The sequence below is a fragment of the Sphingopyxis sp. LC81 genome (genome assembly GCF_000756375.1).
Lineage (GTDB): Bacteria > Pseudomonadota > Alphaproteobacteria > Sphingomonadales > Sphingomonadaceae > Sphingopyxis.
On sequence record NZ_JNFD01000035.1, the window covers coordinates 149,636 to 207,306 of the forward strand.

44 protein-coding genes and 1 riboswitch (2 of these 45 running past the window's edge) are annotated in these 57,671 nt (G+C 66.5%); of the genes, 26 read left to right on the forward strand and 18 right to left on the reverse strand.

What is annotated here, in order from left to right:
- Nucleotides 1-548, reverse strand: the 5' portion of a protein-coding gene (gene dapB / locus FG91_RS16675) for a 4-hydroxy-tetrahydrodipicolinate reductase (protein WP_037517093.1). 181 nt of this gene lie to the left of the window's left edge; the window shows 548 of its 729 coding nt (coding positions 1-548); the start codon lies at nucleotides 546-548; the stop codon falls past the left edge of the window.
- A gap of 126 nt (nucleotides 549-674) precedes the next feature.
- Here dapB and FG91_RS16680 point away from each other — a divergent pair, with 126 nt between their 5' ends.
- Nucleotides 675-1,376, forward strand: coding sequence for an NAD-dependent deacylase (locus tag FG91_RS16680; RefSeq protein ID WP_037517094.1), 702 nt, complete (start codon nucleotides 675-677; stop codon nucleotides 1,374-1,376).
- Here the strand turns inward: FG91_RS16680 and tadA are convergent, their stop codons facing one another.
- Complete coding sequence (gene tadA, locus FG91_RS16685; protein WP_037517095.1) at nucleotides 1,377-1,832, reverse strand: tRNA adenosine(34) deaminase TadA; 456 nt, start codon at nucleotides 1,830-1,832, stop codon at nucleotides 1,377-1,379.
- A 139-nt stretch (nucleotides 1,833-1,971) separates the two neighbouring features.
- Between tadA and rpmB the strand changes: the two genes are divergently transcribed.
- A complete protein-coding gene (rpmB, locus tag FG91_RS16690) occupies nucleotides 1,972-2,265 on the forward strand; it encodes a 50S ribosomal protein L28 (protein ID WP_037517097.1) in 294 nt (97 codons plus the stop codon).
- Nucleotides 2,266-2,302: 37 nt separating this feature from the next.
- Here the strand turns inward: rpmB and FG91_RS16695 are convergent, their stop codons facing one another.
- On the reverse strand, nucleotides 2,303-3,304 hold the full coding sequence (locus FG91_RS16695) for an esterase-like activity of phytase family protein (protein ID WP_037517098.1): 1,002 nt from the start codon (nucleotides 3,302-3,304) through the stop codon (nucleotides 2,303-2,305).
- A 161-nt stretch (nucleotides 3,305-3,465) separates the two neighbouring features.
- Between FG91_RS16695 and FG91_RS16700 the strand changes: the two genes are divergently transcribed.
- The 15 genes from FG91_RS16700 (at nucleotide 3,466) to FG91_RS21105 (ending at nucleotide 18,255) form a co-directional block, all read left to right on the forward strand.
- Nucleotides 3,466-3,873 (forward strand): glycine zipper 2TM domain-containing protein, encoded by a 408-nt coding sequence (locus FG91_RS16700; RefSeq protein WP_037517099.1) that lies wholly within the window; start codon nucleotides 3,466-3,468, stop codon nucleotides 3,871-3,873.
- 190 nt (nucleotides 3,874-4,063) lie between these two features.
- Nucleotides 4,064-5,167 (forward strand): Ppx/GppA phosphatase family protein, encoded by a 1,104-nt coding sequence (locus FG91_RS16705; RefSeq protein ID WP_037517101.1) that lies wholly within the window; start codon nucleotides 4,064-4,066, stop codon nucleotides 5,165-5,167.
- Nucleotides 5,164-5,877: an RlmE family RNA methyltransferase gene (locus tag FG91_RS16710; RefSeq protein WP_037517102.1), complete on the forward strand. Its 714-nt coding sequence runs from the start codon at nucleotides 5,164-5,166 to the stop codon at nucleotides 5,875-5,877. Before FG91_RS16705 ends, FG91_RS16710 begins: the two co-directional genes overlap by 4 nt.
- A 33-nt stretch (nucleotides 5,878-5,910) precedes the next feature.
- Nucleotides 5,911-7,374: a S41 family peptidase gene (locus FG91_RS16715; RefSeq protein ID WP_037517104.1), complete on the forward strand. Its 1,464-nt coding sequence runs from the start codon at nucleotides 5,911-5,913 to the stop codon at nucleotides 7,372-7,374.
- Nucleotides 7,375-7,687: 313 nt separating this feature from the next.
- Nucleotides 7,688-7,878, forward strand: a riboswitch (cobalamin riboswitch).
- A 142-nt stretch (nucleotides 7,879-8,020) separates the two neighbouring features.
- On the forward strand, nucleotides 8,021-9,985 hold the full coding sequence (locus FG91_RS16720) for a TonB-dependent receptor plug domain-containing protein (protein WP_235212073.1): 1,965 nt from the start codon (nucleotides 8,021-8,023) through the stop codon (nucleotides 9,983-9,985).
- Nucleotides 9,985-10,530, forward strand: a complete 546-nt coding sequence (locus tag FG91_RS16725; protein ID WP_052187778.1) for a hypothetical protein — start codon at nucleotides 9,985-9,987, stop codon at nucleotides 10,528-10,530. The genes FG91_RS16720 and FG91_RS16725 overlap by 1 nt, the downstream gene beginning before the upstream one ends.
- Nucleotides 10,530-10,937 (forward strand): DUF1636 domain-containing protein, encoded by a 408-nt coding sequence (locus FG91_RS16730; protein ID WP_037517106.1) that lies wholly within the window; start codon nucleotides 10,530-10,532, stop codon nucleotides 10,935-10,937. Before FG91_RS16725 ends, FG91_RS16730 begins: the two co-directional genes overlap by 1 nt.
- Nucleotides 10,934-11,950: a nicotinate-nucleotide--dimethylbenzimidazole phosphoribosyltransferase gene (gene cobT / locus FG91_RS16735; protein WP_037517107.1), complete on the forward strand. Its 1,017-nt coding sequence runs from the start codon at nucleotides 10,934-10,936 to the stop codon at nucleotides 11,948-11,950. Before FG91_RS16730 ends, cobT begins: the two co-directional genes overlap by 4 nt.
- A complete protein-coding gene (locus tag FG91_RS16740; RefSeq protein ID WP_037517110.1) occupies nucleotides 11,947-12,516 on the forward strand; it encodes a histidine phosphatase family protein in 570 nt (189 codons plus the stop codon). The genes cobT and FG91_RS16740 overlap by 4 nt, the downstream gene beginning before the upstream one ends.
- Nucleotides 12,513-13,232 (forward strand): adenosylcobinamide-GDP ribazoletransferase, encoded by a 720-nt coding sequence (locus FG91_RS16745; protein WP_037517112.1) that lies wholly within the window; start codon nucleotides 12,513-12,515, stop codon nucleotides 13,230-13,232. The genes FG91_RS16740 and FG91_RS16745 overlap by 4 nt, the downstream gene beginning before the upstream one ends.
- On the forward strand, nucleotides 13,229-14,203 hold the full coding sequence (locus FG91_RS16750; protein ID WP_037517114.1) for a threonine-phosphate decarboxylase: 975 nt from the start codon (nucleotides 13,229-13,231) through the stop codon (nucleotides 14,201-14,203). Before FG91_RS16745 ends, FG91_RS16750 begins: the two co-directional genes overlap by 4 nt.
- Nucleotides 14,196-15,131, forward strand: coding sequence for an adenosylcobinamide-phosphate synthase CbiB (cbiB, locus tag FG91_RS16755; protein ID WP_037517116.1), 936 nt, complete (start codon nucleotides 14,196-14,198; stop codon nucleotides 15,129-15,131). Before FG91_RS16750 ends, cbiB begins: the two co-directional genes overlap by 8 nt.
- Nucleotides 15,119-16,576 carry a cobyric acid synthase gene (locus FG91_RS16760; RefSeq protein ID WP_037517118.1) on the forward strand — a complete coding sequence of 486 codons (1,458 nt, stop codon included), beginning with the start codon at nucleotides 15,119-15,121 and terminating at the stop codon, nucleotides 16,574-16,576. Before cbiB ends, FG91_RS16760 begins: the two co-directional genes overlap by 13 nt.
- Nucleotides 16,573-17,097: a bifunctional adenosylcobinamide kinase/adenosylcobinamide-phosphate guanylyltransferase gene (cobU, locus tag FG91_RS16765; protein WP_037517119.1), complete on the forward strand. Its 525-nt coding sequence runs from the start codon at nucleotides 16,573-16,575 to the stop codon at nucleotides 17,095-17,097. Before FG91_RS16760 ends, cobU begins: the two co-directional genes overlap by 4 nt.
- 84 nt (nucleotides 17,098-17,181) lie before the next feature.
- Nucleotides 17,182-18,255 carry a transglutaminase-like cysteine peptidase gene (locus tag FG91_RS21105; RefSeq protein WP_052187780.1) on the forward strand — a complete coding sequence of 358 codons (1,074 nt, stop codon included), beginning with the start codon at nucleotides 17,182-17,184 and terminating at the stop codon, nucleotides 18,253-18,255.
- On the opposite strand, the gene FG91_RS16775 is transcribed toward FG91_RS21105, so the two are convergent.
- From FG91_RS16775 to FG91_RS16800, 6 genes are read right to left on the reverse strand one after another with little or no spacing between them, the layout of a single operon-like run.
- Nucleotides 18,201-19,457 (reverse strand): HlyD family type I secretion periplasmic adaptor subunit, encoded by a 1,257-nt coding sequence (locus FG91_RS16775; protein ID WP_037517121.1) that lies wholly within the window; start codon nucleotides 19,455-19,457, stop codon nucleotides 18,201-18,203. The two genes, FG91_RS21105 and FG91_RS16775, sit on opposite strands and share 55 nt — an antisense overlap.
- Nucleotides 19,458-19,459: 2 nt before the next feature.
- Nucleotides 19,460-20,551: a cell wall hydrolase gene (locus FG91_RS16780; RefSeq protein ID WP_081940650.1), complete on the reverse strand. Its 1,092-nt coding sequence runs from the start codon at nucleotides 20,549-20,551 to the stop codon at nucleotides 19,460-19,462.
- A complete protein-coding gene (locus FG91_RS16785) occupies nucleotides 20,548-22,695 on the reverse strand; it encodes a type I secretion system permease/ATPase (protein WP_037517123.1) in 2,148 nt (715 codons plus the stop codon). Before FG91_RS16785 ends, FG91_RS16780 begins: the two co-directional genes overlap by 4 nt.
- A gap of 41 nt (nucleotides 22,696-22,736) precedes the next feature.
- Nucleotides 22,737-24,128 carry a TolC family protein gene (locus FG91_RS16790; RefSeq protein ID WP_037517125.1) on the reverse strand — a complete coding sequence of 464 codons (1,392 nt, stop codon included), beginning with the start codon at nucleotides 24,126-24,128 and terminating at the stop codon, nucleotides 22,737-22,739.
- Complete coding sequence (locus FG91_RS16795; protein WP_081940651.1) at nucleotides 24,128-24,850, reverse strand: OmpA family protein; 723 nt, start codon at nucleotides 24,848-24,850, stop codon at nucleotides 24,128-24,130. The genes FG91_RS16790 and FG91_RS16795 overlap by 1 nt, the downstream gene beginning before the upstream one ends.
- Before the next feature lie 52 nt (nucleotides 24,851-24,902).
- Nucleotides 24,903-39,824, reverse strand: a complete 14,922-nt coding sequence (locus FG91_RS16800) for a beta strand repeat-containing protein (protein WP_037517129.1) — start codon at nucleotides 39,822-39,824, stop codon at nucleotides 24,903-24,905.
- A gap of 492 nt (nucleotides 39,825-40,316) precedes the next feature.
- Here FG91_RS16800 and FG91_RS21110 point away from each other — a divergent pair, with 492 nt between their 5' ends.
- The gene (locus tag FG91_RS21110) at nucleotides 40,317-40,811 is read left to right on the forward strand and encodes a PilZ domain-containing protein (protein ID WP_161785671.1); all 495 of its coding nucleotides are present in this window, start codon (nucleotides 40,317-40,319) and stop codon (nucleotides 40,809-40,811) included.
- Between the two features lie 226 nt (nucleotides 40,812-41,037).
- Entirely contained in the window at nucleotides 41,038-41,838 is an 801-nt protein-coding gene (gene hutC / locus FG91_RS16810; protein ID WP_268746387.1) for a histidine utilization repressor, read from the forward strand.
- A gap of 11 nt (nucleotides 41,839-41,849) precedes the next feature.
- Here hutC and FG91_RS16815 read toward each other — a convergent pair whose 3' ends face one another.
- The 9 genes from FG91_RS16815 to FG91_RS16850 all read right to left on the reverse strand — a co-directional run bounded on the left by FG91_RS16815 (nucleotide 41,850) and on the right by FG91_RS16850 (nucleotide 50,787).
- Nucleotides 41,850-42,584 (reverse strand): PepSY domain-containing protein, encoded by a 735-nt coding sequence (locus FG91_RS16815; protein WP_037517132.1) that lies wholly within the window; start codon nucleotides 42,582-42,584, stop codon nucleotides 41,850-41,852.
- Nucleotides 42,581-43,285 carry a PepSY domain-containing protein gene (locus FG91_RS16820; protein WP_037517136.1) on the reverse strand — a complete coding sequence of 235 codons (705 nt, stop codon included), beginning with the start codon at nucleotides 43,283-43,285 and terminating at the stop codon, nucleotides 42,581-42,583. The genes FG91_RS16815 and FG91_RS16820 overlap by 4 nt, the downstream gene beginning before the upstream one ends.
- An 11-nt stretch (nucleotides 43,286-43,296) precedes the next feature.
- On the reverse strand, nucleotides 43,297-45,999 hold the full coding sequence (locus tag FG91_RS16825; RefSeq protein ID WP_037517138.1) for a TonB-dependent receptor domain-containing protein: 2,703 nt from the start codon (nucleotides 45,997-45,999) through the stop codon (nucleotides 43,297-43,299).
- Between the two features lie 151 nt (nucleotides 46,000-46,150).
- The gene (locus FG91_RS22080) at nucleotides 46,151-46,288 is read right to left on the reverse strand and encodes a hypothetical protein (protein ID WP_161785672.1); all 138 of its coding nucleotides are present in this window, start codon (nucleotides 46,286-46,288) and stop codon (nucleotides 46,151-46,153) included.
- Between the two features lie 234 nt (nucleotides 46,289-46,522).
- Entirely contained in the window at nucleotides 46,523-47,617 is a 1,095-nt protein-coding gene (locus FG91_RS16830) for a copper resistance protein B (RefSeq protein ID WP_037517141.1), read from the reverse strand.
- Nucleotides 47,614-49,401 (reverse strand): copper resistance system multicopper oxidase, encoded by a 1,788-nt coding sequence (locus FG91_RS16835; protein WP_037517144.1) that lies wholly within the window; start codon nucleotides 49,399-49,401, stop codon nucleotides 47,614-47,616. Before FG91_RS16835 ends, FG91_RS16830 begins: the two co-directional genes overlap by 4 nt.
- Nucleotides 49,402-49,502: 101 nt before the next feature.
- Nucleotides 49,503-50,087, reverse strand: a complete 585-nt coding sequence (locus tag FG91_RS16840; protein WP_037517147.1) for an RNA polymerase sigma factor — start codon at nucleotides 50,085-50,087, stop codon at nucleotides 49,503-49,505.
- Nucleotides 50,084-50,524 carry a periplasmic heavy metal sensor gene (locus FG91_RS16845; RefSeq protein ID WP_037517149.1) on the reverse strand — a complete coding sequence of 147 codons (441 nt, stop codon included), beginning with the start codon at nucleotides 50,522-50,524 and terminating at the stop codon, nucleotides 50,084-50,086. The genes FG91_RS16840 and FG91_RS16845 overlap by 4 nt, the downstream gene beginning before the upstream one ends.
- The gene (locus FG91_RS16850; RefSeq protein WP_037517152.1) at nucleotides 50,524-50,787 is read right to left on the reverse strand and encodes a hypothetical protein; all 264 of its coding nucleotides are present in this window, start codon (nucleotides 50,785-50,787) and stop codon (nucleotides 50,524-50,526) included. Before FG91_RS16850 ends, FG91_RS16845 begins: the two co-directional genes overlap by 1 nt.
- Before the next feature lie 146 nt (nucleotides 50,788-50,933).
- On the opposite strand from FG91_RS16850, the gene copC reads away from it, so the two are divergent.
- The 7 genes from copC to FG91_RS16885 all read left to right on the forward strand — a co-directional run.
- Complete coding sequence (copC, locus tag FG91_RS16855) at nucleotides 50,934-51,314, forward strand: copper homeostasis periplasmic binding protein CopC (RefSeq protein ID WP_037517155.1); 381 nt, start codon at nucleotides 50,934-50,936, stop codon at nucleotides 51,312-51,314.
- Between the two features lie 4 nt (nucleotides 51,315-51,318).
- A complete protein-coding gene (gene copD / locus FG91_RS16860; RefSeq protein WP_037517157.1) occupies nucleotides 51,319-52,257 on the forward strand; it encodes a copper homeostasis membrane protein CopD in 939 nt (312 codons plus the stop codon).
- A gap of 80 nt (nucleotides 52,258-52,337) precedes the next feature.
- The gene (locus FG91_RS16865; protein ID WP_235212074.1) at nucleotides 52,338-52,712 is read left to right on the forward strand and encodes a DUF3703 domain-containing protein; all 375 of its coding nucleotides are present in this window, start codon (nucleotides 52,338-52,340) and stop codon (nucleotides 52,710-52,712) included.
- A gap of 13 nt (nucleotides 52,713-52,725) precedes the next feature.
- Nucleotides 52,726-53,052 carry a hypothetical protein gene (locus FG91_RS16870; RefSeq protein WP_037517160.1) on the forward strand — a complete coding sequence of 109 codons (327 nt, stop codon included), beginning with the start codon at nucleotides 52,726-52,728 and terminating at the stop codon, nucleotides 53,050-53,052.
- A gap of 57 nt (nucleotides 53,053-53,109) precedes the next feature.
- Complete coding sequence (locus FG91_RS16875) at nucleotides 53,110-54,381, forward strand: TolC family protein (RefSeq protein WP_037517165.1); 1,272 nt, start codon at nucleotides 53,110-53,112, stop codon at nucleotides 54,379-54,381.
- A gap of 4 nt (nucleotides 54,382-54,385) precedes the next feature.
- Complete coding sequence (locus FG91_RS16880) at nucleotides 54,386-55,534, forward strand: efflux RND transporter periplasmic adaptor subunit (RefSeq protein ID WP_037517169.1); 1,149 nt, start codon at nucleotides 54,386-54,388, stop codon at nucleotides 55,532-55,534.
- A 3-nt stretch (nucleotides 55,535-55,537) separates the two neighbouring features.
- On the forward strand, nucleotides 55,538-57,671 hold the 5' portion of the coding sequence (locus tag FG91_RS16885; RefSeq protein ID WP_037517171.1) for an efflux RND transporter permease subunit. 1,076 nt of this gene lie beyond the right edge of the window; 2,134 of the gene's 3,210 nt are visible here — the first part of the coding sequence; its start codon is at nucleotides 55,538-55,540; its stop codon lies beyond the right edge, outside the window.

Genomic DNA, 57,671 nt, shown 5'->3' on the forward strand with positions numbered 1-57,671 from the left:
CGCAGGCTCGCAAAACCGATCTTGCCATGCCCGCGCGCGCCGGTGAGGCCGTCGCGGCCGCGTTCGGAGCAGGTATCGAGGTTGATCCCGCGCCCTTGCGCCGCCGCCTGCCCCAGCAGCAGCGCGGTGCCGCTCGGCGCGTCGACCTTCATCCGGTGGTGCATCTCGACCACCTCGATATCCCAGTCGGCGCCGAGCCGCGTCGCGGCCTCGCGCACCAGATGCGCGAGCAGCGTGACGCCGAGCGAGGTGTTGCCGGTCTGAAGCACCGCGATATCCTTTGCGGCATCGTCGATCAGATAATGATGGCGCTCCTCGAGCCCCGTCGTCCCGATGACGATCGGGGTTTTCGCGGCGACGCAGGCATCGAGCGTCGCCTCGAGCGCGGCGGGCGACGAAAAGTCGACAAGCACGTCGGCGTCGCTGGCGAGCCGCAGAACATTGCCGCCCCGGTCGATACCGCAACTGCGCTGTCCCGCTTCGGAGATCGCGGCGGCGAGCGCGACGCCCATCCGCCCTTCGCTGCCGATAATGCCGATGCTCACCATGACTTGTCCCCTAAATTGCCGCTCCCTTTAGCCGCTCGCATTGAGCGAAGTCGAGATGCCCATCGGCATTGCGCCATTTCGATGGGCATCTCGACTTCGCTCGATGCGAGCGGATAGAGAGGGCGTATGAGTGACATCAACAATATCGTGATCCTGACCGGCGCCGGCGTTTCGGCCGAAAGCGGCATCGACACCTTTCGCGACAGCGGCGGCCTGTGGGAGCAGCATCGCGTCGAGGATGTCGCGACCCCCGAAGCCTTTGCGCGCGATCCCGACCTTGTCCTGCGCTTTTATGACATGCGGCGCGAGGCGATCCAGACCAAGGCGCCGAACGCCGCGCATGAAGCGCTCGCGCGGCTCGACGCCGCATGGCCGGGCGAACTGCTCATCGTAACACAAAATGTCGACGACCTCCACGAGCGCGCGGGCGCGAAGCGGCTGATCCATATGCATGGCGAGCATCTCAATGCCTGGTGCACCGCATGCGATACGCGGGTGCCGTGGACGGGGCCGTTGCTCGACCGGCCGGCGTGCAGCGCGTGCGGCATCGTCGGCACCCTGCGTCCCGACATCGTCTGGTTCGGCGAGATGCCGTACCGGATGGAAGATATCTATCATGCGCTGAACCGCGCCGACCTGTTCGTGTCGATCGGCACGTCGGGCGCGGTCTATCCCGCCGCGGGCTTCGTGCGCGAGGCGCGCGCGTCGGGCGCGCGGACGCTCGAGCTCAATATGGAGCCAAGCCAGGGCAGCTACTGGTTCGACGAGGCGCGGCAGGGTCCCGCGACGCGGCTGGTGCCCGAGTGGGTAGAGGAAATTCTGGGCTAGCTAACGGCGCGAGGCGAAGAAATCGCGAAGGAGCGCGGCCGCCTCCGCGTCGCCGATGCCGTCGTAAAGCTCGGGCCTATGGTGGATCGTCGGCTGCGCGAAGGTGCGCGGGCCGTGGACGACGGCGCCGCCCTTCGGATCGTCGGCGCCATAATAGAGGCGCGCGATTCGCGCGTGGGCGATCGCGCCGGCGCACATCGCGCAGGGTTCGAGCGTCACATAAAGGTCGCAGCCGTCGAGCCGCTCGTTGCCGAGCTTGGCGGCCGCGGCGCGAATCGCGACGATTTCGGCATGCGCGGTCGGGTCATGCGATTCGCGCGGGCGGTTATGGCCTTCGGCGATAATCGCGCCGTCCTTGACGATCACCGCGCCGACGGGCACTTCGCCCCATTCCGCGGCAATACGGGCGAGATCGAGCGCGCGGCGCATCGGTTCGGGGAGCGGAAACTGGGCCATAAAAGCGGCCTATGCGCTTGACGAATCTCCTGCAAGCCGATAAGCGCGCGCCTTTCCCGGCTCACTCCGGTCCTGTACTGCCCATTTTACGGGAAGTGCCCGGACGCCGATCCGAAATTTTTTTGACGAGGACGAAACCATGTCGCGCATCTGCGAACTGACCGGCAAGGGCCGCCAGGTTGGCCACAATGTGAGCCACGCCAACAACAAGACCAAGCGCACCTTCCTGCCCAACCTGCAGAATGTGACGCTGCTGTCGGACGCGCTCGGCAAGGGTGTGAAGCTGCGCGTGTCGACCCACGGTCTGCGCACGGTCGAGCATAATGGCGGTCTCGACAACTGGCTGCTGAAGGCCGGCGACGACCAGCTGTCGACTTCGGCACGCAAGGTGAAGAAGGAAGTCGCGAAGAAGCTGGCCGAAAAGGCCGCTTAAGCGCTTTCGAATCGCTAATCGCAATCAGGCCGCCGGGTTACCGCGCGGCCTTTTTGCTGTCCGGCCCCTTTTTCGGCGGCAGGCCCACCAGCTCGAATTGCAGCAGCAGACTGCGCTGCCAGACGTTGAAATTATCGTCGGCGACGAGCCACAACCAGGTCCGCCCCTGCTCGACCGAGATCGCGGCGCCTTCATAATTTTCGGCGAGCGCGGCGGGAACCCGGCCGATCGTCCGTGACCGCACGACAGCGTCCTTCTTGATGTCCGCGGGGTCGACGACAGCGACGATCGTCGTGAAAACGGGGTCGAACCCGAGCCGCCGGTGGACGAGCAGGATGCGCCCGTCGGGCAGCGCCGCGGCATCGCTGACCAGCCCGCGCCCCGCCGAATCATAAAAGAAGCGAATCGGCGCGGGGCCGGGCGCGGCCGGATCGCCGGTGTAGATCAACGCCTCGCGCCCGCGCGGATCGTCGTTGGCGTCTTCCAGAAACACGACCGTCCGGCCGTCCGCCAGCCGCGCCATCGCCTCAGGCCCGCGATTCCTGGGCCAGCGCGCCGGTTCGGGCAGCTTGCGTCGCGACTCGATGGCCGAAAGACCGGCATCGAGTCGCCAGATTTCGTTGATCCCCTCGAGCGCGATCCAGCTCTTGCCGCTTTCGGGGGCGACAAACATCGCCTCGGCATCGACCATGGATTTGCGTTGCGGCCGGCCGTCGGGCGTCGGCAGCGCGCGAATCCGGACATCCGAAACCGAACCGCGCGCATCGAGCGTCAGGCGCACCCAATAACCATTGTCGCCGATCAGCTGAAACCGGTCCGGCCCCATCCACGCGAGCGCCGAAAAGCCGCCGAACCGGCTGTGCGGGCTGACGAGATGCCAGCCGCGGACGAACCGCATCGCACCCGCAGTCTCGGGCGCGAAGACCAGCGGACGCGCGGCGGCGCCTTCGGTCATATCACCCTTCGGAAAGCGCATCACGGTGCCGGGCACCGGGCCGACGGCCAGAAATATCAGGGCAGCGAAGAGCAAACGGCGCATCGCCGCGGGTTAGGGCGGCGATCCGCGAAAGGGAAGCGGTTCGCCGCAGAAAGCTGAACAATAGCCAACAATGATGTTCAGGCTTCGCTCAATGCGAATCGGGCAAAACCTGTTTCATCGACAAAGCCCAGTCGGGCCAATGACGACGAAGGAGAACGACAATGAAAAAGATGGTGACCCTCTCGATCGCCGCCCTGATGTCCACCGCGACGCTGGGCATGGCGGCTCCCGCCGCGGCGCAGAACGGCTATTATGACCGCGACGGCTATTCGAGCTATTACAGCGGCTATGATCGCGACGACCGTCGCTATGACCGCTATGACCGCCGCGACTATCGCCGCGACCGCCGCGATTATCGCAACGATCGCCGCTATTACCGTGGTGACCGCCGCAACTATCGCCAGTGCGACAAGGGCACCGGCGGCACCGTGATCGGTGCGATTGCGGGCGGCCTTGCCGGTCATGAAATCGCCGGTCGCGGCGACCGCACGGTCGGCACGATCATCGGCGGCGCCGTCGGCGCCCTCGCCGGCCGCGCGATCGACAAGGGGAATGACGGCTGCCGTTAAGGGCTGTCCCGACCCCCAATAATTCCCTCTCCCCTTTCACCCCGTCCGGCCCCGTGCCGGGCGGGGTTTTCTTTGCGCCCGGCAGGCCGGGGAGGAGGCGCTTGCCATAACGCCTGCGAAAGCCTAGGTTTGCTGCCAAGTGCACGCCTGCGGTCTTGCGGGCGCGTGAGCAGAACAGGTTACAATAGCCATGCGGCAAATGGCAGCGCCATCAGGGCGACCGCCGCGGCCAAGTTCAAGAACGGGCCCGGCGGCAAAAGGACGAAACAAGGCGGGCGGCGAAGCGCGTCCGATGCCGATCGCACGGCCGCGCAGCTATGCCGCGATCGACCTTGGCACCAACAATTGCCGGCTTTTGATCGCGCGCCCGCAAAATGGCGAGCTCGTCGTCATCGACGCTTTTTCCCGCATCGTCCGCCTCGGCGAGGGATTGCACGGCAGCGGACGGATCAGCGACGCCGCGATGGACCGCACCGTCGCCGCGCTGTCGATCTGCGCCGACAAGCTGCGCCGCCGTCACGTCTCGCTGTCGCGCGCGGTCGCGACCGAAGCGTGCCGCCGCGCGAGCAATGGCGAGGAACTGGCCGAGCGGGTCCGCCGCGAAACGGGCATTGTCCTCGACATCATCTCCGCCGCCGAAGAGGCGCGGCTCGCGGTGCTCGGCTGCCACAATCTGATGGAGCCGGGCGAAGGCCCGGCGCTGATCTTCGACATCGGCGGCGGCTCGACCGAGTTGATGCACGTCGATGTGTCGGACCATGACGTCAAGATCCACGACTGGATCAGCGTGCCGTGGGGCGTCGTCTCGCTGACCGAACATGCGCCGCTTCCCGACGACAGCCTCGCCGGCCGCCAGGCCGCCTATGCGCATATGCGCGAAGTGACGCGCGAAGCCTTTGCCGCCTTTGCCGGGCGCGCCGAGCGCTTTGCCGGACAGAAACTGCGCCTGCTCGGCACCAGCGGCACGGTGACGACGCTCGCCAGCGTTTTCCTCGACCTGCCGCGTTATGACCGACGCGCCGTCGACGGGCTGGTCGTGCCGTCGGATGCGATGCGCGACATCAGCCGCCGCCTCGCCGACGCCAGCATCGCCGACCGCGCCGAAATCGCGTGCATCGGCCGCGAGCGCGCCGACCTCGTCGTCGCGGGCTGCGCGATCCTCGAGAGCATCATCGACCTGTGGCCTGCAGTGCGCGTCGGGGTCGCCGACCGCGGCATCCGCGAGGGCATATTGCGCACGCTGGCGATGCAGGGCCGCGACATCCCCGTCACCCGCCGCGAGTATCGCAAATGAGCGGCGGAAGCGGAAAGGGCGGCGGTTCGGGCCGCGGCGGTCTGCATGTCCGCGTCAAAACCGCGCGCAAGCGCAGCGTCTCGTCGACGCGCTGGCTGCAGCGGCAATTGAACGATCCCTATGTCCGCCGCGCGCAGGCCGAAGGCTATCGCTCGCGTGCCGCGTACAAGCTGATCGAACTCGACGATAAATTCGGCTTCCTCAAGAAATCGCGCGCGGTCGTCGATCTGGGCATCACGCCGGGCGGCTGGTCGCAGGTCGTGCGCAAGGCGAACCCCCGCGCGCGCGTCGCCGGAATCGACCTCCTCCACTGCGAGCCGATCGAGGGCGTCGAAATCCTCGAAATGGATTTCATGGACGATGCGGCGCCGGGCGCGCTGATCGAGGCGCTGGGCAGCGCCCCCGACCTCGTCATTTCGGACATGGCGGCGAACACCGTCGGCCATCAACAGACCGACCATCTGCGCACGATCGGCCTTGCCGAAACCGCCGCCGATTTCGCGGTGCAGAACCTGCTGCCCGGCGGCGCGTTTGTCGCCAAGGTGTTCGCAGGCGGCGCCGACCACACGCTGCTGACTCTGCTAAAACGTCACTTCACAACGGTAAAGCACGCCAAACCGCCGGCGAGCCGCAAGGGGTCGCCCGAACTTTATGTCATCGCCCAGGGCTTCAAGGGCCGCAGGGGTGCCGACGAGGCGGGCGCAGAATAATCGGGTCATGGGCCGAACCGGGGGGATATTTTGATGGGCAAGTCGAAGCAGTCGGTCACGGCTGTGACGCTCGCCGCGCTGATGCTCGCATCGTGCGGCGGCGGGGGCGGTTCGGGCACAACCGGAAGCGGCGGCCCCGTCACGGTCACTCCGACGCCGACGCCTACCCCCACCCCGACCGCCACGTGCGCGCTGGCGTCGCGTCAGGCTTTTGCGAAAGCGGTGATCGACGAATGGTATCTGTTCCCGAACGACGTCGCGAACGTCAGCGCGGCGAGCCATAGCAATGTCCAATCCTATATCGACGCGCTCGTCGCCCCGGCACGCGCGCTGAACAAGGATCGTTTCTTCACCTACATCACCTCGATCGCCGAGGAGAACGCCTTCTTCGCCAGCGGATCGAGCGCGGGCTTCGGCGTTCGCTTGTCCTATGATGCGGTCAATCAGCGCATCCTCATCGCCGAAGCCTATGAGAGCGCGCCGGCATTTGCCGCGGGGATCGACCGCGGCACGGCGATCGTCGCGATCGGCACGAACAGCGACAATTTGCGCACCGTGGCAAACATCGTCGCCGCCGAAGGGACCGCGGGCCTCACCAATGCCCTCGGCCCCAACGACCCGGGCGTCAGCCGCGTGCTGCGCATCACCGACGCGACCGGAACGCGCGACGTCACCGTCGCCAAGGCCAATTATTCGCTCGACCCGGTTTCGGACCGCTATGGCGCCAAGATCATCACCGAGGGCGGCCGCAGCTTTGGCTATCTTAACCTGCGCACTTTCATCTCGTCGGCGAACGATCAGTTAAAGGCGGCCTTCGCCGATTTCGGCGCGCGCGGCGTGACCGACATCATCATCGATTTCCGCTATAATGGCGGCGGCCTCGTTTCGACCGCCAATCTGATGGGCGATTTGATGGGTGCCAATCGCGCCGGGCAGATTTTCTCGCAGACCCGTTTCCGCCCCACTAAGTCCGCCGAGAATGAAGAACATCGCTTCACTCCGGTAAACCAGTCGATCGCGCCGACGCGCATCGCCTTCATCGGCACCGGGTCGACCGCATCGGCGAGCGAGCTCGTGATCAATTCGATGCTGCCCTATCTCGGCACCAATATGACGCTGGTCGGCGGCAACACCTATGGCAAGCCGGTCGGCCAGATCGCGCTCGACAAGGCCGAATGCGACGACCGCATGCGCGTCGTCGCATTCGCGACGGCCAATTCGGCCGGCTCGGGCGACTATTATGACGGGCTCGCCCCGAAAATCACGAACAGCTGCGCCGCGAGCGACGACCTGACCGTCCCGCTCGGCGACCCGCGCGAGGCGTCGATCCGCGCCGCGATCGGTTTCCTGTCGGGCAACGCCTGTACCACGCGCATCGCCGACGCCAGCGCGGGTCCGGCGGCGCGGAGCCGCAGCGCCCGCATGCTCGCCGAGCCCGAAATGCTGACCCCCGAACGGCCGAGCGCGGCGCAGCGCGAACTGCCCGGGCTGTTCTGATCGCCCCCTGCTGCATCGCAGCAATTGACCGCGGCCCGGAAAAGGGGCTAACGGCCGCGGCAAGCGACAGGTTCCCCGGCGACGGGGAGCAGGGTCCTTCCTGGCTAGATCGAGGCGCCGTGACGGAGCTGATTTTGGCCGAGTGCAAGGAGCGAGGAGGGAGCGATGCCTTTGCATCGTGACCGACGAGCGACACGGCAATCGACCAAAATCAGCCCGCCCCTTTGGGGTTGGCGCTGGAAGGGGCTCGGACGGCGTCGCGTTGCTTGTCCGGGCAACCAGCCCGGCCCGCGCAACGCTCCTCGCCGAGCCCCTTCCAGCGCCAATCACGGCGCCTCGATCTAGCCAGGAAGGACCCCAAGAGGGAACGGGACAACCCCGGCTGCCCCTGCAACTGTACGCGGCGAGCCATCGGCCACTTGCCATTGGGATTCCGGTCCCGAGAAGGCGGCCGACCGGCGCTGACCCGCAAGCCAGGAGACCTGCCCGTCGCCGTCGTCTTTCGCGCGGACAGGGTGTGCCGGGCGGACGGGGGTGAACCCGCATGACGACAAGCTTGGCTGCGCATGGGCGCGGGCGATGTCGTGTGTCCCCGGGACAACCGCATCGACCGTGTGCGTGAGCGGCATTGTCGAGGGGTTATCCTGTGTTCAAAGTGATTTTCCGAAGTTCAATCTGCCTCGCCGCCGTTGCGGCATCCTCCGCTGCGTTCGCCGACGAGGCGTCGACCGCGCACGCCGTCGCCGCCGACGGCGACAGCATCATCGTCACCGCGACGCGCGCGCCGCTGACGCTCGACGAAGTGCCGTCGTCGATCGCCGTGCTCGACAAGGAAGCGATCGATCGCGCGCAGGATATCGGCGTCACCGAACTCCTGCTCCGCACGCCCGGCATCAGCATCGCGCGCAACGGCGGCTATGGCACGTCGACATCGCTCCGCATCCGCGGCGCCGAATCGGAGCACACGGTCGTCGTGATCGACGGGGTGAAGCTGAACGACCCGTCGTCGACCGGCGGCGGCTTCAACTTCGCCAATCTGCTCGTCGGCGATATCGACCGGATCGAGGTGCTGCGCGGGCCGCAGTCGATCCTGTGGGGCAGCCAGGCGATCGGCGGCGTCGTCAATGTCGTCACCGCCTCGCCCGAAAAATCGCTCGAAGGCAGCTTCGACCTTGAGGCCGGGTCGCGCCAGACAGTGAGCGCGCGCGCCACGGTCGGCGGCCGCACTGGTCCGCTCGCCTGGCGCCTCGGCGGCCAGCGCTTCACCACCGACGGCATTTCGTCGCACGCCAAGGCGTTCGGCGGGGTCGAGCGCGACGGCTATCGCAACACGAATCTTTCGGGCCGCGCCGAACTGGCGCTGGCCGACAATGTCAGCGCCGAGGTGCGCGGCTATTATTCGAGCGGCCGCGTCGAATTCGACGGCTTCAACGCCGACAGCAACGACTATGGGCTAAACAAGGAGTTCGTCGGCTATGCGGGGCTCAATTTCGACCTCGCCGGCGGGCGGTTCCGCAACCGCGTCGCTTTTGCCTATACCGACACCAACCGCGACAATTTCAATCCCGACCGTGCGCGTCCGCAGAGCTTCGAGGCCGACGGCCAGAACAAGCGCTGGGAATATCAGGGCAGCTTCGATGTCTCGGATCGCATCACCGCGATCTTCGGGGTCGAAAATGAACGCTCGGACTTCCGCAGCCGTTCGCCCTCGGCATCGCTGGCAACCCCGCTTCCGGCGTTCGTGCGCGGCAAGGCCGAACTCACGAGCGCCTATGGCCAATTGAGCATCGAACCCGTCGACGGCCTGACGCTCAACGGCGGCGTCCGCTATGACGATCACGATCGTTACGGCGGGCAGACCTTGTTCGCGGCGGGCGGCGTCTGGCGCCTCGCCACCGGCACCGTGCTGCGCGCCAGCTATGGCGAAGGCTTCAAGGCGCCGTCGCTCTATCAGCTGTTCAGCGAATATGGGAATGTCGGGCTCGACCCCGAGGAAGCGCATGGCTGGGAAGCCGGCATCGAGCAGCATCTGTTCGACCGCAAGCTCGTCGTCGGCGCGAGCTGGTTCGACCGCACGACGACCAACCAGATCATCTTCAACAGCTGCAGCTTTCCGACCTCGACCGATCCGCGCTGCACGATCCCTGGCAGCAGCCCGGCGATCCCGCGCTTCGGCTATTATCTCAACGTCGCGCGCAGCGAAGCGCATGGCGTCGAGGCATCCGCGGCGCTGACGCTCGGCGGGCTGACGCTCGACGGCAACTACAGCTGGATCGTCGCCGAGGATCGCTCCGAAGGCACCGCCAATTTCGGCAAATGGCTGCCGCGCCGCCCGCGCAACACCGCCAACGCCTCGGCGAGCTATGCGTTCGGCTTCGGGCTCGAACTCGGTGCGGCGGTGCGCTGGTCGGGCAAGAGCTATGACAATGCGAGCAATGCGACGCGCCTCGACGATTATACGCTCGTCGATCTGCGCGCCGAATATGCGCTGTCCGATGCGGTGAAGCTGTTCGCGCGCGCCGAGAATATCTTCGACGAGCAATATATGACGGCGTTGCGCTATGGCTCGCTCGGCCGCAGCATCTACGCCGGCATCCGGGGCCGCTTCTGATGATCGCGCTGTCGGACCGGGGTGCCTCGGCGCTCTGGGTCTCGCTGCTGACGGCAGCGAGCACGGCAACGACGCTCGCGCTCGCCTGCGCGACTCCCTTTCCGGCGCTTGCGGCGCTCGCGGCGGTGCATATGCGCCGCCGCGATGGCGCGGCGCTCATGCTGTTCGCATGGGCCGCGAGCCAGTTCGTCGGCTTCTTCCTGCTCGGCTATCCGCGCGATGGAAGCACGCTGGGCTGGGGCGCCGGGCTCGGCACCGCGGCGGTCGGCTCGGCGCTCGCAAGCTATGCGGCGCTGCGGGCGCTCCCATACCGCTCGGTCGCGGCGCGGCTGAGCCTCGCCTATGCGGCAGGATTCACGGCGTTCAAGGGCATCATCCTCCTATGGGCGCTTGTCCTCGGGGGGCTGCACACCGCGATGGCGCCCGACCTGCTCGCCGAACAGTTCGTGCGCAACGGCGCGATCCTGATCGGGCTTTACGCCCTGTATCGTGCGCTCGTCGCGGTTGGCGTCCCGGCGCCGCCGCAACCGGCAACGGCCGCCTGATGCTCACCCGCGTCGACCCGGGTCCGGCGGTGGTGGTGTGCAACACCTGCCGCCACAGCCGCGAATCCCGGGACGACACGACCGGCACGCGCGGCGGCGCGCGGCTCGTTGAAGCGCTGAAACGCCTCAAGGAAGACGAGCCGCGTTATGCCGGTGTCGCGGTGCAGGAAATGGCGTGCCTGTTCGCGTGCCAGGATCATTGCACCGTCCACCTGCGCGCGCCTGACAAGGTCGGCTATGTCCTCGGCCGGTTTCAGGGCGATGAAAAGTCCGCGCGTGCCATCCTCGACTATGCGGTCCATTATGCGACAAGCGAGCATGGCCGCGTCCCCTTTTCGCTTTGGCCCGAAGGCGTCAAAGGGCATTTCATCACCCGCACCCCGCCACCAGGATTTGTCGCCGAATGACCAGCTTTGCCTCCGTCCATGCCTTCGAGGCCGCGCTTGCCGATCTGCGCGAGCCAAATGTCGAAGCGGCAGCCGATGCGCAGGTACGGCAAGGCGAATTGACCAAACCCGCCGGATCGCTGGGGCGGCTCGAGGATCTGGCGATCTTTTTCGCCGGCTGGCAGGGCAAGGCGCGGCCGCAGATCGCCCGCGCGCGCGCCGCGATCTTCGCGGGCAACCATGGCGTCACCGTCCACGGCGTCAGCGCCTTTCCGCCGAGCGTCACCGCACAGATGGTCGCCAATTTCGCGAACGGCGGCGCGGCGATCAACGCTTTGTCGGGCGCCGCCGGGCTGGAACTGACGGTCGTCGCGCTCGACCTCGACCGGCCGACCGCCGATTTCACCGTCGATGCCGCGATGAGCGAGGCCGAATGCCTCGATGCGCTGAACCGCGGCGCGGCGGTGGTCGACGCCGACCTCGACCTGATCGTCCTCGGCGAAATGGGGATCGGCAATTCGACCGCCGCCGCCGCACTCTGCGCACGCAGCTTCGCCGGCGGCGTGGCGGGATGGGTCGGCCCCGGCACCGGGGTCGACGGCCACGGCGTCGCGCGCAAGGTCGAGGTGATCGAGCGCGCGCTCGCCTTTCACATCGATGCACCGCGCTCGGCATTCGAGACGCTGCGCCGCGTCGGCGGACGCGAGATCGCGGCGATCGCGGGCGCGATCGTGCGCGCGCGGCAGCTCGGCGTACCGGTGCTGCTCGACGGCTTCATCTGCACCTCCGCCATCGCGCCGCTCGCGGCCGAGAATCCCGCGATCGCGGACCATATCATCGCGGGCCATTGCTCGGCCGAGCCGGGACATAAGCGTCTGCTCGACCTGCTCGGCCTCGCCCCGCTGCTGTCGCTGGGCATGCGGCTTGGCGAAGGCAGCGGCGCGGCGGTCGCGGCGAATATCATCCGCAGCGCGCTCGCGGCGCACGACCAAATGGCAACCTTTGCCGAAGCGCAGGTTTCGGCGTCGCTGTGACCGGCTTCGCGCTCCATCTGCTGCGCCACGGCACGCCCGAAACGCCGGGTTTGCTGATGGGACGCACCGATGGCGCACCGACCGCCGAAGGCATCGCGGCTTGCGTGGCGCAAGCCGAAGACCTTGGCGTCGAACGCCTGATCGCAACGGACCTGCGGCGCAGCCGCGCGGCGGGCGAAGCGATTGGCACGGCCGCGGGCATACCGCTCGCCATCGATCCGCGCTGGCGCGAACTCGATTTCGGTGCATGGGACGGCAAACCGGCCAGCGCGGTCGATCGCGACGCGCTCGGCCGTTTCTGGGACGATCCCGACACAAATCCACCGCCGGGCGGTGAGCGCTGGTCGGCGCTCGTCGCGCGCGTGTCGGCCGCCATCGCCGACCTCGCGCCCGTCCCGACGCTCGTCGTCACCCACGGCGGCGCGATGCGCGCAGCGCTCCACCACCTGTGCGGGTTCGACCAGCGCCAGCTCTGGGCGTTCGATCTGCCTTATGCCGCGCTGCTCTCGCTCCGCCTGTGGCCGGGCGAGCCGGCCAGCGCCCAGATCGCAGGGCTCTACCCATGAAGGGACTGATCGTCGCGATCCAGTTCCTGACGCGCCTGCCGACGCCGCGCATCGCGGTGTCGAGCGACGAATTCGCGGCGTCGATGCGCTGGTTTCCGGCGGTCGGGCTGATCGTCGGCGCGCTCGTCGCCGGCGCGGGCTGGGCCGGCGCACGGATCGATCCGTGGACGGGCGCGCTCGCTGCACTGACCCTCTGGGTCGCGGTTACCGGCGCGCTGCACCTCGACGGGCTGGGCGACATTGCCGATGCGAGCGGTGCGGCGCACAAGGACCGCGAACGGCTTCTCGCCGTGCTTGGCGATCCGCATGTCGGCAGTTTCGCGGTCGTCGCCATCGCGCTGCAACTGATCGCCAAACTCGTGCTGCTCCATGCATTGCTCGACCGCCAGATGTTCGCCGCGATTGTCCTGATCCCGTTCGCGGCGCGGATCGGACCGCTCGCCTGGTCGCGCGCGCTGCCCGATCTCCACGCGGGACTCGGCTCGCGTTTTCGGGGTGCCGTGCGGCCGATGGACTTCGTCATCTGGGGCGTGGCTCTCGCCGCCGCCGCGTGGGCATCGCCCTCGCTGCTCATCGCACCGATGATCTTCCTCATCTGGGGCGGGTGGCTGCTGCGCAAGATCGGTGGAATTTCGGGCGACGGCCACGGCGCGGGGATCGAAATTGGCGAAAGCCTGCTGCTCGCGGCGGCGCTGTTGCTGGCGCATTTTGCATGAGCGGTCCATGGACCTGGCACGGCGGCGGGCTCGAAGCCGCGAAGCGCGCGTTCGGGAATGGCGACTGGATCGATCTGTCGACCGGGATCAATCCGCACCCCTGGCCCGGCGCCGCCGCGATGGCGTTCGACTGGCAGCGCCTGCCCGACCCGGCCGCGCTTGCGGGGCTCGAAGCCGTTGCCGCTAGCTATTTCGGCGTCGACGCCAGCCATGTCTGCGCCGTGCCCGGAAGCGAGATCGGACTGCGCCTTGTCGGGACGCTGGTGGGCGGCCCCGCGCGGCATCTCGCGCCGAGCTATCGCACCCATGGCGAAATGGTCGCGGGAAGCGCGCCGATCGCCCCCGCAGCCGCACGCGGCCACGGCGGCACATTGATCCTCGCCAACCCCAACAATCCCGACGGCCGCGTGACCGGCGCCGCGGCGATGCAAGCGCTGCTGGACGGACGCGGACCCGGCGGCTGGCTGTTGGTCGACGAAGCCTTTGCCGACACCGATCCGGCCGCGAGTGTCGCGCCGCTGGTCGATGACGGGAAAAGGCTGATCGTCTTTCGCTCCTTCGGCAAATTCTTCGGCCTCGCGGGCGTGCGGCTCGGCTTCGTCGTCGCGCCGCAAGCCATCGTCGCGGCGCTGCGCGAACGGCTCGGTGCGTGGCCGCTGTCGGCGGCCGCGATCCATATTGGAACCGCCGCCTATGCCGACCGCGACTGGATCGTCGCAGCTCGGCAGCAGCTTACGGATGAAGCCGCCGCGCTCGATACGCTGCTGGTGTGCCAAGGCCATCGGCCCATCGGCGCCTGCCCGCTCTTTCGCCTGATCGAAACCGACGATGCGCATGCGCTGTTCGAGCGGCTCGCGCGGCGCGCGATCCTGACGCGCCCCTTCGCCGATCAGCGGCGCTGGCTGCGGATCGGCCTGCCCGCCGACGCCGCCGCGCGCGCGCGGCTGGAAGCGGCGCTGACCGATGGCTGAGCCGATCGCGCTCACCGCGCTCGCGCTCGACGCCGCGTTCGGCTGGCCGCGCGCGCTCTATCGCCGCCTCGGCCACCCCGTCGGGCTGTTTGCGCGGATCATCGAAGGTTGCGAGACGCGGTGGAACCGCCCCGGACACAGTTTCGGCGTGCGACGCGCGCTTGGCATCCTGACCCTGCTCCTCCTGCTTGTCCTCGTGGCCGGCGCCGGCTGGGCGCTCCAGCGCCTGCTGCTCGCGTCGCTCGGCGGCTGGGGCTGGATCGGCGTGGCGATTCTCGCCTGGCCCGCACTCGCGCAGCGCAGCCTGTTCGATCATGTCCGCGCAGTCGGCGAGCGGATCGACGCGGGCGACCTCACCGCCGCCCGAACCGCGGTCGGCATGATCGTCGGCCGCGACACGGCCGCGCTCGACGAAAGCGGGGTCGCGCGCGCCGCGATCGAAAGCCTTGCCGAAAGCTTTTGCGACGGGGTCGCCGCGCCGCTCTTCTGGCTCCTCCTCCTCGGCCTGCCCGGCGTCTGGGCGTATAAAGCGGTGAACACCGCCGACAGCCTGATCGGCCACCGCGAGGCGCGCTGGCGCGCCTTCGGCTGGGCGGCGGCGCGTTTCGACGATCTCGCCAACTGGATTCCTGCTCGGCTGTCGGGCCTGCTGCTCTGCCTCGCAGGCGGCGGCTGGCGCATCCTGTGGCGCGATGCACGTAAACACGCCTCACCCAACGCCGGCTGGCCCGAAGCCGCGATGGCGGGTGCGCTGGAGCTTAGGCTCGCGGGTCCCGTCGCCTATGAGGGGGTCATGCACGACAAGGCGTGGATCGGAGATGGCGACAGCGACGCGGGCGGAGACGAAATCGACCGCGCGCTTGCCATCTACCTGCGCGCCTGCCTGCTGCTTTGGCTGATCGCGGGAGGCGCGATATGGCTGCGCTGATGTTGCAAGGCACCGGCTCGGACGTCGGCAAGTCGGTGCTCGTCGCCGCGCTGTGCCGCGCGCTGACCAATCGCGGCCTCCGCGTGCTTCCCTTCAAGCCGCAGAATATGTCGAACAATGCCGCGGTGACGACCGACGGCGGCGAGATCGGGCGCGCGCAGGCACTGCAAGCCATCGCGTGCCGCGTGGAACCGCACAGCGACATGAACCCGGTGCTGCTGAAACCGCAGGCCGATCGCACCTCGCAGCTCATCGTCCACGGCCGCGTGCGCGGCACGCTTGGCAGCGGCAATTTCCGCGAAGCCCGCGGCGCGCTGATGGCCGAAGTGCTCGAAAGCTATGAACGCCTCCGCGCCGCCTCTGACATCGTCATCGTCGAAGGCGCCGGATCGCCTGCCGAGATCAACCTGCGCGCGGGCGACATCGCGAACATGGGTTTCGCGCGCGCCGCGAACGTGCCCGTCGTGCTGATCGGTGACATCGACCGCGGCGGCGTGATCGCCTCGCTCGTCGGCACGCGCGCGGTGATCGACGCCGAGGACGCCGCGATGATCCGCGGCTTCCTGATCAACAAGTTCCGCGGCGACCCCGCGCTGTTCGAGGACGGCTATCGCGAGATCGAGCGGCGCAGCGGGTGGCCGGGGTTCGGCGTCATCCCCTGGCTGAGCGCCGCATCGCGCCTGCCGAGCGAGGACGCGGTCATCCTCGAACGCCCCGCCGACCCGCGCGACGGCCGCAAGCTCATCGCCTGTCCGATCCTGCCGCGCATCTCGAATTTCGACGATCTCGACCCGCTCAAGCTCGAGCCCGGGGTCGAGATCGCGATGGTGCCGCCGGGCCGCCCGATCCCCGCCGAGGCGGCGATCATCGTGCTGCCGGGGTCGAAGGCGACGATCGCCGACCTCGCGGCGCTGCGGGCCGAGGGCTGGGACATCGACATCAAGGCGCATCACCGGCGCGGCGGGATGATCGTCGGGCTGTGCGGCGGCTATCAGATGCTGGGCAAGCGAATTGCCGACCCGCTGGGGATCGAAGGCGCGCCGGCCGAAGTCGACGGGCTCGGCCTGCTCGATGTCGAAACGATAGTTTCGCCCGCAAAGACATTGCGTCACGTGCGGGGAACCGCATTGGGTGCGGCGGTCGAAGGGTATGAAATGCATATGGGTGAAACCAGCGGCCCCGGCACGGCGCAGCCGTTCGCCGCGCTGGAAGACGGGGCGCGCGACGGCGCGATCAATCGCGAGGGCAATGTGATCGGATCCTATCTGCACGGCCTGTTTGCCTCCCCCCGGCTGCGCAGCAATTTGCTCGCGCAAATCGGCGTAGCGGGCGACGGGCGCGACTATGCGGCCGACGTCGATGCCGCGCTCGACGACATTGCGGGCGAGTTTGCGGCGCACGCCGATATCGATGCGATGCTGCGCATCGCGGGGATCGCCGCATGAGTGGATCGTCGCTGTTCGTGGTCGGCGGCGCACGCTCGGGCAAGAGCCGCTATGCGCAGGCGCGCGCCGAAGCTGCGGGCGGCAGCCCGGTCTTCGTTGCGACCGCCGAAGCGTTCGACGGCGAGATGCACGAGCGGATCGCCCGCCACCAGGCCGATCGCGATGCGCGCTGGCGCACGGTCGAGGCGCCGCGCGACCTGCCCGTCGCCATCGACGCGCTGAACGCCGAAGAGGCGGTCGTGCTAGTCGACTGCCTGACGCTCTGGGTCTCGAACCTGCTGCTCGCCGAAGCCGACATTCCGGCCGCAAGCCGCGAATTATGCCATGCGATCGACCGCTTCGAAGGGACGCTGATCCTCGTCGCCAACGAGGTCGGCCTCGGTATCGTGCCTGACAATGCACTCGCACGGGCGTTTCGCGACGCGGCCGGGCAGCTCAACCAGTTGGTCGCGGCAAACGTGCAGGAGGTCGTGCTGATAACCGCGGGCCTGCCGCTGACGCTCAAGCCGCGCGGGGCATAGCACCCGCTTTCCAAAACGTGCTGAATGCGGTGTTTACTATCGTCATGAAGCTTATCCTCACGCCGCCCCGGCAAATCGGGCCGCATGAGAAAGCATGCCCATCTTGTCGCTGGCGATTCGCGATGGCTTCCTGTCTCCATCGCCCTTGCCGCGGCGGCGCTGACGCCGTCGGCCGCCCATGCCTCGTCCAAGCTGCTCAACGGCAAGGCGTTGGCGGACAGCAAGGCCGCATGTCCCGTCGCGGCGAGCCATGCGCCGCCGGCCAGGGTCGACATCTCACGCGCCATATTGGGCGGAGCGCCGAGCGCGCTCGACCGCATCCGGGCCGACCAGCAGGGCGTCGCGGCGGCCGAACCCGCCGCCGCTGTACCGATCGCTGCCGGTCTCGATGCCTTCCCGATTGGGCAGACGCTCGAGCCCGCCAGCCGTACCCCGATCGCTTTCGCCTCGTCCGAGGGCTGCGGAACGCCGTCGATTTTTGCACCGCTTGTTGAAACCGCCGAATATGATCCCGCCGCCGAACTCGGCACCCGCGCGATCCCGGTCAAGCGCACGCGCTTCGACGACCGCTGGGATCATGTCCGCCGCGCGGCGCCCGCGGGGCTGATGCAAAGCAAGCTGCGCCGCGCGAACGCTTCGCCGGGGCTGGCCGAGCAGGACCTGCTCGCGCGCATCAATCAATGGGTCAATCGCGAGATCGCCTATGTGAACGACGACCGCAATTACCGGCAGCGCGATTTCTGGGCGACCGCCGAGCAGACGCTCGGGCGCGGCAAAGGCGATTGCGAGGATTTCGCTATCCTGAAGATGCAGATGCTGCGCGCCGCGGGGGTCGATGCCGACCGCATGAAGCTCGTCCTCCTCCGCGATCTCGCCGCCAACGCCGACCACGCCTTCCTGCTCGTCCAGACCGATGCCGGAAAGGTCGTGCTCGATAATGTGACCGACCGGCTTTACGACGGCAGCCAGCCCAATGCGGTGCGGCCGGTGTTGTCGTTCAGCGAGAACCGCCGCTGGGTGCATGCCTATCGCGGCACGCAGCCGTCGCCGAACTTCGCTGCGATCCCCGCGTCGCAAAAATCCTATGCGCTCGCGCTGAACAATCAGCGTTCGGTGAGCGCCGACCCGCTGACCTTCAAGACCGGCTTGAGCAAATAACTCAGCACCGATTTCTTGCCGGTCACAATCTCGACATCGCACAACATGCCCGGCGTGATCGGCAGCCGCCGGCCGTTCGAGGTCAGATAGCTGTTGGTCGTTTCGACGACGACGGTGAAATAGGCCTGCCGCTCGACCTCGTCATAGATGCTGTCGGCCGACACCCGCACGACCTTGCCGTTGAGCCCGCCATAGATTGAAAAGTCATAGGCGGTGACCTTGACATTCGCGGGGTCGCCGACCTTGATGAAGGCGATGTCGCGTGGCGTCACGCGCGTTTCGATCAGCAATTTGTCGCCGAGCGGCACGATCTGCATGATCTTTTCGCCCGCGTTCACATAGCCGCCGAGCGTGTTGACGAGCAGGTCGTTGACGACCCCGCGCGTCGGCGAGCGAATTTCGGAGCGCGCCAGCCGCCCTTCGGCGCCGCGGATCGTTTCCTCGTTGACCGCCATCTTGGTCGTGAGCTGGCTGCGCTCGTTGAGCGCTTCCTGCTGGAAGTCGAAGCGCGCGCGCGACACTTCGGCGCCCGCTTCGCGCACCGCGGCCTGCGAGCGCGAAATCGCCTGGCGCGCCGCGGCGAGGCGGCCCTGGATATCGACGACCTCGCGCTGTGCGGTGAGCAGTTCGGTCTGCGGCACGACGCCCTTTGCCGCGAGCGGCGCGAGCATCGCGACCTGTTCGCGCGCGAGGCTCAGGCTGCTTTCGAGCGACGACGCGGTCGCCTGCGCTTCGCCCATGTCGCGGCGGCGCTGTTCGACGCTCGCTGACAGCGCCGCGAGCTGGCTTTGCAGCGACGAACGCCGCACTTCGGCGAGGCGCGTTTCGTCGCCGCAGCTTGTCCCAATGCAACCCGCCCCGCCGCCTTCGCCCGCAAGCCGCGCGGCGCGCTGCGCGAGGCGGGCATTCTCGGTTTCGAGCTGGCCGAGTTCGGACTGCGACGTCGTATTATCGAGCCGCACGAGCAGCTGGCCTTTCTTGACCGTCTGCCCCGAGCGGACGAGGATTTCGCGGATCGTCGAGGGTTCGGCCGACTGGATGATCTGCACCTTCGACGAGGGGATCACGCGGCCCTGCCCGCGCGACACCTCGTCGACGCGCGCGATGCTCGCCCACAGCAGGAACAGCACGAAGCCGGCGGCAGCCGCGACCATGATCTGCTCGCTTCCGCGGAGGCGCTGCCAGAATTTCACGATTCCCATGGTTATGTTCCGGGCTGGATTTCGGGGGTGGCGGCGGCGCCCTGCTGGCTCGTCAGGCTATCGAAGCGCGATTTGCTCTGCGTCGGGTCGGGAATATTGGGGACCCAGCCTTTGGTCACGTCCACACGGCCGCCGACGTCATTGTCGGCGCGGTGATCGGTCGGGTCGCGCGGCGCGGGCACGCCCTCGACCGCGATCGCTTCGCCAGGCAGCGCCTCGACCGCCGCAGCACTGCCTTGATACAGCTGGCTGAACGCCGGAATCCACTCGGCGCCGGCATAGGCGTCGGAGAAAGCCCCCGGCTTCCCCCACGAACCCGGCCAGCGATAGAAGATATGCGCGCCGATCTGCTCGATCTTGGTGAGTTTCGGCGCCCAGCGCGGCAGGACATAATTGGCGTGATAATGCGTCGCCATGCCGACGCTCACCTCGACATGGCCGGTCAGCGCCGCGCGCGCGATCTCGGCCGAACGGCGCCACAGCGCGGGCACCGGCGGGCGGCGCATCGAACCGTCGCACGCAAAGCTGAACTGGCAGCCCGGGCGCGAACTGCCCTGATAGATCACGCCGCAGACGGTATTCGGATAGGCGGGGTGCTTCATGCGGTTGAGGATGACCTGTGCAACCGCGGCCTTGCCCGCGTCCGATTCGGTCGCTGCCTCATAATAGATCGCCTGCGTCAGACAGCGCTGCGCATTGGTCGCCTGCGCGAGCGAGATCGTCGGCATCAGGAACGGCCGCGCCGCCTCGACCGGCAGCGTCGAAACCGGGAGCAGCGCATTGCGCGCAACGGCGTCGGCGCCTTCGGCGGTCGGGACGATCGAATCGGTTTCGGTTTCGGTAATCAGCTTCGCGATCGCCTGTTTCTTCGCCGCCTTTGCGGTTTCGACCGGATCGGCGGTCCAGCTCGCGACGACGCCTTCGACGAAGCGCGACAGGCGATCGTTCGACGAAGCGAACAGGATCACAACCGCGAACAGCGCGAGACCCAGGAGTATGAACTTCAGGCTCTTCGATGAGCCCTGCTGAACGTCGCCCCAAGGGACTTCGGCCGCTGCGGCGCCATCGCGCCCGATGTGAAGCTCAGGGATCATGATGCCGGTTCCTTGGTCGATCGCGCGAGGACGTCGGCGCGCGGGCCGTCGGCGACGATGCGTCCGCCGTCGATGACGATGATGCGGTCGCACATCTGCAGGATCGCCTCGCGGTGCGTCGCGATAATCACCGTCTGCGATTTCGCGACGGCGCTATCGAGCGCGTTGATGAAAAGCCGTTCGCTCTGCGTGTCCATCGCGCCGGTCGGCTCGTCGAGGAACAGGAGGCGCGAGGGTGAGGCGAGCGCGCGCGCGATGGTCAGGAAACCGCGCTGGCCGCCCGACAACTGCCCGCCGCGTTCGCCGGTGCCGCGGTCGAGCCCGGTTTCGTCGCGGCCCATGAAACGGTCGGCGCCGATCGACTGCAGCGTCGCGAGCAACTCGGCGTCGGTCGCCGCCGGCGCGCAAAATTGCATATTCTGCTTGATCGAGCCGCTGAACAGCACCGCATCCTGCCCGACGAAGCGGAATTGCGAGCGCAGGTAGATCGGCGAATGCTGGCGGCTGTCGAGCCCGTCGATGAAGATATTGCCCGCCTCGGGCGCGTATAGCCCGCAGAGCACACGCCCCAGCGTCGACTTGCCCGACGCGACGCGGCCAACGATCGCGATCCGCTCACCCGCCTCGATCTTGATGTCGATGTCGGTCAGCGACGGCGCCACGGCGCCCGGATAGGTGAAGGACAGGCCCTCGACCGAGATATTGCCCGTGTCGATCGTGAGGTTCAGCGCGCTGCTGCCCATGCGGCGTTCGTCGTCGGCCTCGATCATCTGTTGGATGCTCGCCATCGTCGTCAGCGCCTGCCGCCCGCGCGTCATCAGGAAGGCGAGTTGCCCGACGGGGGCCATCGAACGGCCGGCGAGCATCACGATCGCGATGATCGCGCCCATCGAAATCTTGCCCGCATCGAAGAGGTAAAAACCCCCGACGATGAGCGCGAGCCCCGAAAATTGCTGGCCGAGCGTCGCGAGGTTGATCGCGGCGGCGCCGGTCCGGCGCATCACCGCCTGTGTCCGCGCGCTGGTGTCGACCATCCGGCGCCACTGGCCGAGTATTTGTCCCTCGGCAGCGCAGCTCTTGACCGTTTCGGCGCCGCCGATCGCCTCGACGAGCATCGCGTGCTGGATACTCATATCGGCTTGGTTGTCGAGCGACGCCTGCATCATGCGCCGCTGCAGGAAATAGCCTGCGACGCCCATCACGACGATGATCGTGAGCGGGACGAGCGCGAGCCAGCCTGCGAGCACCGCGATCATGATCAGGAACAGCACGAGGAAAAGGAGGTCGACGATCAGCACGATCGTCGTCGAGGCGAAGAAATCGCGCACCGATTCGAACTCGGAGACGCGCCGCGCGAGCATGCCCGTACTGCCACGGCGATCGGCGAGCGGCATGTTCAGCACTTTGGAGAAGATCTTCTCCGACAATTTGACGTCGAGGTCGCGCCCGAGATCGTCGAGCAAGGTCGACCGCGCGAGGCGGAGCGTGAATTCGACCGCGAAAGCGAGCAGCGCGCCGACCGCGAGCACCCACAGGCTCGACACCGCCTTGTTCGGGATGACGCGGTCATAGACGTTCATCGTGAACAGCGGCAGCGCGAAGCCGAGCAGGTTGATCATCAGCGCCGCGCCGAGCACCGGATAGAAGGAACGGCGCATCCGCCGGACCTCGCTCCAGAACCAGTGGCGCTTGGCCTGTTCGTCCCACGGCCGTTCCTCGGCGCGGATCGCGGTCGGGTCGGCGGCGACCGCCACCGCCTGTCCGGCGTAACTTTCCTCGACCGAGCTTTCGTCGGCCCACACGGGCGCCTCGGCACCCGGTTCCCAGATGAGATACTGGCCGTCCTTCGCCTCGATCAGCACCGCGCATGATGCGTCGGTGCGGCGGATGATCGCCGGCAGGTCGCGCGCAAGGTTCCGCACCTTGCGCGCATAGAGCCGCTCATTGTTGATGAAGCAAAGATCGAGCGCCGCCTCGGCCTGATGAAAGGGGAGGAAACCCCTTTCATCGCGCGCGAGCGCGACAAGCGCACCGCGCTGGAAATTCTGGCCGAAATGCTGCGCGACAAAGAGGATACAGGCGATCAGCGGATCGCCCGGCACCTCTTTACCGATACGTGCAATCGAGGATTGACCCTGTACCATATCTTGAATTTTCTACTTAGAATCAATCCGCTAACAAATTATTACGGGCGGTGGCGACGCTGGAGTTCGGCCGGCGCCGGCGGGCCGTAATTCACCTTCTCGCGCGCATAGACGCGGCGCGCTTCGGGGGCGGTCAGGTTGAACGCTTCGAGCAGGCTGTTGGTCGATGCAAGGATCTGGTAAACCGCGAACATCTCCGAGAAACGTGCGGTTTCGGCGCGCACCTGGACGTTGAAACGCGTGTTTTGCGCATCGAGCACGTCGAGCAGCGACCGCCGGCCTACCGAGAATTGCTCGCGGTAAGACAGCAGGAGTTCGTCGGTCGACTTGCTCTGGTCGACAAGGTCGCGGAACACCGCGGTCTGCGTTTCGCGGCTGTTCCACGCGCGGCGCGTATCGGCCTCGGCATTGCGTTCGGTTTCGTGCAGGCGGAAGCGGCTCTCGCTCGCGCGGCGCACCATCTCCTGATATTTTGCCTGGTTGATCCCGCCGTTGAAGATATCCCAGCGCAGGACGACGCGGCCCAACAGGTCGGTCGTCTCGCCGCGGAACGCGTCGATATCCTCGCCGATCCGGCCCGAAAATTCGAGGCCGATCGTCGGGAAAATATCGCCTTTTTCCTTCTTCGCTTCGGCATTCGCCGCGTCGACGTCGGCCTGCGCCTCGAGCACCTTGGGGTGCCGCGACCGGGTCAGGCCGACGGCTTCGCTCAGGCTGACGGGCAGCTTTTCGGCCATCACCGGCGGCATCTGCACCTCTTCGACTTCGAGCCCGCTCAGCGCGAGCAGCTCGATTTTGGCGTTCGCCAGCGCTTCCTTCGCTTCCGACACACGCACGCTGGCCGCCTTGGCACGCTCCTGCGCCTGCTGCAGGTCGGCGACGCTGATCGACCCGGCGGTCACGCCGCTCGACAGGTCCGACACGAGGCTGTTGTGGAAGGTCATATTGTCTTCGGCGGCGGCGACAACGCGCTGCTGGAGCAGGACGTCGAGATATTGCCGCGCCGATTGCAGCGCGATGAACTCGGACCGTTCGACCACGCGCAGCGCAGCGCCGTCGACGCGTGCCGCCTGACGAAGCTTTTCGCCGTGGCGCCGGCCGAAATCGATCAGCGTCTGCTCGGCGCGGATCCCCGCTTCGAGCGGATAGAGCTCGTCGTTGGCGATGCCGAGGTTGCGGCGCGTCGCATTTTCGAGCCGGCGGACCCCCGCCGACAATTCGAGCGAGACGCGCGGCAGATACAGGCCCTTGGCCTGCTCGAGTTCGAACTCGATCGCCTGCTTGTTCATTTCCGCCTGATTGATCTGCGGATTCGAATCGATCGCGACCGCCATGACATTCTGCATGCTGGTCGGCTCGGCCAGGGCCGATGTCGCGAAAAAGGATATGGCGATGGCCGAGGCAAAGCCGGCGAGCTTATATTGCGGTTTCATCACTGTCCCCCATTCCCATTCACTTCAACTTCGACGCGCCGATTCTCCGGCGTGCGCTGGCCGTCGACTGTCTGGACGCGCGGCTTGCGCTCGCCCATGCCCGACACCGCGATGGCGTCGGCCGGAATGCCCGCGGTGCCCATCATGTCGGCGATGACGCGCGCCCGGCGCAGCGCGAGACCGTCGTTATATTTGTCGGAGCCCGACCGGTCGGTGTGACCGACGACGGTAAAGCTGCGCCAGCCGCAGCGCGTACGATTCTCGGCCATGAAGGCGACCGACTGGCCCGCATCGGCGGGCGCGGCGGTCGAATCCCAGTCGAAATAGAAGGTCGAGGCGACCTCGGGCGGGCAATTTTCGCTCGGCGGTGCCGGCGGCACCAGCGGCGCTTCGGGCGTCGGCTGCGGCCGCTTGGTCATCATGCCATAAGCGAAATCGCAGCGGCGCAGGCTTTCGGCGTCCTTGGTGCCCGATTTCAGGAAGCCCTTCGCGATGCCGCACTGGACCTTGGCTTCCGACGCCCAGGTATAGACATTGCTGTTGGCGGCGACGACCGATCGATCGGTGGTCAGCGCCAGGGCCGCGTCATAGCGGGTTTGGACCTCGGTTCGCACCTGGTCGATCGGCAGATCGGCAAGCGCCTGCGCCAATGCGCTGCCAGGCTGGGCGAAGGCCAGCGCGGCGAATGCCCCCGCCATCCATTTTCCCGGTTGATGTGCCATTTCGTATCGCCCTCCCGTTACTCTCTGTTCCACTGGTCCTAAATTTTCTCGATCAGGCCGCCGCCATCTGGTGAAGATCCGCTTCCAGCGCCTGGCTGGTCGGGAACGCCACGTCGGGCGCGATCTGTTGATCGAGGAACTGCGCCAGATCGAAAGCGGGCGTCTCGCCGGCCGCGACCTGCACCGGTTCGGCGCCGCCCGTGACGGCGTGGATCAGTTGATCGACCGTGCTGGCGCCGCTCTCCAGGACCTCGGCAAGCACCGCGGCCGCGGCCGGATCATGCGCCGCGGCAGCCGCCTCGGCGGGCACCGCCGCCAGCGCCAGCAAGCCGTCCATCACGCCCGGATCGAACGAACCGCGATCCGCGATCATGTCGGCCAGCGAATCCGAGTTGCCGGCGTCGGCATTGTCCGCGGGCTCGCTGCGCCAGCCGCTGTCCTCGGCGCCGTCGATCGCGGCGGGGCTCGCCTCGTCGGAATGCGGTGTGGCCGATGTGTCGTGCGCGGCGGTTTTCGGCGTTTCGGCGAGGCTGTCGCTCGCAGCGCTCAACGGCGCGGCCGTCGCCGCAGCATCGATGGATGCCGCTGCGACGCCGCCGTCGGCCTGCTCGATACCCGGCTCGTCCTTCGCCGCAACGATCGGTGACGCGCCGCTGTCCGGCTGCGCGTTCTGAACCCCAACGATCAACGACGCGGCGACCAGCGAGCTCGTCAGCGCCTGGTTGCCCGCGGCGCGCTGGACGTCTTCCGCCTCGCGCGCCGGTGCGCGAGCGCCGAGCTGTGTGTCGAGCTGAACCTCGATATAGTCGCCGCTCGTGCCGTCCTCGCGGGTGAAGCCGCCGCGCGCGGTCACCGCCTGGCCATCGACCTGTTCGTCGGTGGGGGTGGCGCCCGTCGCGATCGAGGCGATCCCCCGATCGGCAAGGCTCGAAAGCTCGCCCGCATCGCTGACCCCGTCGGCGTTGGCGTCCTGCCAGATCAGGAGGTTGGCGAACGCCGCGTCGGCCGCGTCGATGACGCCATCGCCATTGCCGTCGAGCGAAGCGAGCGCCGCGACGCCGCTGGCGAAATCGCCGCCACCGAAGCCGGGGGTGAAAATCTCGGTTCCGCTATCGATCTTGCCATTGCCGTTGAGGTCGACCGCCAGAATGCCGTCGTTCGACGAATTCCACGTCACCCGGTCGGCTGCACCGTCGGCATTGATGTCGAACGCCGCGGTCGCGCCAAAGGCATAGCCGTCACCGCCCAGATCGAGGATGATCGGGTCGGCAGCGCCAATGAAGTTGAGGTCCGTCAGATTGCCGTAGCCGACGCCGTTAATGGTCATAATATGTTCGACGGCCATCCCACCCTGGGTGGGGTTGGCGGAACCGGTGATCGACACCGAATAGATGCCGGCATTCGCCGATCCGCTCGTGTCCGAATAGACGATGAACGTATAGATTCCGGCCGGGATGTTATTGGTTGCCGCCTGAATGAAGCCTTCGATCGTCGATCCGTCGCCGTCGTTGCCGAGCGAGCCCGTCACCCACGCATTGTTGACCAGTTCGACCACCTCGACCCCGCTGCCGATGTTGGTCTGCGTTGCCGTCACGGTCACGAACGTACCATCGGTGCGGCTGGTGCTGCCCATCGACACCGCGATCCGGTCGTTGGCCACCGCGAAATTGCTGACGGTGGCGACCGTGTTGTCGCCGAACCCAAGGGCGCCATGTTTGAAGGTGACCGTATCGGCGGCGGCGTCGCCGCTGCCCAGGTTGACCGTCCAAGCGCGCGTCGTCAGCGCCGCCGCGTTGATGGTGACGGTATCCGCCCCCCCGCCGGCATTCACCACGCTGTTGTTGCCGGTGCTCGCGGTGAGCGCATCGCCGCTCGCCGACCCGGTGATCGTCATCGTCTCGGTCTGCGCGCCGAGGTTGATCGTCACGCCCGTCGCAGCTCCCGATGCGGAAACCGTCTCGACATTCACCAGCCTGCCATCGGCGAGACCATTGAGGTCGGCCGAGGTCGAGGTCAGCGCGATGATATCGGTGCTGCCGCCGGCAAGGTCGATCGTGCCGGCCGCCTGGACGATCGCGTCGAGCTGCGCGCCGGTCAGCGTGAGCGTGTCGGCGCCGCTCGAGCCGGTGAGATTGCTCGTCTCGACACTGCTAACCACCGGCGCGCCCGCGGCGGAAATATTCACCGCGCCGCTGAATGTGACGTTCAGCACGTCGGCGCCGACCGCCAGGTCGATCGCGCCGAACGACGCCCATTGCGCTGCCGACATCGAGACCGTGTCGATACCGCTGCTGCCCGTCAGCGTTTCGACGCCGCTGATCGTGCCGCCCGCGAAATTGACCGTCGTGGCGCCCGTCAACAGGATGGTGTCGTTGTTCGCACCGCCATTGATCGTTTCGGTCGCCCCGAACTCACCATTGGCGAGCCAGAAAATATCGTTGCCGATACCACCGGTCAGCGTGTCCGAACCAGTGCCGCCCGAAATCAGGTCGTCGCCGTCGCCGCCATCGATGCTGTCATTGCCTTCCTGGCCGAAGACGATGTCATTTCCGGTCCCCGCATTGATCGTGTCGTTGCCGCCGGTCCGGCCGCTTTCCTTCGCAAGCGCCGCATAGTTCGCGCGAATATAGGCGATCGTGTCCTGACGGTTCCAGTCGCCGCCATTCAGGCCCGGATCGATCGATTCCAGATTCGCCCGGCCTTCGAGCGTCTGGAAGACCGCCCAGCCCGACCCGGCCGGAAGGCTGACGCCCAGCTGGGTCGCCAGCGCATCGGTGAACAGGACGTCGCCGAAGATCACGTCGCCGCCGGCGCCGCCATTGATGGTGTCATTCGCCGCCGCGGCGAGGTCGGTCGAGCCGCCCAGAACCTGAAGCACCGCGGCAAGCTCTTCGGCCGAGTCCGCGTTGGTCGCGCTGCCGGTTCCGCCCGACGCATTGCCGTCTTCGACGTCGCTCAGCCGCGCGAGCAGCGTCGAATTGACGTTGATGCCGATCGAGTCGATCGAATAGCCGGTCGCAAGGATCTGCTGCGGCTCGTTGGTGCCGTCCGACCCGAGGACCTGATCCATCGAATTCTGGACGTTGGTCGCATCCGAATCACTCCCCGTGCCGCCGCTATTCCAGAGGGTCGGGAGGCCATCGGAAACGAACACGACCTTGTTCACATCGGCGCCGGCGATACCATTGTTGCCGTTGATCCAGCTGAGCGCATCCTGGAGGCCGTCTTCATAATTGGTGCCGCCGGACGCCGACATGCCGTTGACCGCCGCCTTTGCCGACGTGACCTGCGCCGTCTGAACGACGCCGTTCACGATCAGGTTGAACGTCCCAAGATTGGTGCCGTTGTTGTCGAAATCGATCACCGTGATGCGCACATCGAGCGCGCCCGATTGCGACAGGCTGTCGATCAGCGCATTCACGCCGTTCTTGAGCGCCTGCATCCGCGAAATCTGGCCGCCGTCGAAGTCGATCTGCGTCGTCATGCTGCCCGAACTGTCGAGCACGAGCACGATATTCGCCTGTTGCCCTTCGGTGATCGTCACCGATCCCGGGTCGCCGACCAGTGTATCGTCGAACGCGCCGCCCTGGACGGCGCCGTCGGCCTGCCCTTGCGGATTGGCGACGACATGGTCGGTGGGCTCACCCACGACATCGGCGGTTGCCGAGCCGATGACAAGCAATGGCGAAGCCGTGGTGATCGCCAGCGAGGCTTGCGCATTGTCGCCGTCACCGTCGACGATCGTGACCGGGACGTTGAAGTTCACCGGGTTTTCGGTCTGCACGACCGCACCGAAGTCGCCGATCTTGAATGTGTCGCCACCGGCATGATGGAATTCGATGCTGTTGTAGCCATCGGCGGTAAAGCCGGCGACGACGGTGTTCGCGACGACACCGGCGACGGTCGCTTCGCCATTGGCGAAGGTCACGGTGAAGTTCTGACCGCCGACATTATAGGTGCCGTTCGCCGCCACGGAGAGCGTCGCATTGTTGAAGCTGATCGCCACCTTGGTGATCGTGTCCTTCACACCGTCGCCGATGTCGTTGTCAGTGTCGATATCGTCGCGTGCGACAAGCCGGACGCTGCTGCTGGAGTTGATATTGGTGAACAGCGCCGATGCTCCGTTCGCATTGTAATGCGAGTCGAAAGCATGGTTCTGATTGGCCAGCACGCCATAGTCCTGCCCGTTGGCGGGCGAGCCCGTGAGGTCGATGACGAAATCGACGCGCACCGCCTCGTTCGCCCCGACATTGTTGTTATCGACGCCGGTTTCGGTGTTGTTCGCGTTCACCGTGCCGCCGTCGACGCCATTCTTCATCGGCGTGACCAGAATGTCCTGGCTGTTATTGTCGCCGGTCTTCACGAAGCCGACCCACGCGGTATTGCCGCCGACGAAATTATAGCCGCCGCTGTTGAAATCGACCGTCTGGGTCGAATCGAGCTTCTGGACCATCTGGACCTGATATTGGTCGGCGTGGCCCGCCGGTTGCAGGCGGATGATGAAGACATCATCGCCGTTCGGCTTTTCGGCGGTCAGGACGGTGCCGCCCGCCGAGATGACATAGTTGAGCGTCAGACCGCCCGCGGTCAGATTCTGCGCCTGGAGCGCCGCGATCGTCGCCGCGGTGAAGATCACGCTTCCCGGTCCGTCGCCGCCATAATTGTTATCGACATCGCCGTCGGTATCGAGCGACTGATACACCGACGAGCCGGGGGCATTGATCAGCGCCGCGGCAAGCGGGGCGATCGCGATCGGCGAGTCATCCTCGAGCCCGATGGTCAGCGCGGTCGCGTTGGTCACCGTCGTCGTGCCGTCGTTGACGCTGACCGGCACCACGAGCGACAGTGCGTCTTCCACCGTCGTGTTGGGGTGATCGATCGGCGCCGACAACGTCACGGTGAAGTTGCCGCTGTTGTTGATCGAAACGCTGATGATCGTATTGCCGCCGACCTTGCCCAGCAAAAGCTGCGGATTGGTCGTGTCCCACACGATCGGCTGACCGCCCGAGAACAGCGCCGTCGCCGGTGCGCCGAGCGAGAAGGTCAGCGCATCGCCATCGAGGTCGGTGGCCGCGATCGTTCCGTTCCGGACGGTGAGGTTGGTCGTATCGACCGTGCCCGTCGTATCGGGGAAACCGCCCGGCAGGCCCTCGTCCGATACCGCGGTCGCCGCCGCCCCGATCGTCGGCAGATCGTTCGAGCCGTTGATCGTGATTTTCAGCGTCGTCGTCGAATGGTCATTGTCGCCATCGGTGATCGTATAGGTGAAGGTTTCGAGCAGCGTTTCGCCGACACCGAGCGCCTGCACCGTCGCATTGCCGTTGTTCAGCGTATAGGTGTAGCCGCCGCCGGCACTCAGCGTCAGCGTGCCATAGGTCCCGTTGACCACCGAGCCGACATTCCCCGTCACCGGCATCGGCGAAGCCCCGGCGGCGACGCCCGTCACCGCCGCGCCGTCGGCGCCCAGCGTGTCGGCGCTGCCCGGCGCATTGGTCGTGCCGACGCCTGTCAGGACATTGCCGGTCGCGGTCTGCGCCGTGTCCTCGGTCACCGCATCGGTATCGGGACGCGCCGTCGGCAGGTCGTCCGAAACGGTGACATTGACCGTACCGTTCGCCGTATCGCCATCGACGTCCGTGGCGACAACACCGACCGAGCCGAGGTTGACGAGGTCGTCGACGTTGATCGTCGGATGATCGTCATAATTGTCGTTGAGCGTCGCGGTGACCGACGCATTGTTGCCGACGCGCACCAGATCGAGCGTGACGACGAGCCGCGCCCCGTCGGAGCCGGTGATCTGCGTGTCGGAGACGCGCAGCCAGGTCAGGCCGCCGCCGAGACCCGCAACGCTGCTCGCGAAAACGATCGAGGCGATGGCGTCCGAACCCGGGGTGAAGACGAGCGAGCCGCTGGTGAAATCGGGGTTTGCGGAGGTCGAGCCGTCGGCCAGATTCTGATCGTCGAGCGCGAGCGTGATCGATCCGCCCCCGATCGGATTGGCGCCGTCGATCAGGCTGATCGCCTGCGTCGAGGTCGAAGGATCGCCGTCGCCGTCGGTGATCGTGTAGCTGAAGCCCGCGTTCACCGCCGCGGCATTGCTCACCGGGTTCGGATCGAAGGTCCATGCGCCGGCCGCAGTGAAGGTGTAGACGCCGTTCGCCGTGGTAATCGTCGTCGTGCCGGCCGGCGCGATCGCGGTGGTCGTCGCCCCGATCGTCACCGACGTCACGCTCGCGCCATCGGCGCCGCGCGTGTCGTTGGTCAGCAGGTTGCCGCCGACCGCCGCCGCATCCTCGGCAACGACGATGTCGGCATCGGGCCGCGCGGTCGGCACATCGTCGATGATATTCACCGACAGCGTGCTGCTGGCCGTGTCATTGTCGACGTCGGTCAGGGTGACGACAAAATTCTCGAACAGGCTGTTCTCGCTGGCGCCCGTCGCATGGGCCTCGGCGGCAGCCAGCGTGTAGCTATAGCTGATCTCGCCAGTCGCCGCATTATAGGCCGTGATATTCAGCGTGTTGCCGAGCGGGGTGGGAATCGTCGCCGGCGTGAACACGCCGTTGTTGATGACCTGCACGCCATGGATCGTGAGGTTCGCGACGCCGTCGGGTGCCGAGATATTGAAGGTGCCGGTCTGGGTGAGCGATTCCTTCGCCGTATCCGAACCCGCGAGCAGGTCGTCCTCGTCGACCGAGACGTCGCCACCCTGCGCCTCGGGCACCAGATTGGTGATCGTCACGCCGTCGTCGGTGCCGGTCAGCGTGACCGTCAGCGTCGCGGGGTCGCTGTCGCCGTCCTTGTCGGTCAGCGTATAGGTGAAGATGTCGATCAGCGTGGCCCCGGGGGCGAGCGCGTTGATCGCGGTCTGTCCGGCGGCGGTCAGCGTATAGGTCTGCGTACCGTCGCCGTTGATCGTGATCGTACCATAGGTGCCCGTCAGGCTGGTGAAGGTGCGGCTGCCGAAACCGTCGGCGCCGTCGGTGTCGTTGGTGTCGACGTCGAAGGTGACCGAGATCGGGCCGCCTTCGGTGAGGCCCGCCATATCGTCATTCGCCACCGGCGCATCGTCTTCGAATACCAGATTCTGGCCGATATTGGCGGTGGCGGTCGCCGTGTCGCCATCGCCATCGGTGACCGTTGCGGTCAGCGTGATCAGATTGTCTGCCGACAGGCTCGTCGGCTGATCGGGTCCGCTGTTCGGGGTGTGGACGACCGCGCGACTCTGGTCGAGCGTGACCGTGCCGTTCGCCGCGACACTGACCGTGAAGACCAGCTCGTTCGAGGTCGCGGTCCGGCCCTGGACCACGCCGCCGACGACGCTGAGCACGACCGCCTGGTTGGTCAGCGTGTCGACAAGCCCCGTCGATCCGGCCGTGATGCCGAGCGCATAGGTCGTCGAATTCGTCGCCGCGGCGCCGTCGGCGCCAAAGGTCGGGGTAAAGACCGATGCAAAGCTGAACGGCGCGTCGGTGCCGAACGTTGATTCATCGACCGTCAGCACCGGCTGCGTGGTGTTCGCAACCACCGTCGGCGCATCGTCGTCGAAGGTGATCCGGAGCGTGCCCGGCGCCGTCGATCCGTCGCTGTCGCTGACGATGAAGCCCAACACCGCCGTGGCATCATTCTCGTCGCCGCCCGGTGTGTGCAGGACATTGTCGACCAGCGTCACCTTATAAGCGCCGGTCGTGGGGTTGGTGACTTGGACGGTGAACAGCACGCCGCGCGGACCGGTGCCGGTCAGCGTGTTGGTGCCCGCGTTCCAGCCAAGCTGGACCGATTCCTGGCCGACATTCACGAAGAGGCCGTTCATCGCGGCGAAGGTCACCGAGCCCGGGCCGTCGCCACCGAAATCGAGGTTGAGCAGGCCGCTGAAGGTCGCCTGATCATTGTCGCCATCGCTGTTCGGATCGGCCAGGTCGCCGGTCGCGCTGGCGGGATTGCCCCCGGTGAGCGCATCGTCGTCGACCGAAGCCTGCGTCTGTCCCGCGGTCGGGACGTTGGCGTCGGTGATCGTGAAGCTGATCGACGCGGTCGCGGTGTCGTTGTCGCCATCGGTGACCGTGTAGGTCGCGGCGGCGCTGCCGGTGCCGGCCACCGATGCGTCGGCGGTGAAGCTGTAGCTGCCGTCGGCCTTCACCTTGATCGTGCCGTGACCGATGTCGATCGCCTGCGAGAAGCCGTCGCCACCGAATACCAGCGCCGTGCCGTTGATCGCGGTGACGGTCGCGCTATCGGCGCCCTGTACGAAGTCGAGCGTGCCGGTAACCGTCGCGCCCTCGGCGACATTCTGGTTCGCCTCGGGCGAGGCGGCCGGAACGTCGTCGACGATGCGGACATCGATCGACGCGCTGGCGGTCGAACCGTCGGCGTCGGTGACCTTGATCCCGATGCTGTCGTCGCGGCCGTCCTGGCCCATTGCCGGATGGTCGGCGCGGTTGTCGTTCAGCACATAATTATAGGTGAACGTCCCGCCGATCACCGATCCGTCGGCGCCGGTCACGGGGGTGAAGCCGGTGACGGTGAGCGTGCCATAGGCGCTCGTAACCGACTGCGGCGTGAAGGTGCCGTTGGCGACGACCAGCGTCAGCGGGGCACCGAGCGGCACGCCGTTGAAGCTGTCGATCACCACATTGCCCATGCCGTCGGGGGTCGAGACGGTGAAGCTGTCGCTGTCGGTGACATTGGCGGGGTTCGGGGCCGACCCGGGCGCCTCGCCGGGGCGCGCCGCCAGGCCGTCCTCGTCGACGACCAGTTCGGCGCCCTCGACGTCGAGGCCATTGATCGTCACGCCGTCATCGGCGCCGTTGATCGTGATCGTCAGCGTCGTGGGCGCCGGATCGCCGTCGCCGTCGGTGATCGTATAGGTGAAGATCTCGGTCAGCGTCTGACCGGCCGAAAGACCCTGCACCGGCTGCGCCGCATTGTTGAGGACATAGGTGTAGCTGCCGTCGGCGTTGAGGGTCAGCGTGCCATAGGCGCCCGCCAGCCCCGCGCCGACGGCGCCGACCGTCGCACCAAAGCTCACGCCCGTCACGCTCGCGCCATCGGCGCCCCTGACGTCCGCATCACCATCGGTCGCATTGCCGTCGGTGCCGCCCGTACCGGTCAAAACATTGCCGTCGGCGGTCGAGGGACCATCCTCGGTCACGCTGTCGGTGTCGGGATCGGCGGTAGGAACATCGTCGGTGACCTGCACGGTGACGACGCCCGTTGCTGCGTCACCATCGGTATCGGTCGCCTGCACCGTGACGGTGCCGAGCGCCTGCGTCTGCGCCGCCATCGCCAGCGCGTGCGGCAGATTGTCGGCGAGCGTGACGGTAACCGTCGCGATACCCGACAAGCCGGGCGCGATCGAGGCGGGGGCCGTCAGGCTGATCGTGATCGCCGCCGGACCACCGGACGTCAGCGAGCCGATGATCGTCTGCCCGCCGGGCGCCATCGACCAGAAAAGGTCGATGCCCGTCCCGTCGAGATTGGCGACAAGCCCGGCGACGCCGGTGAAGGCGAAGCCCGAAAGTGTGTCCGAGCCTGCGGAGAAAATGAGGTCGCCGCTGGTCACTTCGGCGGGGCTCGCCGGGTTGCTGCCGATCGCATCGATCGCGGCTTCGTCGACCGTCAGCGTGATCGGCGAGGCGTTCTTCGGGTTCGCGCCGTCGGTGATCGCGATCGTCAGGCTGTCCGAGGTCGGATCGCCGTCGCGGTCGACCGCCGACAGGGTGAAGCTGGCGGACGGATTCGTGGCGTTGTTCTGGTTCCCCGCCGCCGCAAAGCTGAAGGTGCCGTTGGCGTTGACCGTCAGCGTGCCCGTCGGCTGGGTAATCGAAACGCTGCTTCCGGGTGCGAGCGAGAGCGTCGCGCTACCGCTGCCGAAGCTGACGTTGACCGACGAGACGCCGTCGGCGCCGCGGTCGAGCGTCCAGGTGCCGGTCGCGGTCGCGCCCTCGACGACGGTCGTCGGCGTATCCGAAAGGTTGAGCGTCGGCAGGTCGTCGACGATCGTGACGCCAAACGCGCCCGACGCGGTGGTGCCGTCATTGTCGGTGACGGTGAAGCCGATGCCCGCAAGGAAATCGCTGTCCTCGCTGCCCGGGACCGCCTGATCGATCGCCTGCGACAGGGTGACCGTATAGCCATAGGTGACCTGCGTCGCGCCGGGCCCCGCGGCCGGGGCCGTCAGGCTGATGCGGATCACTTCATTGCCGCCGACCGAGCCGACGAGATCGTTGCCGACCTTCTCGAAGGTCACCGGCACAAGGTTGACGGTCAGCTGCGTGTCGAGCGCGGCACTGTCATTGAGCACAAGCGAGCCCGCGAGCGTCGCCGGAACGTCGCTGCCGAAATCGACGGTAATCGTGCCATTGGCGCTCGCGCTGCCGGTCGAGGTCACTTCGCCGGACAGGCCGTTGTCGGCATTGGCGCCCGCAAGGCCGTCCTCGTCGACGGTGACGTCGGCGGTCTTGCCGATCTGCGGCGCCGAATCGGCGACGAGCGTGATCGTCGCGGTGGCGACGTCGGTGTCGCCGTCGCCGTCGGCGATCCGGTACTGGAAGCTGACGCTGCCGGTTTCCTGCGCGCCGGGCGTGTAGGTGAAGCTGCCGTCGCCATTGTTGACGAGGGTGCCGGTGCCGGTGAGCGAACCGGCGACGAGCTGGACCGCCGAGGGCTGGACGCTGTCGGCGCCCTGCACGTCGTTGGCGAGCACATTGATCGTCACCGGCGCATTCTCGATCGTCTGCGTCGTGCCGTCATTGATCGCGTCGGGAACGTCGTCGACGATGCGGACGTCGATCGACGCGCTGGCGGTCGAACCGTCGGCGTCGGTGACCTTGATCCCGATGCTGTCGTCGCGGCCGTCCTGGCCCATTGCCGGATGGTCGGCGCGGTTGTCGTTCAGCACATAATTATAGGCGAACGTCCCGCCGATCACCGATCCGTCGGCGCCCGTCACGGGGGTGAAGCCGGTGACGGTGAGCGTGCCATAGGCGCTCGTAACCGACTGCGGCGTGAAGGTGCCGTTGGCGACGACCAGCGTCAGCGGGGCACCGAGCGGCACGCCGTTGAAGCTGTCGATCACAACCGTGCCCATGCCGTCGGGGGTCGACACGGTGAAGCTGTCGCTGTCGGTGACATTGGCGGGGTTCGGGGCCGACCCCGGCGCCTCGCCGGGGCGCGCCGCCAGGCCGTCCTCGTCGACGACCAGTTCGGCGCCCTCGACGTCGAGGCCATTGATCGTCACGCCGTCATCGGCGCCGTTGATCGTGATCGTCAGCGTCGTGGGCGCCGGATCGCCGTCGCCGTCGGTGATCGTATAGGTGAAGATCTCGGTCAGCGTCTGACCGGCCGAAAGACCCTGCACCGGCTGCGCCGCATTGTTGAGGACATAGGTGTAGCTGCCGTCGGCGTTGAGGGTCAGCGTGCCATAGGCGCCCGCCAGCCCCGCGCCGACGGCGCCGACCGTCGCACCAAAGCTCACGCCCGTCACGCTCGCGCCATCGGCGCCGCGCACATCCGCCGCACCGTCGGTTGCGTTGGCGTCGCTGCCGCCCGTACCGGTCAGCACATTGCCGTCGGCGGTCGGGGGGCTTTCGCCCGTCCCGCCATCTTCGCTGACGCTGTCCGCGTCAGGATTGGCGGTCGGGACATCGTCGATGATGCGCACGTCGAGGCTGGCATTCGCGCTCGACCCGTCGCTGTCGGTCACAACGACCGCGAAGCTGTCGCCGACGAAATCCTCGCCGATGCTCGTGTGCGTCAGCGTATTGTCGGAAAGGACATAATTATAGGTGAAAGTCCCGCCGATCACCGATCCGTCGGCGCCCAGGACGGGCGTGAAGCCGGTGATGTTGACGACCCCGAGCGGACTCGTCGCGGTGCCCGCGGTGAACACGCCGTTCGTCACGACCTGCGTGCCGCCGATCGTCACATTGCCGAGCCCGTCGGGGGCCGACACGGTGAAGCTGCCCGGCTGGGTCAGCGCCGCCGGGTCGGGCGACGAACCGTCGGCCAGGTCGTCCTCGTTGACGATGACCTCCGCGCCCTCGGCATTCAGGCCATTGATCGTCACGCCGTCGTCGGCGCCGTTGATGGTGATCGTCAGCGTCGCGGTGGCGGTGTCGCCATCGCCGTCGGTGATCGTGTAGGTGAAGACCTCGGTCAGCGTTTCACCGGCCGCAAGGCCCTGCACCGGCTGCGCCTGGTTGTTCAGCACATAGCGATAGCTGCCGTCGGCGTTCAGCGTCAGCGAGCCATAGGCCCCGGCAAAAGCCTCGCCCAGCGTGCCGCCGCCGACGGCCGTGACCACCGCACCATCGGCGCCTTGAGTGTCGGCGACCCCGTCGGTCGCATTGGCGTCGCCGCCACCCAAGCCCGTCAAAACATTGCCATCGGCAGCCGCCGGATTGTCACCGTTTCCGCTATCCTCGGTCACGCTGTCGACATCGGGAAGCGCGGTCGGGACATCGTCGATGATGCGCACATCGATGCTGTCGTTGCCGGTCGACCCGTCGCTGTCGGTGACGATCACCGCAAAGCTGTCGGTGACATTGTCCTCGCCCTGCGCGCCGTGGGTCAACGTGTTGTCGCCCAGCACATAATTATAGGTGAAGGTGCCACCGATCACCGATCCGTCGGCACCCGTCACCGGGGTGAAGCCGGTGATGTTGATCGTGCCGAGCGGGCTCGTCGCGGTGCCCGCGGTGAATACGCCGTTCGTCACGACCTGCGTGCCGCCGATCGTCACATTGCCGAGCCCGTCGGGGGTCGAGATCGAGAGGCTGCCGGCCTGCGTCAGCGCCGCCGCGTCGGGCGACGAACCGTCGGCCAGATCATCCTCGTCGACCGTCAGGTCGCCGCCTTCGGTGTTGATGCCGTTGATCGTGATGCCGTCGTCAGCGCCGTTGATTATGATCGTCAGCGTCGTCGTCGACGTATCGCCGTCGCCGTCGGTGATCGTGTAGGTGAAGCTCTCGGTCAGCGTCTGCCCGGCCGAAAGACCCTGCACCGGCTGCGCCGCATTATTGAGAGCATAGGTGTAGCTGCCGTCGGCGTTGAGTGTCAGCGTGCCGTAGGCGCCCGCCAGTGCCGTCCCAACCGTGCCGCCCGTGACCGCGGTGACGGTCGCACCGTCGGCGCCCTGCACGTCGGCGACGCCGTCGGTCGCGTTGGCGTCATTGCCGCCCGCACCGGTCAGTACATTGCCGCTCGCGACAGTCGGGCCGTCCTCGGTCACGCTGTCGAGGTCGGCGCGCGCCGTCGGCGCGTCGTCGATGATGTCGATGTCCAGCGTATCCGAAGCGGCGTCGCCGTCGAGATCGGTGATCGTGAAATCGAAGCTGACGGTCGAACCGTCGCCGTCGAGAACATTGTCCTTCAGCGTATAGACATAGGTGACCGAACCCTGGCCCGTCTGCGCATTGTAGGAATAGCCCGTGACGACCAGTGTTCCGGTCGCATCGCTGACAATCTGTTGCGGCAACGATCCCGGCGTGACGGTCACGCCCTCGATCGTCACGCTGCCCACGCCATCGGTCGCGGTAAAGGTGATTGTTCCGCTGGTCGACGCCGCATCGCCGTCGAACTGCGAGCCGGGCGCTTCGCCGCCGCGCGCCGGCAGGTCGGCCTCGCGCACGATCGTGCCGGCGTCGCTTTCCCCGTCTCCGGGGACGAACGTAATCGTGGTGGGCGCGTCGCCGATCGCGATCGTCAGCGTCGCGGTCGAAGTATCGCCGTCGCCGTCGGTGATGCGATAGGTGAAGACGTCGCTGACGCCGCCGGGCGTGCCCGGATTGCGGGTATAAGAATAGCTGCCGTTGGCGTTGATCGTCAGCGCGCCATATTGGCCCTGGACCGTGCCGGGCGCCGCGAAGCTCTCGCTGCCCGCGCCGCGAATGCCGGTGAGGGTGGCGCCGTCGGCGCCCTGCGTGTCCGCGCCGGGGGTCCCGCTGGTGGTGCCCACGCCGGTCAGCACATTGCCCGTTTCGGGCCCGCGCGTGCCGCCGGCCAGCGCGTCGGTGTCGCCCCGCGCCGTCGGGACGTCATCGATGATCGAGATGGTCAGCCGCGCGGGCGCCGTATCGCCATCGCGGTCGGTAACGACGACATTGAAGACGTCGGTCAGATTGGCATTGGCATTGGTGTTGTCGGCCAGCGTGTAGCTGTAGCCGATATTGCCCGGCGTCACGCTGGTGATGGTGAGCTGGCCGAGCGGCGAGGTGATGACCTGGCCGACGCCGGTGACGACGGTGCCGTTGATCGCGACCGACACCAGCCCGTCGGGCGCATCGATGACGATCGAACCCGTGACGGTTTCGCTGGTCGCCGCGCTGTTGCTTCCGGCGGGCTCATTGCCGCGCGCCGGAAGTCCGGCTTCATTGACGCTGGAGGTCGCGTCGAGCGCCCCGGCCGGCTGGTCGGGGGTGACAATGGAAATCGTCGGCTCTTCATCCGGAGCGTCGGGAATCAGTTCGCGGCCTTCGGGCTGCGGAAAGGCGAGTTCGGTATAGGGCAGCAGGTCGCCGAGCGCATAGGCATCCTGGATCGGGCCTTCGGGGTCGGCGAAATTGCCGCCCGAGCTGCGGACCCCGGCTTCGGGGTTCAGCTCGCCCAGATTCTCCAGCAGCTGCGCCACCGTGCTCGCGGGCACCGTATCGCCATCGACGACGATCGACGGAACATCGACCGCGCCGCCGGGAATGATGAACACCTGACCGTTCGGCAGGGTGATGACAAGGTCGGTGCCCGAAATCGTGATATCGTCGATCGACGCGCCGGCGGGCAGGACGATGCGGCCGCTTGCGTCGGGAACGAGGATCGCCTGGATCGCCAGCGGTATGACCGATGCGGCGGCGGTCACGTTCGCCGCGGCGGCAAGAAATTCGCCGCCCGCTACGGCCCGGTTCGATGGCTCGTTCGATGCGCCGTCGCGCTCGGGACCCGTCATGCCATTCCGCGCCGGATTGTCGAAAGCATCCATGTCAATTTCCCTCGAACGCACCTCGCCCTGCCGCAAAAACGGCACAGCAAAATTTCCACCAATGTCAGTGCGACCCACGGTCCAAGCGACTCGGACCTTCCCCACGCATTAGGAAACATGGATTCCCGGAAATCCGCAAGCGCGTTAACACATTTTTATCAATCGCTAATTTGCACTAAACGAGCGATCATCCTCGCATCGCCTGTGGAGCAAAATACAACATATATTCAATGATATAATGTGAATTCCCTATCAAGATCACTCACCACCAAAGCGATGCCCTCGTCCCAATTAGAACCACAAATTAACACGGCTCGTCGCATTCGCCGCCCCGTCCGAGCGGCGAATTGGCCCAACTCTCCACGCGGCGTTAAGTGAATCCGGCACGATCTTAGCAAGGCCAATGCACCCGACCGGCGCACCCAAAAAACCGCGGCGAAAATGCAATATTAAGGGTTGCCGGGCGATAATGGTTCACCAAAGGAGAGGTTGGTGAGATCCTTGCTGGCGCATATCGCGGCCCCCGTCGAAACGACCGATCGCAGGCGAACGAGCCGCCGCACCCTCCGGCTCGATGTCGCGGCGCGCACCGCCACGACCGAATCCGCCGTGATCATCCGCAACCTGTCGCGGACCGGCCTGCTGATCGAGACCGGCGCGGGCTTTACCATCGGCGAAACCTTCCTGCTGGTCTTGCCCGAGCTCGGCGCCGCGCCCGCGCGCGTCGTCCGCCACGACGGCAGGCTCTTCGGCTGCGAATTTCTAACGCCCGTCCCCGCGAGCGCGATCAGCGCGGCGTTGCTCAAAGCCGCCCCGGACGAGGAAGCGGCCGACATGGCCGATGCGGCGATCGCGAGCGATGCCAACGAACTTTATGCGCGGCGGCCGTCGAGCGCGATCCTGTTCACGGCGCTGACCGCCTTGTTCACGGCCGTGGCTCTTCTCTTCGTCTTTGCCCTCGTGTCGCTGAACTTCTCGGCGGGCTGAGCCCTGCGCCCTTACCGCCGCGGGTTCGGGCGCCGCTGGTTTCCGGCGTCCACCCTCGCGAAAGGCTGCGCTCCATGACTGTCCCGGCTTTCTCGCGCCTGCGCGCACTCACTGCCCCCCTATCTTCCGGCGCTGAGCGCAGAATATGTCCGGTCGCAACCGGCGTCTGAGCGCCCTGCAAACAGCGTGCTTGGCTTCTACCGACCGCAACCTGTATAGACGGGTTATGGATTTTATCACTCGCACGCGCGGACGCGGATCAAAGCTTTCGACTGGATCCGCGTCCGCCCGGCCCCGCAGCCCCGACGACGAAAATGACCGGTCTCCGCCTCGTTACGCCGCCATCAAGCAGAGCATTTGCGATGCCGTTCGCGACGGGCATCTGAAGCCGGGCGACCGGGTGCCGTCGGAAGCCGAGCTGGTCCAGCAGTTCGACGTGTCGCGCATGACCGCCAATCGGGCCCTACGCGAGCTACAGGCCGCGGGCGTCCTCGTGCGCCGCGCGGGCAGCGGATCGTTCATCGCCGAGCCCAAGCCGATCGGCCAGATGATCGAAATCCGCAATATCGCCGAAGAAATCCGGGAACGCGGGCATATCTACCGCGCGCGCGTCGTGCAGAATGACGAGATACGCGCCAATGCCGACATGGCGGCGCTGCTCGAGGTTCCGATCGGGACCCGGCTGTTCCACTCGATCATCGTGCATCATGAAGCCGAGTTCCCGATCCAGCTCGAAGAGCGTTTCGTGCTCGCGTCGGCCGCCCCCGACTATGGCAAGATCGACTTCACGCAGATGACGCCGAACGAATATCTGACAAGGACGGCGCCGCTCGAGCGCGTCGAACATCGGGTTCGCGCCGAGATGCCCGATGCGCGCACCCACAGCATGCTGGGGCTGTCGGACGGCGAACCCGTGCTGCGGATGACGCGCCGGACATGGAGCCATTCGCGCCTCGTCAGCCACGCCTGGCTGACGCATCCCGGATCGCGCTTCGAGCTGTCGGCCGCCTTCTCGATCGACGACTGACCGCCGGCAGGTCAGGCCGCGCTGCGTGTGACGACGGGTTTGCGGCGCCGGCGCAGCCAGCGGAAGTCGGCGCGGCTGAAACTCTTGAACAGCAGGTAGAAGCCGGTGCCCGAGAGCCATAAGGCGCCGAAGGCAACGAAGATGATCAGCGGGTGATTGAAGCTCTTCCGGTTCACATAGTCCATATTGTGGAGCATCCAGAAGAAATCCCAGGTCCGCCAGGTATCGCCGCGCATGACGAGAAAGCGCGCGGTGTCGAGCGCGACATAGGCGCTGCTATTCTCGGCATCGGCGAAGTCGACACGCCACATCGCGCCTTCATGGTCGCGCGATTCGAGATTCGGCTTCGCCAGCACGCTGACCTTGCGGATCGGAGCCTCGTTCATCATCGAGGCGACATCACGGGCCATTTGCTCGTCGACATGAACAAGCGCGCCGCTCGTCGCGTCGACCAGACGAACACCCTTGGCAGACCGAAGCTCATAGACCGGCCGGGCACCGAGGTCGCGCAGGATCACCCCGGTCACGGGCTCCCCGCGCGGCAAGGCGGCGACGTCGAAATACGCCCCGGCCGGCAGCGGATGCGCGTGCGACATGCCGCCGCCATGGCCACCGACCTTGTCCTTGTCGAGCAGCGCCATCACCGAGCCGCTCAGGGCCCAAAGGAGGAACTGGAGGCCAAGGATGAGCCCCACCCATTTGTGAATGCGCCGGAAGAACAGCGGCGTCAGCCGGATGCGTTTCATGCCTTGTTCCTTTTGCGACGCTTGAAGGACCAGATCAGCAGCCAGGCGCCCGTCAGCGCCATGGCAAAGGCGCTCCATGTCGCGACGCGAAGCAGCGGATTGTTGACGTCGGTCCGTTCGTCATAGTCCATGATGTGCAGCATCCAGGCGAAATCGAAGACGCGCCACAGCGCATGCCGGCGCGAAATCAGCTCGCCGGTTTGCGGCGAGAGATAGAGCGTCGGACGATTCCAGCCCTCGAACTCGACCTGCCAATAAGGCGGCTTGCGCGACTGCATTTCCTGCGGTGCCGTAGTGAGCAAACGCACCGACACGATCCGCCCGTCGCCGGTGTAGATGCGCCGCGCCTGCGCCCGAACCTGGGACTCGGTCAGCGCAGGCAGCGGCGCGCCCGAGCGGGCATCGTAGAGGCGCGCGCCTTCGGGTGTCTCGGCGCGCCAGACGGGCCGGTCGAAAAAGCGCTGCAGCCGGAGTTCGGACGCGCCGGGCGCCGCCGCGACGATGCGCGCGGGCGGTGCAAGGCCGGCAAGGTCGAACGGTTCGGCAACCGGCGCCCGCACGAGATTGTCGCCATGGATGATGTCGATATGGACCACCACCATGTAGAGGCCGGTCAGCGTCCAGAGCAGTGCCTGGACGCCGACGACCAGCGCCAACCATTTATGCGTTCGCCGAACAAGCAGCGGCCAACGGATCGCCATTCCCCCTGCCCTCAGAATGCCGTGCGGAAACCGACGTAGAAACGCCGTCCGAGCAGATCATAGGTCATCGTGTCGGTGTTCGCATCGGTGAAGCTCTGAATATAGGGCGCCTTGCGATCGAAGAGATTGTCGACCCCCAGCTGGAAGCGGGTTTTTTCGTCGATCTCGAATGCGACCTGAAGATTATGATAGAAGACATTGGGCGTGCTGTAGCCGATCTCGCCGGGGTCCGCATTGAAGTCGGTCGCCTTACCCACCCACTGGGTCGACCAGGTCGCGCTGATACCGTCCTTTTCGGCGGTCAGCACGCCATAGCCGCGCCATTTCGAATAGCCGCCATTACCGCCCCCGATGAAGCCGTCGAAATCGATCGGCGCGCCGCCGGGGAAAGGCAGGACGACATATTTGTTGAGGTAGGTGAGGTTGACGTCGAGCGAGATGTTCACGCTGCCGATGCCGCCCGCGTAAACGAGACCGAGATCGAGCCCGTTCATTTCCTCGCGGCCGGTGTTGATCGGCTGCGCCGAGAGGAAAGTGACTTCGCCGGTGAGCGGGCTGCGCGTGAAATCGTCGCAGAAGGGATGCGACAGGTTCGTGCTGGCGTAGCAGATGGCGAGCTTGGTCGACCCCGGAATCGCGCGGATCGCGTCCTTGATCTTGATATCGAACCAGTCGGCGGTGAGCGACAGGCCGGGGACGAGACCCTTGGGCGAAACGACCGTCCCGACCGTCCAGGTGGTCGAACTTTCGGGCTGCAAATTCTCGTTACCGCCCACCGTCGTCAAAATCGTGGTGCCGAGCTGGACATAGTTCGCCGGGACTCCCGACGCCCGGCAATTGGCGATCAGCCCGGCATTGCCGCTGGTCGAATAGCGCGAGCACGGATCGGTCGTGGTCAGATTGCCTTCGGACACACCGCCGAACAATTCGGGGACATTCGGAATGCGAAAACCGGTGCCATAGGTGCCGCGCAGGCGGAAGCTGTCATTGATGACCCAGTCGAGGCTTCCCTTGTAGTTCCAGTCGCTGCCGAACAGGTCGTAGTTCGAATAGCGGACCGCGCCGCCCGCCGTCAGCGCCTGAAAGAAGGGCGTATCGGCAAGGATCGGCACCGACAGCTCGAGATAGGCTTCCTTGGCGGTGCTGGTTCCCGAAATCGGGCTTTGCTGGTTGGTGTTGGCGATGCCGAGCACGGTCAGCGGATCGGGATCGCGCCAGCCCTTTTCCTTGCGATAGACAACGCCCGCCGCGAACGAGACGGGCCCCGCGGGCAGCTTGAACAGATCGCCGTTGAGGTCGGCGGTGACCGTCGCGAGCTCATTCCCGCCGCGATCGCGCGATGTGAAGAGGATATAGTCGAGAACCTGCGGGGTCAGGTCGCCGAAGCCAAGATAGTCGGCGCAGGGGATCGTCGCGCCGGCGGCGAGGCTGCACTTTGTCGTGTCGAGCGTGTTGCGGACACGTTCCAGATTGGCGATGTTGGTCGACCCGTCGACCGCCGTGTTGCGGCCGAACGCGCCCGCGACTTCCCAACCCCAATCGTTGGACAGCTTGCCGCGCAGGCCGAACGTGCCCTGCCAGGTATCGGTCTCCTGAAAAAACTGGCGCGGGCCGGGCTCGGCGAGGCGGCGCTGGATGAGGACAATATTCTGTCCCGTCGGGTTGGTCGGGTTGCTCGCCGCGATCGACAGATTACGCAGCGTTCCCGGCGTCGCGATCTGGTTCGATTTGCGGAAGGTGTAGAGGAACTCGCCAAACGCCTCGATATTGTCGGCGATGTCATAGTCGGCGAAAAAGGCGGTACTGACGCGCTCGACGGGGCTGACCGCGTTCAGGAACGGGTTCGAATTGAAATTATGCTTTGCCGCGCTGTACGGCTCGAAGAAATTGCCGTTGCCGCCCAGCACCTGATTGAAGTTGATCTGCTGACCGTTCGGCAGCACCGCGCGGCCGCCGATCGTCGACGCGCTGTTGACGCAGCTCAGCGCGCCGGGCGTGGTCTCCGCCAGCGAGCAGGGCGCGCGGCTCGCCATGTTGACCGCCTTGGTCTTCTGATAGGTGACGGCCGCCATGAAGCCGCCGCGATCGTTGCGGACGCCCCAGAGGAGGTCGGCGGTGAAGTCCGATCCGTCGCCCTTTTCGGTAAGCCCCTGACGAACGCTGAGGCCAAGGCCTTCATAGTCGGTGCGGGTCACGAGGTTGACGACGCCCGCCATCGCGTCGGCGCCGTAGATCGCCGAAGCGCCGTCCTTGAGGACGTCGGTGCGCGCGAGCGCCGCGACGGGGATCATGTTGAGGTCGGGCGACGAGTTCGCCCCGGTGCCACCCGCGACGAGACGGCGGCCGTTGAGCAGGACGAGCGTGCGCTTGATGCCGAGGCCGCGCAGGTTCACCTGCGCCGTGCCATAGCCGTTGTTCGCCCAATAGGCCGAGGTCTGGTTGCCCGCGAAGCCCGCGTTGGCGGGGAGGCGCTGCAGCACGGTCTCGATATTGACGACGCCCGTATTCTCGATCTGCTCGGCCGAGACCACCGTTGCCGGTCCAACCCCGGCGAGATCCTGGCGGCGGATGCGCGACCCGGTCACAACGATATCGCTGCCGCTGGTCGCGCCTTCAGCGCCCGTCTCGGGTGCCGACTCGGCTTGCGCGAATGCTGGCGCGGAAATGCCCGCACAAACCGCTGCACCGGCGAGCAAAACTGTCCTGATCTTCATCGCGAAACCCCCTGTTGGTTGCGTTACCCACCGCAGAGAGCATCAAATGTATATACAGGTCAATAAAAATTTACGTTTAAGATCAATATCTTATATAGCACTCAAGGGAGCGCAGTCGGTCCATATAATACGCATCCGAAGCATCTACCCCTCATGCCGAATGACATTTTTTTGAACGCGGGCAGCGATGCGTGCCGGGCGCCAGCCAGGCCGCAAAAACCCAGGACTGGCCCTCGCCGCCAAAGGCCATCTCGTCGAAGGCGTTCTTGCTCGCGTCGGGCATTTCCATCCCCGCGAATCGCGCGGGATGCCGGGAACGGCGAGTCCTTTTATCGCTTTCTGTCGTTCGCGAAGGAGCGGCGGCGGGAGATTCCACCGCCTTTGGCCGGGCCCGGCCGGGCCTGCGTCGGGTCGGGCGATGGTCACCAGCTAGATAGCGGCGTCGCCTGCGAAAGCCTGGAGCGCAAGGCGGCGATAGGAGTGCACACGATGTGCCTCGTCTCGATGCGCCGCCCGCCGCGGCTCAGAACCAGGCGCGTATCCCCATGACGAAGCTGGCCCCGCTCGCATCCTCGCCCGCCGCGCGGGCAAAGCGCGCGGTGTCGCCCACCTTGCGCGCCCATTCGACACCGACATAGGGCGCGAACTCCCTGACGATTTCATATCGCAGGCGAAGCCCCAGCTCGACGTCGGACAGGCCCGAGCCCGTTCCGGTTTCGGGCACATCCTGCGCCGAGAAATTGAGTTCGGCCATCGGCTGGAGGATCAGTTTCTGGGTGATGCGCTGGTCGTAATAGCCCTCGAGGCGGCCGAGCAGGTCGCCCTTGTTCGAGAGGAACAACGCGCCCTCGACTTCGAACCAATAGGGCGCCAGCCCCTCGAAGCCGATTGTCGCATAGGTTCGGTCGGGGCCGGGGCCCAGATCCTGCCGGATACCCGCCTGCGCGTTGAAATAGGGGCCGATCGCGCGGCTGTAGAGCGCTTGAACTTCGGCGCCCTCAATGCCTTCGCCGAAGACGCCCTCGCCTTCGCTTTTGAGTGTGAGCCGGTTGATGTCGCCGCCGTACCAGGCCTCGCCAGCCCAGCGGAAACCGTCGCCGCCCTTGCGCGCCTGATATTCGGCGAGATTGAAGCTGATAAAGGCGATGGTCTGCGCGCCATTCTCCTTCATCATCTCGTGGCGCGAATGTTCCATTGCGGCGCCCGGATAGATGCGGTCGGCATACCAGTCGGCCGGCGGCGCCGGCGCGGTGCCATCGCCCGGCGGCAAGTCCGTGCCGCTCGCCGCGGTCGCCTTCTCCATCCCCTCCGTGGCGGGCGGGTCCTTCGGCGTACAATGGCCCATTTTGGCATGTTCGGGCGGACAATCGGGATCGGATGACGACATCGTCCCATGATCCATCGCGCCCGCGTCAGCCTTCTCTTCGGAGACGTCGGGTTCCGGTGTGCAATGGCCCATCGCCGCATGCTCGGGCGAACAGCCCGGAGACTCGGCCGATGGCTTTGCCGCCGGCGCGGGCGCCGAACCGTGCATCGAATGATCCGCCGACTGGGCCGCGGCGGGAACCGCGAAGGCGAGCGGCGCGATGCCCGAGAGAAGGAGCGCGATGCGCGTCATTCGGCTTCTCCCTTCGGACGGACGCTCACGACGCGCATCATCCCGGCATGCATGTGGTAAAGCATATGACAATGGAACGCCCAGTCGCCGAGCGCGTCGGCGGTGAAGTCGAAGCTCGCGGTGCCGCCGGGCTGGACCAGCACCGTGTGCTTGCGCGGCGAACGGTCGCCCTTTCCCGTGACCAGTTCGAAGAAATGGCCGTGAAGGTGGATCGGGTGGCTCATCATCGAATCGTTGATGAGGTTGATCCGGACCCGTTCGCCCTCGATGAAGGGGATCGGCTCGTGATGGTCGGACATTTTCACGCCGTCGAACGACCACATGAAGCGTTCCATATTGCCGGTGAGGTGGATATCGAGCGAGCGCGAGGCGGCGCGCACATCGGGATTGCGTTCGAGCGCGACAAGGTCGTGATAGGTCAGCACCTTGTGCCCGACGTCCTCGAGCCCCTGCCCCGGTTCGCCCATGCGGTCGACCGGCATCGGCGAGATCGACTGGACGCTCGGGTCGCGCTTGACCTGCGGCGCGACGCTGAAGTCGCGCATGCTGTGGTTCATGCCCCCGGCATCATGGCCCATCGCGGCGTGATCGACGACCCCGCCGTCGGCCGGCGGCGGGGTGCAATGGCCCATTGCCGCATGTTCGGGCGTGCACGACGCATCGCCGCTCGCCATCGTGCCCATGCCCATGTCCTTCATCGTCGCGAGCGGGCGTTCGCGGAGCGGCGGCACCGCGGCGGCCATGCCGGCGCGCGGCGCGAGCGTCGCGCGTCCCATGCCCGAACGGTCGTTCGCCTCGGCGACCAGCGTATAGGCGCGGTCCTCGATCGGGGTCACGATGACATCATAGGTTTCGGCGACGGCAATCTGGAACTCGTCGATCTCGGTCGGCACGACGTTGAGCCCGTCGGCCTGGACGACGGTCATCCTGAGACCGGGTATACGCACATTGAAGATCGTCATCGCCGAGGCGTTGACGATCCGCAGCCGCACGCGCTCGCCCGGATGGAACAGCGCGGTCCAATTGTCGCGCGGACCGTGGCCGTTGACGAGGAAGCTATAGGTCGATCCGTTGACGTCGGCGACATCGGTCGGGTCCATGCGCATCGCGCCCCATTCGACGCGCTCCTTCAGCGACTGGTCCTTGCCGGCCAGCAGACCGGACAGGGTCTGGCGCTGCATGTTGAAATGGCCCGGGTTGACCTTGAGCTTTCGAAAGATCGCCTCGGGCGACAATTGGCTATGGTCCGAGAGGACGACGACATGCTCGCGATCATAACCGATCGGATCGGGACCGGCGGGATCGATGACGATCGGGCCGTAATGACCGAGCTGTTCCTGAAGCCCCGAATGGCTGTGATACCAATAGGTCCCCGATTGGACGACGGGAAATTCATAGACGAAGCGCGATCGCGGCTTGATCCCGGGGAAGCTGACGCCGGGCACGCCGTCCATGTGGAACGGCAGGATCAGCCCGTGCCAATGGATCGAGCTGTCCTCATCGAGGTCGTTGATGACGGTGAGGCGTGCCGTCTGGCCTTCCTTCAGGCGCACGAGCGGCGCGGGCACGGTGCCGTTGATCCCGATCGCGCGGCTGACCTTGCCGTCGATCCGCATCGTCTGACGCGCGATGCGAAGGCTGATATCATTCCCCGACACCGTCGGCAGCGGCGCAACAATGCCGGGCGACACCGACTGCGCCCAGGCCGGAAACCAGGGAGCAAGCGCGGCCACGGTTCCGCCGCCCAATGCCCCCGTCACGAAACGACGCCTGTCTATCTGCATAAAATTCCCGGATATTGCCTTGTCTCAATAGTCATACGCGGCACGCTCCCCCGCCCCTCACCCTTTCGGACGAAATTGCGTGATGAGCTGCGCTCCTGCCTTCAGCCTGTCTCGCGCACGGCCGTCTCGCCGAGCAGCGCCTTCAATTTCGCACGGGCACGGTAGAGCCGCATTTCGATCGTCTTCTCGCTTGTCTGGAGCAGTTCGGCGGTTTCCGCCTGACTCAGCTCCTCGACGCCGCGAAGCACCAGAACCTCGCGCAAATTGGGTGCGAGGCGCGACATGGCGGCGCGGACGCGGGCGAGTTCGGCCCGGTCGGCCGCTTCGGCATCGGGCGCCGGGCCATCGCTCGCGACATCATGGGCGCTTTCGAGCGGCAAGGCGCGCGCGAAGAAGGACCGGACCGCGCGGCGCCGCGCCCAGTCGCGGCACTTGTTGAGCGCGATCCGGGCGATCCATATCCGGAACGGCCGGTCCGCATCGTAGCGGCCAAGCGCCGCAAAGCCGGCGACAAAAGTTTCCTGCGTCAAATCCATCGCCTCGTCCGGATCGCCGATATTGGCACGGATCAGGCGAAAGACCGGCGCCTTGTACCGTCGCAACAATTCCCGATAGACCTGTTGTTGACCGGCGCTTGCCAGCGCAGCGAGCTCGCGGTCGCTACATTGCGCAAGGTCGAGGGTCACCGCGCATCGGCGGTCAGCGCCTGGACCACGCTCTTGTCGAACATCGCGGCCTGCTCGCGGTCGAGGACGACGCGCATCGCGAACAGATGCTGGAGCGTCTCCTTCTGCAGCTCGCCCATCACGCGGTGGGTCTCGTCGATCGCCTCGGTAACGCGCGGTCCATAGCCATGTTCGGCTTCGATCGCCTGCGCAAGCCGGATATTGGCGGCGCGCATGTCGAGTTCGAGCGCATCGCGCCGGGTCGCGAATTTCGCCTCGATCTTGTCGAGCTTCACCTTCTGCGCGGGTGAAAGCTTCAGTTCGCGATGGAGAAGCGCGTGAAGTTCGGTTTCGCTGGCACGCGGCGCCTCGACGACGAGGCGTCCGGCGAGCACGCCAGCGAGTGCCGCGACGAACGCGACCAGACCGAAGAGCAGCAAACGGCGCGACGACGTCATCAACGCGAATCCAGCAAGGTCGAGGGGGCCAGCGGACTGGCCGGAATGAGCGGCGTGATCGGGCTCGCGGCAACGGCGGGCGGAACGACCGCGCTGCCGACAACGAAGCCACCACCCAGCGAAACGAAAGCGGCAATCGCCATCATGCGCCGCACCGCCGACGCCTCGCGCTGCCGACCCGCGAGCGCGGACAGCACACGCTCGTCGAGCGTTTCGAGCTCGATCGGCACCTGCGCTTCATTCAAAATCCGGAGTTCGTCCATCGGCCTTCCCGCAGTCCACAACAGATAATACGCGCACGATCGCATCATCCCTCAGAAATAATCCAACAAGAGCTTGCCGATTTTCCGAGGGCCGTGCCGCCGCTTTGCGTATTAGCAGGACAGACCCGAATTTGGAGGTTTTTATAATGAAGTCATTTCTCCCCGCCGCAACCGCCGCCCTCGCGCTGCTTCTGACGCCCGTCGCGGCGGGCGCGCATGCCAAGCTCGTCGCCTCGACCCCGGCCGCCAATGCGACCGCCTCGAAAGTGACCTCGGTCAACCTGCGCTTCAACGAAAAGCTGATCGCCTCGACCGTGAAAGCCGAGCTGGTGATGACCGGCATGCCGGGCATGGCCAATCACGCGCCGATGAAGATTCCGGCGACGTCGTCGATGGGCAAGGACGGCAAGTCGCTGACGCTCACCGCCAAGCGCGCGCTCGTCCCCGGCACCTACAAGGTCACATGGTCGGCAGCGGGCGCCGATACGCACCGCATGGGAAGCGAATTCAGCTTCACGGTGAAATAAGGCCGTGGCCGATCTCCTGCTGATGGGTGTCCGGTTCGCGCTGTTCGCGGTCCTGATGCTCATCGCGGGACTCGCCGCTTTCCCGATCCATGCGCTGAAGCCTGGCGAGCGGCAGGATCCCGAACTGGGATCGATCCTCTCCCGGCCGATGCGGTGGCTCTGCGCCGCGGCCCTGTTCCTTTCGCTCATGGGCATGGCGGTCCTGACCGCCAGCATGCAGGGGATCGGGATCTTCGCCATCGACCCGGCAATGGTCGTCGCGCTCGTGGGCGAGACCGATGTCGGCGTCGCCTGGCTCGTGCGCATGGCAGCCCTGCTTGTCGCGACGGTCGCCGCTTTCCGTATCGCCCGCAACCCGGTCGCGGCGACAATGATCGCCGCCGCGGCCGGGGCGGTCGCGCTGGCGACGCTGGCCTGGTCGGGCCATGCCGGGGCGAGCGAAGGCACCGCCGGATGGATTCACCGGGCAAGCGACACGCTCCATATGATTGCCGCCGCGATCTGGCTGGGCGCGATTGCCGGCTTCCTGCTGCTGCTCCGTCCGGGCGAACCGGTCGCAAAAGACCGTCTCGCGATGACGGCCCGAAGCCTCGACCGGTTCGCGCCGGTGGGGACATTGTGCGTGCTCCTGATCGCGGCGACCGGACTGGTGAACGGCCAGATGATCGTCGGGGCCGCGAATATCGGGCGGTCGATCGCCTCGCCCTATGGTCAGCTTCTTGCGATAAAGCTCGTCCTGTTCGCCGCGATGCTGGCGCTCGCCGCCGCCAACCGCTGGCGTCTCACCCCCGCGCTCGGGCGCGCATTCGACGAGCCCGATACCGATCCTGCCAGCGCGGCGCGCGCGATGCGCCGCAGCCTGATCCTCGAAGCCTTGGCAGGTCTCGCGATCCTCGCGCTCGTCGCATGGTTCGGCATGCTGGAGCCCTTCAACCCCGCATGACCGGCACCCGATCGGCAGACTTGACCCTGTAGTAGCTACAGGGTGCATAAGGGCGGCGAATCGAGCGGAGGGATAATCGCATGAGCATGTTGGACCGTCGGGACGCGGCCGCGCTGATCGCGGTCGAGATGACGCAATATCGCGCCGCTCGCCGGGACGGCGACCATCCTGCCGCCTGGAACGCCATCGGACGCGCGCACATCGTTGCGCAGCCCTTTTTCGCACTTCACCTGTCTGCGCACTGGCACATGCTCGGTTTTGCGATTGCCCTTCGCGACGGGCGCGAGGTGGCCGGCCAGCTGCTGCGGCTTGCCCTCGTCCCGCTGGGATCGCTGACCGGCAGGCTGCCCGTCGGCAATACGGGCCGCGCCCGGATCAGCGCCTTCCGTCCAATGCCGGTGCCGCCCGATCTCGCCAAGATGATTTCGCCACACGACAAACCGGTTTCGCGCTGATAGGGGAAGGGCCATGTCGAATGCGTTCATGCGACTGCTGATGATCATCGGGGTGCTGCTTTGCAGCATGCACGTCGCCGAACCGGCGTCGGCGCATTCCACGGCAAGCGAAACCGCCTTTCACCTGTCGGCCGGCGACGGCGAACAGGACAGGCAGAATCCTGCATCGCAGCTCGCGCATGGCGGGCATCATCATTGCCCGGTCGCGCCGGACCTCAAGCCCACATCGACCGACGTCCCAGCGCAACCAGCCCGCGCGCCGCTTTTTGCCGCGCCCGCGACCCAGCTCGCTTCGCGCGTCCTGCCCCCGCTACTCGATCCGCCGCTCCTCGCGATCTGAGCACGCTCGCCGCTTTTTACGCGGCGATCTCTCCGATTAACCGAGGATGGAATCTTTATGTTCAGGTTCGTTGCTGCCCTGGTGGCAGCTACATCGTGCGTCGCGATCGCGCACGCACAGGAGGCCGGCACCGAAAGCCGCCAGATATCCGGCCCGCTTCTGACGCTCGACGAGGCCGTCGCGCTCGCGGGCGGCAGCGCGCCCGCGGGCGAAGCCGCGGCGGCGGACGTCGATGCCGCGAACGCCGCGCGCCGCGCGGCGGGGCTCCGGCCCAATCCCGCGCTTTCGGTCGAAGTCGAGAATTTCGTCGGCACCGGACCCTATAATGGCATCAATGGCGCCGACGTGACGGCAAGCGTTGCGATCCCGCTCGAACTCGGCGGCAAGCGGCAAGCGCGCGTCGCGGTTGCCGATGCTGCGACGCACCGCGCGCAAATCGCCCAGGCGATCGCCCAGGCGGACATAAGACTGCAAGTGACCGAACTCTATATCCAGGCCTCCGCGGCCGATGTGCGGGTCGCGATGGCCGAGGATCAATATCGTATCGCGGGCGACACCGCGCGTGCCGCGACAATCCGGGTGCAGGCGGGGCGCGCATCGCCGCTCGAACAGGAGCGCGCCGAAGTCGCGCGACTGACCGCGGAGGCCGAGGCCGGCAAAGCGCGGCGCCTCGCCGATGCCGCCCGTGCCAACCTCGCGCGGCGCGTCGGACGTCCGGTCGCCGGCCCGCTCGACATAGCGGTGCTCGGTGGACCCGGAAACGGAACGACGGGTCCACCCCGCCCCGTTTCGGCGGCGGGCACGCTCGCGTTGGCGGCCGCCGACGCCGATCTCCGGACCGCCGATGCCGGCGTCCGGCTGGCACGCTCGCAACGCGTGCCCGACGTCACGGTCGGGCCGGGGGTTCGCCGGATCGAGGCGACCAACGATGTGGCGGCGGTGTTCAGCGTTTCGGTGCCACTGCCGCTGTTCAACAACGGACGCGCGGCGGTCGACCAGGCGAATGCCGAGCGGCGGCGCGCCGACGCGCAGCGGCGCGTCACGGCGCTCGACGTCGAGCAGGCGATCAGCGATGCCGAGGTGGAAGCCGCCAATGCGGCGGCGGCGGCGCGGGTCGCGAGCGGCCCCGCCCTCTCAGCGGCGATGGAAGCGGCCCGCATCGCGCGCATCGGCTACCGCGAGGGCAAGTTCGGGCAGCTCGACCTGCTCGATGCCGAACGGACGCTGACCGAGATGCGGGTCGCGTCGATCGAAGCGCTCGCCTCCTATCAACTTGCCAAGGCCCGGTTGGAACGCCTCACGGCTCCCGCGCCCCTCAAAGGAAATTGACGCCATGACCATCAACATCAGCCGAAAGCTGCTGCTCGCCGCGACACTGCCATTCTTCCTCGCGGCGTGCGGCGGCGGCGAGAGCGCCAAGCCCGCCGACGAGCATGGCGAGGAAGAGGCCGGCCATGCCGACGAAGGAAAAATCGCGCTCACGAACGAACAGGTCAAGATCGCCGGGATCGCCCTCGGTCGCCCGACGGTCGGCAGCGCCGGCGCCCTGCAATTGCCGGCGACGATCGAAGGCGATCCGCAAGCAACCCAGGCCGTGTCGGCCGCGATCGGCGGGCGCGTCGTCGCCCTCAATCGCAATCTCGGGCAGACCATCGGCCGGGGACAGACGCTCGCGATCATCGAAAGCCGCGAGGCGGCACAGCTCCAGGGCGAGGTGCAGGCCACACGCGCGCGCCTCGCGCTCGCCAACTCCAATCTCGCCCGCGAGGAGCGGCTGTTCGCGCAGCGCGTGTCGCCCGAGCAGGATGTCATTGCGGCGCGCACCGCCGCGACCGAGGCGCGGATCGCTTATCAGCTCGCCCAGCAACAGGTATCGGCAGCGGGCGGCGGTGGCGGCCAGCTCAACCGGATCGCGATTGCCGCACCGATCTCGGGACAGGTGATCGCGCGCAGCGTCGTTCTCGGACAGACCGTCGCCGCCGACGCCGAGCTTTACCGCATCGCGAACCTGTCGAGCGTTTCGCTGTCGCTGAACCTTCAGCCCGCGGACGCAGGACGCATTCGCCCGGGCGCTATCGTTTCGGTCAGCGCGCCCGGACGCCAGGCGACCAGCAAGATCAGCTTCGTCTCGCCCGCGCTCGATCCGACCACGAAGCTCGCGCCCGCGATCGCGATCCTCGATAATCGCGCCGGACAATGGCGCGTCGGCGAAGCGGTGACCGCGTCGGTCGCGCTCGCTGGCGCCGACGGCGATGCATCGATCAGCGTTCCCTCGACCGCGATCCAGACCGTCGAAGGCAAGAGTGTCGTGTTCGTTCGCACCAAAGAGGGTTTCGAGGTCGTTCCAGTCGTGCTGGGCGACCGCGCCGGCGCCAATGTGATCATACGTTCGGGACTCAAGGGCACCGAACAGATCGCCATCACCAACAGTTTCGCGCTCAAGTCGGAAATCGGCAAGGGCGAAGCAGGCCATGAGGATTAAGCCATGATCGCCCGCACCGTCACCTGGGCGGTCGAGAAGCGCTGGCTTGTCGTCCTGCTCACCGCCATTGCCGCCGTCATCGGAGCCTTCGCGCTGTCGCGCCTGCCGATCGACGCGGTTCCCGACATCACCAACAACCAGATCCAGATCAACGTCCGCGCGCCGGCGCTTTCACCCGAACTTGTCGAGAAGCAGGTCGCCTTCCCGATCGAGACCGCGCTCGCCGGGATTCCAGGGCTTGAATATACACGCTCGTTGAGCCGCAACGGTTTCGCACAGGTCACGGCCGTTTTCACCGATGAGACCGATATCTATTTTGCGCGCCAGCAGGTCGGCGAGCGCCTCAATGAAGCGACCGAGACCATGCCCGACGGCGTCCGGCCCGAGATGGGTCCGATCGCGACGGGTCTCGGCGAAGTTTATATGTGGACGGTGCGTCTCGCGCACCGCAAGGATGATGCGCACAAGCCCGGCGAACCCGGCCTCCAACCCGACGGCAGCTACGTAACGCCCGAGGGCGAACGCCTCGTCACCGAGGCGGACAAGGCCACCTATCTTCGCACCGCGCAGGACTGGATCGTCACGCCGCTGCTCCGCACCGTCTCGGGCGTCGCCGGGATCGATGCGATCGGCGGTTATTCGAAGCAATATATGGTCGTGCCCGATGTGCAAAGGCTGGCGGCGCTCGACCTTAGCCTCACCGACCTTGCCGAAGCGCTCGAACGCAACAACACGAGCGTCGGCGGCGGGGTCGTCGAACGCAACGGCGAAGGGCTTGCCGTCCGCTCCGATGCGCTCATTCGCGATACCGCCGAGCTGTCGCGGGTCGTGGTCGCGACGCGGTCGGGCGTGCCGATCACGCTCGACCAGGTTGCAAGCGTCCGCACCGGCCAAGCCGTGCGCATGGGCTCGGCATCGGAGAATGGCACCGAGGTCGTCGTCGGCACCGCGATCATGCGTATCGGCGAGAACAGCCGGGCCGTCGCGACCGCGGTTGCCGACCGGCTCGATGCGACCAACGCGTCGCTCCCGCCCGATGTCGTCATCGAGCCGGTTCTCGATCGCACCAAGCTCGTCAATTCGACGATCTGGACGGTCGGCAAGAACCTGACCGAGGGCGCGCTGCTCGTCATCGTCGTGCTTTTCCTCCTGCTCGGCAATTTCCGCGCGGCGCTGATCGCGGCGCTCGTTATCCCGATCACCATGCTCCTCACCAGCTTCGGCATGCTGCGCGCGGGCGTGTCGGCGAACCTGATGAGCCTCGGCGCACTCGACTTCGGCCTCATCGTCGACGGCGCCGTCATCATCGTCGAAAATGCGCTTCGCCGCATGGCCGAGTTCCAGCACCGCGAGGGGCGGATCCTGACGCTTCAGGAGAGGCTTGCGTCGGTCGCAGCGGCGGCGCGCGAGATGGTGCGCCCCTCGGTCTATGGCCAGGCGATCATCATCCTCGTCTATGTGCCTTTGCTCACCTTGAGCGGGGTTGAGGGCAAGACCTTCATCCCGATGGCGCTGACCGTGATCATTGCGCTCGGCTTCGCTTTCATCCTCTCGCTCACCTTCGTGCCGGCGGCGATCGCCATCTGGCTCTCCAAGCGCGTCGAGGAGAAGGAGGGCCGAATCATGACCTGGCTCAAGCAGCGCTACGAACCCGGCCTCGACCGGGCGATGAGCAAACCCAAGGTCACGCTCGGCGCCGGGATCGGCGGGTTCGTCGTCGCGATCCTTGCCTTCTTCTCGCTCGGCCAGGTGTTCCTGCCCCAGCTCGACGAGGGCGACCTGCTGATCCAGGCGTTCCGCGTTCCCTCGACATCGGTCCAGCAGAGCCAGGCGATGCAGGTTCCGATCGAACGGATGCTCTCGAAGCAGCCCGAGGTCGACATCGTTTTTTCGAAGACGGGAACGGCGGACCTCGCCTCCGACCCGATGCCGCCCAATGCGACCGACAATTTCGTGATCCTGAAACCCCGAAAGGAGTGGCCCGACCCCAGCCTGCCCAAGGCCGAACTGGTCGAACGGCTGGAAAAGGAGCTGAACAAGATTCCGGGCAATGCCTATGAGATCACGCAGCCGATCCAGATGCGCTTCAACGAGCTCATCGCCGGCGTACGCGGCGACATTGCCGTCAAAGTCTATG

What these genes read in the sequence shown, in the direction of transcription:
- FG91_RS16680 (WP_037517094.1), top strand. Translation starts at nt 675, where the DNA reads ATGAGTGACATCAACAATATCGTGATCCTGACCGGCGCCGGCGTTTCG.
- tadA (WP_037517095.1), bottom strand. Translation starts at nt 1,832, where the DNA reads ATGGCCCAGTTTCCGCTCCCCGAACCGATGCGCCGCGCGCTCGATCTC.
- rpmB (WP_037517097.1), top strand. Translation starts at nt 1,972, where the DNA reads ATGTCGCGCATCTGCGAACTGACCGGCAAGGGCCGCCAGGTTGGCCAC.
- FG91_RS16695 (WP_037517098.1), bottom strand. Translation starts at nt 3,304, where the DNA reads ATGCGCCGTTTGCTCTTCGCTGCCCTGATATTTCTGGCCGTCGGCCCG.
- FG91_RS16700 (WP_037517099.1), top strand. Translation starts at nt 3,466, where the DNA reads ATGAAAAAGATGGTGACCCTCTCGATCGCCGCCCTGATGTCCACCGCG.
- FG91_RS16705 (WP_037517101.1), top strand. Translation starts at nt 4,064, where the DNA reads ATGCGGCAAATGGCAGCGCCATCAGGGCGACCGCCGCGGCCAAGTTCA.
- FG91_RS16710 (WP_037517102.1), top strand. Translation starts at nt 5,164, where the DNA reads ATGAGCGGCGGAAGCGGAAAGGGCGGCGGTTCGGGCCGCGGCGGTCTG.
- FG91_RS16715 (WP_037517104.1), top strand. Translation starts at nt 5,911, where the DNA reads ATGGGCAAGTCGAAGCAGTCGGTCACGGCTGTGACGCTCGCCGCGCTG.
- FG91_RS16725 (WP_052187778.1), top strand. Translation starts at nt 9,985, where the DNA reads ATGATCGCGCTGTCGGACCGGGGTGCCTCGGCGCTCTGGGTCTCGCTG.
- FG91_RS16730 (WP_037517106.1), top strand. Translation starts at nt 10,530, where the DNA reads ATGCTCACCCGCGTCGACCCGGGTCCGGCGGTGGTGGTGTGCAACACC.
- cobT (WP_037517107.1), top strand. Translation starts at nt 10,934, where the DNA reads ATGACCAGCTTTGCCTCCGTCCATGCCTTCGAGGCCGCGCTTGCCGAT.
- FG91_RS16745 (WP_037517112.1), top strand. Translation starts at nt 12,513, where the DNA reads ATGAAGGGACTGATCGTCGCGATCCAGTTCCTGACGCGCCTGCCGACG.
- FG91_RS16750 (WP_037517114.1), top strand. Translation starts at nt 13,229, where the DNA reads ATGAGCGGTCCATGGACCTGGCACGGCGGCGGGCTCGAAGCCGCGAAG.
- cbiB (WP_037517116.1), top strand. Translation starts at nt 14,196, where the DNA reads ATGGCTGAGCCGATCGCGCTCACCGCGCTCGCGCTCGACGCCGCGTTC.
- FG91_RS16760 (WP_037517118.1), top strand. Translation starts at nt 15,119, where the DNA reads ATGGCTGCGCTGATGTTGCAAGGCACCGGCTCGGACGTCGGCAAGTCG.
- cobU (WP_037517119.1), top strand. Translation starts at nt 16,573, where the DNA reads ATGAGTGGATCGTCGCTGTTCGTGGTCGGCGGCGCACGCTCGGGCAAG.
- FG91_RS21105 (WP_052187780.1), top strand. Translation starts at nt 17,182, where the DNA reads ATGAGAAAGCATGCCCATCTTGTCGCTGGCGATTCGCGATGGCTTCCT.
- FG91_RS16775 (WP_037517121.1), bottom strand. Translation starts at nt 19,457, where the DNA reads ATGGGAATCGTGAAATTCTGGCAGCGCCTCCGCGGAAGCGAGCAGATC.
- FG91_RS16780 (WP_081940650.1), bottom strand. Translation starts at nt 20,551, where the DNA reads ATGATCCCTGAGCTTCACATCGGGCGCGATGGCGCCGCAGCGGCCGAA.
- FG91_RS16785 (WP_037517123.1), bottom strand. Translation starts at nt 22,695, where the DNA reads ATGGTACAGGGTCAATCCTCGATTGCACGTATCGGTAAAGAGGTGCCG.
- FG91_RS16790 (WP_037517125.1), bottom strand. Translation starts at nt 24,128, where the DNA reads ATGAAACCGCAATATAAGCTCGCCGGCTTTGCCTCGGCCATCGCCATA.
- FG91_RS16795 (WP_081940651.1), bottom strand. Translation starts at nt 24,850, where the DNA reads ATGGCACATCAACCGGGAAAATGGATGGCGGGGGCATTCGCCGCGCTG.
- FG91_RS16800 (WP_037517129.1), bottom strand. Translation starts at nt 39,824, where the DNA reads ATGGATGCTTTCGACAATCCGGCGCGGAATGGCATGACGGGTCCCGAG.
- hutC (WP_268746387.1), top strand. Translation starts at nt 41,038, where the DNA reads ATGGATTTTATCACTCGCACGCGCGGACGCGGATCAAAGCTTTCGACT.
- FG91_RS16815 (WP_037517132.1), bottom strand. Translation starts at nt 42,584, where the DNA reads ATGAAACGCATCCGGCTGACGCCGCTGTTCTTCCGGCGCATTCACAAA.
- FG91_RS16820 (WP_037517136.1), bottom strand. Translation starts at nt 43,285, where the DNA reads ATGGCGATCCGTTGGCCGCTGCTTGTTCGGCGAACGCATAAATGGTTG.
- FG91_RS16825 (WP_037517138.1), bottom strand. Translation starts at nt 45,999, where the DNA reads ATGAAGATCAGGACAGTTTTGCTCGCCGGTGCAGCGGTTTGTGCGGGC.
- FG91_RS22080 (WP_161785672.1), bottom strand. Translation starts at nt 46,288, where the DNA reads ATGGAAATGCCCGACGCGAGCAAGAACGCCTTCGACGAGATGGCCTTT.
- FG91_RS16830 (WP_037517141.1), bottom strand. Translation starts at nt 47,617, where the DNA reads ATGACGCGCATCGCGCTCCTTCTCTCGGGCATCGCGCCGCTCGCCTTC.
- FG91_RS16835 (WP_037517144.1), bottom strand. Translation starts at nt 49,401, where the DNA reads ATGCAGATAGACAGGCGTCGTTTCGTGACGGGGGCATTGGGCGGCGGA.
- FG91_RS16845 (WP_037517149.1), bottom strand. Translation starts at nt 50,524, where the DNA reads ATGACGTCGTCGCGCCGTTTGCTGCTCTTCGGTCTGGTCGCGTTCGTC.
- FG91_RS16850 (WP_037517152.1), bottom strand. Translation starts at nt 50,787, where the DNA reads ATGGACGAACTCCGGATTTTGAATGAAGCGCAGGTGCCGATCGAGCTC.
- copC (WP_037517155.1), top strand. Translation starts at nt 50,934, where the DNA reads ATGAAGTCATTTCTCCCCGCCGCAACCGCCGCCCTCGCGCTGCTTCTG.
- FG91_RS16865 (WP_235212074.1), top strand. Translation starts at nt 52,338, where the DNA reads ATGAGCATGTTGGACCGTCGGGACGCGGCCGCGCTGATCGCGGTCGAG.
- FG91_RS16870 (WP_037517160.1), top strand. Translation starts at nt 52,726, where the DNA reads ATGTCGAATGCGTTCATGCGACTGCTGATGATCATCGGGGTGCTGCTT.
- FG91_RS16875 (WP_037517165.1), top strand. Translation starts at nt 53,110, where the DNA reads ATGTTCAGGTTCGTTGCTGCCCTGGTGGCAGCTACATCGTGCGTCGCG.
- FG91_RS16880 (WP_037517169.1), top strand. Translation starts at nt 54,386, where the DNA reads ATGACCATCAACATCAGCCGAAAGCTGCTGCTCGCCGCGACACTGCCA.